Below are 57671 nucleotides of genomic sequence, written 5' to 3'. Positions count from 1 at the left end.
GGGCTTCAGGCACTTCATCGTGAAACCAAAAGCGTCCAGGGAGGGATTTGGGGGACATTGAAGGCAAACTCAATCCACAAGAGCCTTTTTGAGTTTCGGGGGATACTTTTTTATTTTTTATTACAAAATTTTGGTCCGCCGCCGGTTTTAATATGAATGTAAAATAAACCCAAAGGGTATGATTTCGCGACGGCCATAGTCCATTTTATGCCGCACGTAATCACCGGGTAACCTTACCCGGCGCAGCCTTGGGGATGAAGTGATTGCTGGCAAGATGCGTTTTTCCGGATAATGTCAAGCAGGAACAGTATCAAGTGAGTTGGTTTTTGAAGAACCGAAGATGGCTGACGACACACTAAAGCGTGACTCTGGACCGAAAGAGGATATTTTCTTTCGGTTATTTTCTGCCCACCAGCGTGAGGTGTATTCGTATATTGTGACGCTGGTGCCCAGTTCGGCGGATGCGGAGGATATCTTTCAGGAAACCGCTTCGGTTCTGTGGCGCAAGTTTGATGAGTTTACGGTGGGGACGAGTTTCGCATCCTGGGCATGTAAGATTGCCTATTTTATCATTCTGGACTATCGGCGCAAGACCTGCCGCCATTCGATTCGTTATTCCACCGAAACGCTCAAACTGCTGTCGGACTCGTGTTATGCAATGCAGGCCGGACGGGGGCGGCGGATGGAAGCACTGGATGAGTGTCTAAAGAATCTGTCGGAGCGGGAGCGAAACCTGGTGCACCTTCGATATTATAAATCGCTGTCCGTGCAGGCGATTGCCGAACAGGCCGGCAAGTCGATGAATCTGATTTACAAGTCGCTGGCGCGGGTGCATTATTTTCTGTTTGAGTGTGTGCAGCGGGCGATGGCGGTGGAGGAACGATGAGGTCCCAACGCGATAAATTCGAGATTTGCGAACTGATCCTGCGGATGCTCGATGGGCGTGTGTCGGCGGAGGAATTTCGTGCGTTTGAGGAATTGCTTCATAGCGATGACGAGGTGCGGACGATGTATCTGTCGATTCTGGAGGGGTATTCGCATATTCAGAAGCCCGGCAGCGGACTGCGGATTAATATGATGGGCGGGGAGGACGATGGGAGATTTGATCAGGAACTGTGGCAGATGCTGGCCAGGGCGGAAAACGAGTCGCCTTCGGTGGAGATTGCCAAGCCGACGGTTGAGACGACTGCGGAACCGCTGCGGCCGGTTGTTTTGCGTACGGATCGGAAGGTGTCGCTGGTCTCATGGCTTCTGGCAGCGGCGGCGGTGGTGCTGGTGATTGTCTTTGTGCGTTTTGCGCCAGTGCGGGATATGTCTTATGGGCAGATTACCGAGGTGTACCAGGCGTCACAGGAATCGGGCGGGCGGTTATATCGCGGGCAGTGGCTGGGCAATGAGACAATCCGGCTGGACAAGGGGATGGTTGAAATTCAGATGGATGATGGGGCCGTGGTTGTGGTGGAGGCCCCTGCGGAGATTCGTCTGGAAGAAAATAATCAGGTGTTTCTGGTGCAGGGCAAGGTCACCGCGGACGTGCCGAAGAGTGCCATTGGATTTACGGTGCGGACGCCGTCGGCAACGGTGGTGGATTACGGAACGCAGTTCGGTGTGGCGGTCGATCGATTTGCTGCGACGGAGGCCCATGTGCTCAAGGGGCAGGTGGAGATGCGGCTGGGGTCGAATGTGCGTGTGTTTGACAAGGCACTGCGATTGTCGGCCAACCAGGCCGGGAGTGTGTCGGGGCAGACTCTGGCGATGATTCCGGCGGCGGTCAATCAGTTTGCCTACCGGATTCCGTCGGCGTTTGAGGCGGCTGCCATGGGGCTGGAGCCGATGCTGTATTTTCATTTCAAGCATAATGACCTTCGCACGTTCTGCGAGATGACAGGCAAGCCGGGGCTTGCGATGACGCTGAGTCCGGGGCTGTCAGTGGTGTCGGGGCCGCAGTGGGGGCAGGATAAGCCGGGTTATGCAATGAAGCTGGACGGCGTGTCAGGGTATTCAGTGGGTAATGTGTATCCGGTAGCCAGCCTGGATACGGGCGACTATACGGTGGCAGGGTGGGTGCGTCTGGATACGATCCAAAGCCAGATTATCTGGTCGAATAAAGTGGTCGGGCGGATTGCCGACGACGGGACTGAGTCGGGGGGGTATTATCGGGTGCTGTGGATTAATGAGCAGGGGCGGCTTGAGCATACTGCCTATTATCCGGAGAATGCCGCACCGCAGCGCAAGGTCAAGCCGATTGTCAGTTCGATCATTCCGGAGGCGAACAGATGGTATTTTATCGCGGTGACGCATGCCCTCCAAAAGCAGAAATTCCTGTATGTCAACGGCAGGCTTGCGGCGCAATCGCCGGATAAACAGGGTACACGGCTGGAAACCTATACCGAGCTGCACTTTGGACTGCCGTTTGAGGGACTGGCGCCGGGATTGTCCGGAGCGATCTCGGATGTCCTGTTTTTCAGCAGGGAGTTAACGGATAAGGAAATTTTGAATTTGTATCGGGCAGCCACTCAAAATTAGCGACAGACTCAGTCTGACAGATATGTGAAATCAAAATAACCTATTTTGGAGGATTACGTATGAAGATGCTCACGATTCTATGGATGATATGCTGTGCAGCGGGGCTGGCGGGTGCCGGTTATCCCGGACAGGTCCTGTTCAGCGACAATTACAACCGCCCCAACAGTACGGATATCGACAGTTCCTCGGTCGGCATGGGTGGACCGCTGGCACCGATGGTCTATGTGGAGGCATTTGAAGGCTCCGGTGCGGCGACGTCGATCCAGATTATGAACAATCAGCTCAATGTGGCGATGGGAGTGGGCATGAGCAGCCTGTTTCTGGATTACAATCTGATTGATGCATCCATCCCGGCCGCCGGCGGCTTTTCGGTGTCGCTGGATGTGACCGGCATAACCACCGCAGACGATGCCGGCAACCGTTTTGGCGGGTTTGGTGTCGGACATACGCGGGATGAAGCCCTGGCGGCTAAAGACAGCTTTGATTCGGCAGTGCCATTCCGTCCGAATCTGGCCCGGGCCAATCAGGGCATTGGCGTATCCGATTTTTATGTTGATTTAGCTCTGGACCAGACTCTGCGGATATGGAGCAAAGGGGCACTGCTGGAAACGATTGGCGTTGGGGCGGCAACCGGAACGATTCGGGCCGATTTTTATGTGACCGATTTCAATGCGGGCAGCACCGTATATGCAGAGGTATATTTCAATGGTGTCAAAAAAAGCACAAAGTCCTTTACCTGGGATCATAGCAATGCCAATTATATCGGTATCAGCGGCAGAACTGCGGCGGCCGGGGTATTTCTGGATAATCTTTTAATCACTACGCTGTACAGTGAAAAAGCCGGCATGCCGGTTCCTGCCATCGGCACCAAGGCAGTGGATCCTGCCACACTGGTGCTGCGGTGGAACAAGGGTAAAGATGCCGCGGGCAATCCCAATGCGGCCATCACCCGACATTATCTTTACATTGCTGAAAACGAACCGAACTTTTTATATGTGACACCGGTTACGGTGGCCGACAGCGCCGATCCGGTTGCATATGATCCTGTGGTGATTGATGCGACGGATACGGACAAAACCTTCTATTGGCGTGTGGATGAGAGTGTCCTGATTGGCGGGATTCCGTCCGGCCCCCAGGATGCCAATACCATTCAGGGATTTGTGTGGAAGTTTGAGACGGTCAAATCCGTTCCGATTATCAACACCCAGCCGGTCAATCAGCTGGTCGAACCCGGTCAGACAGCGGAATTGTCAATTGATGTTATGAGCCTTTCTCCGCTGACGTATGCCTGGTACAAATCCGGCGATAATGCCGCTAATACTCCCGCCGATGATACCCTAGTCGGGCAAGCCCGGCTTTTATCCATTCCGAATGCCCAGGCTGCCGATGAAGGATATTATTATTGCAAGCTGGTGAATACCGGCGGAACGATTGTATCCAATGTTGTGACCCTCGGTGTCAAACGGGTGGTGGCCCACTGGACGATGGATGCGGCGGACTTTGTTGGCGGGGTGTATCTTGACCGCAGCGGCCAGGGGCATCATGCCGAACCGAATCTGCTGCCGACGGCCGGGTCTTTTGTGCCCGGTGTGGATCCAACTGAAACCGGCGATGCACTCGATACGACTGTGGTCCCCCTGTCCGTGGCCTATTCGGGTGACTGGGCAGCGGCGGCCTGCACCGGTCAGATGACGGTTTCTGCGTGGCTGAAATGGGCCGGTCCCAACGGTGGCTGGCAGGGTATCGTCAGCAACCGCGTAGATCCGACCAACGGCAACTTCTACATTGAAATTCGCCAGGATAACGGCAACGTCCAGATCGGCTCGCCCAACGGGACGGATCTGATTGCGGGTAATCTGCCGGTCGGTGAATGGACGCATGTGGTGGTTACTGCCAGTGCCAGCGGACGGATCATCTATTTCAACGGGCTTCCGGTGATTACACGCATCCCGGCCAATCCGATTACCCAGCTTGTGGTTCCGATGTATGTCGGCGCCCTGGGCCGCAGCAGCACGACCGGGATGTTAAGTTCCCCGTTCAATGGAGTGATGGATGATGTGCGGATTTACAACTACGCCAAAGATAAGTTTGGTGTTGCCGACCTATACTATGATGTTACGGAAGTCCCGCTGTGTCTGAATCCGGGCAATGTCGGTCTTGTGTTTGATGTTGCCGGCGGCGGAGCCAACGGGGATCAGCCGGACTGCCGGGTTGATCTGATGGACTTTGCGGCTTTCGCGGGCGAGTGGCTCAATTGCGGTTTATATCCGCAGGCAGACTGTCAATAACCAGACAACTCATTCCGAGGCGGAAGGCGGATATTGTGCCTTCCGCCCTTGTTGTATGATGGAGATCCAATGAAACCGATGTTTTTTGTTTGTATATGTGGAATGGTGCTGCTGGCCGGCGGGGTGTCTGGGGATGTGCTTTTCAGCGATTCCTTTAACCGGCCTGACAGCACGGATGCAGATGCGTCATCTGTGGGTATGAACGGCATCCTGGCGCCGCTGGTTTATCAGGAATCGTATGAGGGGGCGGGTGTGGCGACCTCCATTCAGGTACTGTCCAATCAACTGAATATGGCGTATGGTCCAGGGATGGCGAATCTGTATCTGGGGCACAACTTTATCGATGCGGCGATCGTGTCCGCCGGCGGGTTTTCCGTGTCGGTGGATGTGGTTCAGATCAGCAGTGCCGCGACCGACCTTGCCAACCGGTTTGCCGGATTCGGCGTTGGGATGACCGAGGCCGAGGCTGCAGCGGCAAAGGATATGAACGACCATCCGACGACCTTTCGCGGGGGCGGAAGTGCCGCGGGGGTGTGCGACTTTTTTGTGGACCTGGCGATGGACGGCAGCCTGCGGATCTGGAGCCGGGGGACACTATTGAATACCGTGCCTGTGGGTGTGGTTTCCGGGACCTTGAAAGCGGTTTTTTCCTGTTCTGATTTTAACGCCGGCAGTGCGGTGACTGTGATGATTTACTTGAACGGCACGCTGTGCGATACGCAAAGTATTACCTGGAGCGATACCAATGCCAATTATATCGGTTTGTCGGGGCGGGCGTCAAATACCGTTATCTTCGATCAGTTAAGCATCGAGACCTCCAGTGTGCAGCTGCCACGGATTACCGTTGCCCAGACGGATGGGAAAACCGTCGTCCGGGAGGGCGGTATGACGGACCAGGTGCTGGTATCCTTGTCTGTCAGCCCGCTGGCGTATCCGGTAACCATTGAAGCCGTTGACGCACTGGACCCGGATCAGGTTGCGATCCATCCCGCTTGGCTTGTTTTTAATGCTGACAACTGGCAGACGGCGCAGACGATTACGATTACTGCGATTGATGACAATGACATGGAACGAGCCTTGCATGACACCTCACTGGCTTTTAGGGTACATGCGGATGCGGGGTCGCCGTATGCCGGCTATATTATTCCGGAATTGACGGTGCAGATTGCCGAGAATGACTGCGGGGCCTGGGGGTTCAATCCCGCAGATTTCAACCTGGATTGCCAGGTGAATCTGGAAGATTTCTTTTATTTTGCTCAGGCATGGATCGAATGCAGTCTGCCGGATCCGGACTGTCAGGATTTTCGTTTCGAATAGAAATTACAACGTAACACAGGAGAGATCGATGACGATGAATCGACGAACCTTTATGAAGCAAAGCTGCATGGGGGCTGCCGGACTGGCCCTGTCGCAGATGGCGCCGTCGTTATATGCCGGCAGTGCCGAAAAGAAGCCTAATTTACTGGTGGTGCTGGCTGACCAGCTCGGCCTGAATCACTGCAAGTATGCTGCATACTGGAATGGAAGAAACTATCCCGGAGCAGAACATGCGATGACGCCAAACCTGGATCGGTTTGCTCAGCAGGGCATCAATTTCCGGAATACCGTGGCCAATACGCCGGTCTGTTCGGCGTTTCGGGCTTCGCTGATGACCGGCAAATACACGACCAGCCACGGCATGGTGATTAACGAGCTGCAGCTTAACCCCTATCAGGATTGCCTCGGGCATTCGCTGACGCGCGCCGGATACAACACGGCCTATATCGGCAAGTGGCACATCTATGCCAACAAGCTGGGGGATCATACCAATCCGGATAATTCGTTTGTGCCTCGCGGGGTGCATCGTCTGGGCTTTAACGGGTATTGGGCGGCCTATAATTTCCATCATGATTATTACAATACTTATTATCATACCGAATCCAGGGACAAGATTTTCTGGGGCCAGGGGGTGTATGAGCCGGACGGCCAGACCGAGTTGGCTATCGACTGGCTCAAATGCCGGGGGCAGAAATCCTCGCAGCCGTTTGCGATGGTGCTTTCGTGGGGAACACCACATGACCCGTGGAACGATGACAATGTTCCCGCCGAGTACCGAGAGAAATTTGCCAATGTCAGCCTGCCCAATTCACCCAATTACAAGCCGGCCAACGACCCGTATGCGGATGCCTGGGCTCGGCTGTCGGATGCTGAGCGGGCGAATCTGGAAAAATGGCGTCGGAATTATTATGCCATGACGACCAATCTGGATTGGAACTTCGGACGATTGATGAAGTACCTGGATGATGCCGGTCTGTCAGACAATACGATTGTGGTCTTTTCGTCCGACCATGGCGAGATGTTCGGTGCCCAGGGACGCCGGGCGAAGAATATTTTCTATGAGGAAGCGGCAAGGATTCCGATGCTGATTCGCTGGCCAGGCAGGATTCAGGCCGGACGGGTCTCCGATGCGTGCATGTCCACGGTGGATTATATGCCGACATTGCTGGGGCTTCTGGGGCTGTCGATCCCATCTCGTGTGGAAGGAATGGATTTGTCACCTTTGGCACTGGGGACCGGAGTTGCCGAGCCGGATTGTGTGCTTATGCAGGGCACCGGCGCGACGGCCAACTGGGACACCGGCCATGAGTGGCGTGCGGTTCGCAACAAACGTTATACCTATGCCAAATTCCGCATCAGCAGGGAGGGGGTATCGCAGGAACTGCTGTTTGATAATGTCGAAGACCCGTTCCAGACCCGGAATCTGGTCGCGGATGAGGGCCATCAGACGGTCTTACAGGAGTGCCGGGCCAAGTTGAACGAAAAAATGCAGTCCGTCAGCGATACTTTTGAGGCGTCCACTTTTTATCGTGATAAATGGACCGACGGCAACCGTAAAATCATCCGGGGGGCCAGAGGCTGAGTCCTGATGGTTGTCGCCTGTGTTCATGTGCCAGGGATTGCATTGAATACAGTGAAAATCCTCACGTCTGCCGATGTGGGGATTTTTTTTGTGAAATTTTTCTTGACAAGTTAGACGCGACTAACTATATTAATCCTGACTAAATGAATACGATGAAACGAGAACAACTCAGTGCCTCAATGGAAGATTATCTTGAGGTAATCTATCATTTATCCGACAGCGGAATGGTTGCTCGCAGCAAGGATATTGCTGATGGTTTAGGGGTTTCGCGAGCATCGGTGACAGGTGCCTTGCGGGTATTGTCGGAAAAAGAGCTTATCAACTATAAGCCTTACGGGGTGGTCACGCTGACAGACAAAGGCCGAATTGAGGCCGATAAAATTGTGCGTCGCCATCGTGTCCTGGAGTCTTTTTTTATCGATATTCTTGGGATAGATGCCGTTACGGCCAAAGAATCGGCCTGCCGGGCAGAACATGCCCTGGGCCAGCAGGTGATTGGTCGACTCAGGGCGTATATTGAGTTTATTACAGCCCGCGTGGATGGTGATGTTGCGTTGGAATTCAAGCAGTTTTATCGAAAAAAACAGCTGCCGGATGCGTAAGCCGGCGGATAATTCATATGGAAACAAAATCAGATAAGGAACACGTTGCTATGCCATTAGACCAGATCGAGACCGGACAGACCGTGCGTATCGATCATATCGAGGCCGGGCACGGGCTGAAAAATCGTCTGGCAGCGATGGGGATCCTGGTTGACCAGCCGATTCGTGTGATGCTCAATAACCACCGAGGCCAGGTTATTGTTGCGGTTAAAAACAGCCGTGTTGTGCTGGGACGCGGGATGTCGCATAAAATCTTTGTACGATCATAAAATTTTTTGGAATTAATGTTAGGCAAGGCTAACTTATGGGTCACTCAGACAAGAAATTAACCATCGCATTAGCGGGCAATCCCAATAGTGGAAAAACGACCTTATTCAATGTCCTGACGGGATCACGCCAGCATGTAGCCAATTATCCGGGGGTCACCGTCGAGATTAAAAACGGCTTGTGCCATTATCGTGACCAGAAAATCAAGGTCGTGGACCTGCCTGGGATATACAGTCTGACGGCGTATTCACCGGAAGAACTGGTATCGCGTCAGTTTATTCTGGAACAGAAGCCCGATGTGGTGATTGATGTGATTGATTCGTCCAATCTCGAACGCAACCTGTACCTTGCGGTGCAGCTGATGGAGATGAATATACCGCTGGTACTGGCGTTTAACATGGCGGATGTGGCCAAAGCCCGCGGGCTGGAGTTTGATCTCAACCAGATGCAGCTTCTGCTGGATGTGCCGATTGTGTCCATTGTGGCCCGCAAGGAAGAAGGGATTGCACAGCTGCTGGATGCGGTGCTGCGTGCGGCGAAGGAAACCAAAAGCCGTCGTGTGCAGGTTCCCTTTGGGCCGCAGGTAGAAAAGGAACTGGAAAAATTAACATCGCTGGTGAATCCGGAGTTGGATTTTGCCAAACGGTTTGGGACGCGGTGGGTGGCGTTAAAATTGCTGGAAGGGGATCCGCAGATCCTGGCCCTGCCGCACAGCGCAGAGCTATTGAGGGCAATGGAGCAATCCATCAGGGAACTGGAAAAGCATTACCATGAAAGCCCGGATATTGTGATTGCCGACCGGCGGTATGGCTTTATTTCCGGAGCGTGTCAGGAAACCGTTAAGACGACGGTGCAATCCCGGCATGATATCAGCGATCAGCTCGATGTGGTGATGACGCATCCCGTATGGGGGCTGCCGATTTTCGCAGTCCTGATGTATGTGGTGTTCTGGCTGACGTTTACGGTGGGTGAAATCCCGATGGGGTGGATGGAATCACTGTTTGGCTGGCTGGGCGGGTGGATTTCGTCGCACTGGCCTGGGGGCTGGTCGGAGCATGTGCGGTCGCTGGTGGTTGATGGGATTATCGGCGGGGTCGGCGGGGTGCTGATTTTTCTGCCGAATATTTTGCTGCTGTTTCTGGGGATTGCGTTTCTGGAAGACACCGGCTACATGGCCCGCGCGGCGTTTCTGATGGATCGCGTGATGCATAAAATCGGTCTGCACGGTAAAAGTTTCATCCCGATGCTGATCGGATTTGGCTGTTCGGTGCCGGCGATTATGGCGACCCGGATTCTGGAGAACCGGCGGACCCGTCTGACGACGATGATGGTGATACCGCTGTTCAGTTGCGGTGCGAGATTGCCGATATATGCGATGGTTATTCCGGCTTTCTTTGCCCCGGCCTGGCATGGGCCGATCATGTGGATGATGTATATTATCGGAGTGTTATTCGCAGTGCTGCTGGCGTTGCTGCTGCGTCATACGCTGTTCAAAGGGGAAGCGATTCCATTCGTCATGGAACTGCCGCCATACCGCATGCCAACACTGCGAAGCCTGATGCTGCATATGTGGGACCGGGGCTGGCAGTATCTGCAGAAGGCCGGTACGGTGATTCTGGGAATTTCAATTTTGTTATGGGCCGCCAGTACTTATCCGAAGCTATCGGAAGACAAACTGGCCGGGCTGGACGAGGCTGGGCAGCAATCGGCCCAGATGCAGTATTCGATTACCGGACGGGTAGGCCATTGGATTGAACCGGTACTCCGACCGCTGGGATTTGACTGGAAGATTGGTACGGCATTGATCGGGGCCCTTGCTGCCAAGGAAGTGTTTGTTGCCCAGATGGGTATCGTGTATTCGGTTGGGGAGGCGGACGAGACGTCTGAGGCCCTGCGCCAGCGACTGCGTGCGGATTACTCGCCGCTCAAAGGCCTGTGCATCATGCTGTTTTGTCTGTTAAGTTCGCCCTGTATGGCGACCGTGGCGGTGACAGCCCGGGAGGCAGGAAGCTGGAAGTGGGCGGCATTGCAGTATGTCGGCCTGACGGTCGTGGCCTATCTGGTAACGCTGGTGGTGTATCAGGTTGGAAACCTGTTAGTTGGCGGATAAATTTTTGATACAACCGATTTTATCAAGTAAAGGAAAGGATAGCAGCAGATGGGACGATGGGTCGTATTTGCATTGATGTGCAGCAGTGTGATGAGTTTTGCGGCGGAAACGCCTGTTACGGAAGAGGAACAACCTTCTTCAGTTTTGCCGGATGCGGGGCCGTTTTCGTTTTCGCTGGGCCTGACCAGCATTTATCAGCAAAATATGCGCGGCGGCCTGAGCACGAATGACCGGCGCGGACGTTTTTCGGGAAGCTACGATGTTGAAATGATGACTGACCTCAAGCGGCTGTTCGGGATTGACAATGCCCAGTTATATACACACGTGGAAGGCTTCTGGAATAAAACCGAGGGTATCGATTCGGTTTCGACCGGCAGTGCTTTCGGCGTCAACGGCGATGCCATGCCCAGAGATGCGGCGGTGGTGACGGAGTTGTGGTATCAGCACTCTTTTCTTGACGGGGATTTCATCGTTCGCATGGGTAAAATGGATTTAAGCGGCGGCTTTGAATGCAGCGGCTGTCCGGTATCCTTTGACTGCAATCGTTACGCCAATGACGAGACCAGTCAGTTCCTCAACAGTGCCCTGGTCAACAATCCCACTATCCCGTTCCCGGATTATACGCTGGGTGTTGCCATGCACTATGCCCCGGCTGATGCGGGCTGGTATATCACGGCTGCGGCTGCCGATTCACAGGGCGATCACCGTGAGACGGGATTTCGCACGGCCTTTCATGATGAGGATTACTATGTCTATATGGCTGAGACGGGCATTACGCCCAGTTTCGGGCACCTGCAGGGGACCTATTCGGTGGGCGTCTGGCACATGCCGGAACCGACCGACGTGGATGGTGATGGCATCTCCTCCCGCAACAATACCGGTATGTATCTGAGTTTTGACCAGATGCTCAGTAAAGAAAATGAGGATGCGGACGATTCACAGGGGTTAGGGACGTTTTTCCGCTTTGGCTATGCACCTTCCACTCATAATGCGATGACGCAGTTTTACAGCACCGGCCTGAGCTATCAGGGGCTGTTTGACGGGCGTGATGACGATGTATTGGCTTTCGGTGTGGCACGGGGTTACTTCAGCGAAGCTGCCGGAGCGACCTATACCGAAGATTCCGAAACCGTCTTTGAGACTTTTTATAATATTGCTGTCAATTCCAGCCTGACGATAACGCCGTCGATACAGTATGTCGCCGACCCGTCGTCCGCAGACAATGGACGCGATTTAAAGGATGCGGTGGTCTTTGGTCTGCGGATGCAGATGGTCTTCTGAGAATTGCTCCTGGTCCAATCCAAAGAAAAGGCCGGATGTGATATGCTGCACATCCGGCCTTGTGTATGACAGTCAGAGCAATCAGGCCTGCACCACCTTGGAATGGGTTTTCTTGACGGCCTTGTAAATGCTTTTGAGGACGTAATTTTCTGCAACGGCTTCCCAGCCCATATGTTTGGCGATTTCATAGCCGCTGCGAAGCAGCCGATAGGATTCGTCATCATTGTGAGGCAGGCGGGCACAGATTTCCAACGCAATTTTCTGGCTGATTTTGCGTTCGATTTTGTTGCGGTATTCGCGGTCGATCTTGAGCATGTGTTCGATTTCCAGGCCCGCATCCCCATTGAGTTCGGTATAATCGGCGAAGATGACATTGGGGACATCTTTGCCGCCGGTGACGGCTTTGACGAAGCCGGCACAGCCGCAGATGGAGGTAACGACGCATAATCCGCCAAAACACAACGGCTCCAGCTGGGCGATACCGAACGGTTCATAGATGCTTTGTCCAAATTCGACATCGGAGCCTCTGCGGATGTCCATGAATTCCATATCATAGGGCATGCGGTGGCCGCAGCACTGGCGGGAGAAGCCGAACTGGTTGATGAAGATGGCCTTAATGGCGCGGCTTTTGGCATTGAATTCCTGGACGCCGGCGTAGTAGGCTGCTTCGCCGCCCGACAGGTCCGGCATGCCTTCGCGATGAGCTACCGGCCAGTTATATGCCGCTTCCATATCATAAATATCGCGATCCCGCCGGCGGTGAGTTTCGGTACTGAGCACCAACAGAACGCCGGTCTTGCCCTGGGCCAGAAATTCCTTGTCCATGTGTTCCAGGACCCGCAGGTCACGCCACAAACCCTTGCTTAAGACCAGGCGGGTAACGTGACTGAATACAAAATCCGGCCGCCACCCCAGCAGGTTCTGGCAGTAATCTTTTAACTTATCGCGGGACTGCTTCTTTTCGGCCAGCGTGATTTCGTAGGCGGGAATGCCGTTGTATGTCAGATCAATATCGGCCAGTTCAAACTCGGGGGCCAGGAATTTCAATTCATCCACGACACAATCCCCTACAGCCAGGATATTGTCACAAAATCTGGCCGCATCCACCAGGGCATACTTGAAGTAACTGGTCTGATCGCCGAAGATATCGTTGACATATAAATCCTGCTGATGTGCCTTACGAAGAACGTTATAAAACATCGTGTCGTGTCCCGGATGACCTTCAACGATGCGGCGCATTGGGGCGACTTCGTGAGCATAAAAGACGGTTTTAAAATCAAACGGATCCAGTCGGGCTGCCAGGGCTGTGGGCATGCCCATGAACTCATGGGAGACAATGACGGTTTGGCTGTCTTTTTCAGCAGCACCGATGGCTTTCAGAGCAGCGATCGCCGGAACAGCCAGTCGAACATATTGTTCAAATTCCCAGTAATTTTCATATTGATTGCTTTTGATGCCGTATTCAAAAAACAGGGAGGCCTTGAATTCATTCAGAGGACCCTGTTCCATGCGGGTGATATCGATCAGGATAATTTCCGGTGAGCTTTTAATCTGGGTCAATGGATCCAGAAACGTCCGCCGGCCATACACGATACCTACATTGTATTTGTTCTCGATCCGGCGGAAACTGGATACATAACTGGTCTTGACATAACCATCAATGGAGGAATACAGCACTTCTCCCCCGGGACCCAGACGCGAAGAGACGTCGCCTTCGGTGGAAAACAAGGGGCTGACTAAAATATTGCGAGCGGTGGCATCCAGATACGCTTTGCTGGTGAACAATCCATCCAGCACAGCACCAATACCGCCGATTTTTCCAACTGCCTCATGCGTTACGTGAACTACTGTCGGTTTTTGCATCATTGCGATAACCTCGCTAAGCCAAAGTCTCTTGTTTCTTTGTTACAGCTACTAAAAAGACCTAAAAAATCCCGAATCCATATATTATCTGTACGGTTCGAGGCCCATTGCTGTTTAAAATATAATGAATAATCGGCTATCGGGCCTGCTTTTATCAGGAATTTTACGGGGATTTTTTGTGCCGTGTTTTTGAGTTCAATAAACCAGGTTTTATCGGCCCCCAAAAGGCCTCTGGTAGTTCTCATTGCTATCAAAACAGATATTATAAGAACATTACATCCTTTTCTGGGGCCCCCATCAGAGTGGCCAACGGGTATGCCTGTGTTTCGGTTTTGCCCAAACGAAGCCAAATCGCCTTGTATTTTGCCATAAGTCGGTTACAATAGACGCTTTATGTGAACTTGCTGGGAACCCTATAACATATTTTGGGAAAATGACTTATGGCGAAATTAACCAAGCTTGACGACATCGTGGCCTTGTGTAAACGGCGTGGATTCATCTACCAATCCAGTGAAATTTACGGTGGATTGGCCAGTTGCTATGACTACGGCCCGCTGGGGGCGGAGCTCAAACGCAACGTCCGTAATGCCTGGTGGAAGGCTGTCGTCCAGATGCGTGATGATATTGTCGGTCTGGATTGTTCGATCCTGATGCACCCAATGGTGTGGAAGGCCTCCGGCCACGCCGACAAGTTCGCCGACCTGGTTACGGTGTGCAAAAAGTGCAACACCCGCACCCGCGTTGACCATCTCAGGGAAAAAGACGGCAACCATGCCGATGAGCATACCGAGCATGTCAATATCGAGTCCGAACAGGACAAGACATTCAATCTGTCCAATAAGGTCTGTCCGTCCTGCGGCACGGTGGGGCAGTTCGGTAACCCGATGGCCTTTAAGCTGATGTTTGAGACCCAGATGGGTGCTAATGCGGATGATACGATGACTTTGTGGCTCCGGCCCGAAACCGCTCAGGGTATTTTTGCTAATTTCCGCAATGTGCTGGACAGTACCCGTGTCAAGGTGCCGTTCGGGATTGCCCAGATTGGCAAGAGCTTTCGTAATGAAGTGACCACGAAAGCCTTTATTTTCCGCACCCGTGAATTCGAGCAGGCCGAGATCGAGTTTTTCTGCAAGCCCGGCACCGACGAATACTGGTACAATCACTGGAAAGAATTTCGGTTCAACTGGTATTTGAATCTGGGAATGAAGAAGGAAAATCTCCGCTTCCGCGAGCACGAAAAAGATGAATTGGCCCACTATGCCAAGGCGTGCGTCGATGTCGAATATAAATTCCCCTTTGGCTCCGGCGACTGGCAGGAACTGGAAGGCATCGCCAACCGTCAGGATTTCGACCTGCGTCAGCATCAGCGGGGGATGCGAAGCATGAATGCCTGGTACGAGACGCGCGATGTGACCAAACTGCAGCTCAAGGAAGAATCCGAAGACTGGGTCAAGGGGCCGCTGTCCTATTTCGATGACGAGACCAAGGAACGCTATGTGCCGTATGTGATTGAGCCGTCGGCGGGCATAGACCGAAGCTGCCTGGCGTTTCTGGTGGATGCCTATGATGAGGATGAAATTAACGGAGAGCCTCGCAATGTGCTGCGGTTCCACCCGGCCCTGGCTCCGGTCAAGGCAGCCATCTTTCCGCTGGTCAAGAAAGACGGGATGCCGGAAATTGCCCGCAAGATTTACGATGACTTAAAGCCGTGCTTTGCGACCTTCTACGATGAGAAGGGTGCCATCGGCCGCCGCTATCGCCGTCAGGATGAGGCCGGCACGCCGTACTGCATCACCGTCGATGGTCAGAGCAAGGAAGACAATACCGTCACCGTCCGTGAACGCGACAGCCTGACCCAGGAACGCATCAACATTTCGCAGCTCAAGAACTTCCTGCGGGACAAGATGGGACTGTAACAGATGAACCATAAAGACCGGACCTATGATTTGCGATAAACTGGATAACGCGGAAATATATTATGGGCTGGGGCAGCGGATTGCACAGGGGCTGGCTCTGCTCAAAGACCCGGCGGTGCTGGCGTCGGCGCCGGGACGCTATGAGGTCGATGGCGAGAACCTGTATTTTTCGGTGGATGAGTATGACTCCAAGCCCGAGGTCCAGGGTCGGTTCGAATCCCATCGCAAGTATGTTGATATTCAGTATATCGTGTCCGGCCGGGAGTGGATCGGCGTGCGGGAGCTGGAAGGCCTCAAGACCGAAACCCCGTACGATGTGAACAAGGATATCGAATTTTATTACCGTGCCGAGCCGATGACCCGTCTGGATATGGAGGCCGGGACGTTTGCGATTCTCTGGCCGCATGATGCCCACATGCCATGCCGGATGTTCGACAAGCCCGAACGGGTCAAGAAAATCGTCGTCAAAGTGCGCGTAGAATAAGGGCTGGATTGTAATAGGGGATAAGGGAAAAACACAGGAGGAAGAATCGGTTTATCGCCGCCAGGCGGCCTTGCGGACCATCAGCGGCGGCATCTGGTGAGGCTGGACTTTGCTCATGTCTTTACGGACGCAACTGCGCGTGTTGGGGTACAGATGGACCGTATCGCTGTCCAGCAGCCGCTTGATTTTCAGTTTTTTGAGCCAATCCAATACAAACATTTTATCCCTTGGTTATCACATCACCCGACATGTCCTGTATCGGTCAGGAAAAATACCGACTTAACCAAAGGATGCTTTCACTTTGGTATCTGCGGCGTTATAATCTGGATAGACCGCAGAGCAAGTCCTCTGTTTGGCAAAACGTGAATCTCTGTTTGTTATAGGACCAGCTATGATACCGATAAATCGTGAAAGTAAAACAAGTGTTCACTTTGGAATGAATTTCCTGATTGCCGGAGGCTGGGGCCATGAAAAGGGGGCCTGGCTGAATTTCCAGAAGTCCCTGCTGGATGCGGGTCTGGAGTTCTCGCAGACCGCGACCCGGCCTACGGGTTTTACGCTGGTCCGCACGGAGCCATCGCCTTTGCAGATTACCCTGGAGACGACCAATCCGCAGGTGCATACCTTACAAATTATATCCAGTAATCCACAGTATGATTTGGATATGTTTGGTCGAGATGTGGAGGCCGTGACGGGGTCCTACCAAAAGACCTGGCCGATGCCGCACTATCAGATTTTAAACACCAGCGGCTGTATTCGTCATTTATATAGCGCTAAAGTCCACGCATTCCAGTACTTATGGGAGCAACGACTGGGGCAGACGCCGGACGATTTCCAGTTACTGGGCAATCGCCCCGTGGTTGGCGGTGGGTTGCGACTGCTGATTCCGCCGCATCAGCAGGCTGGGGGTGAGCCGACTAGCATCGAAATCCGGATCGAGTCGTTTATGCGGGAAACGCAGAAGCTGTTTGTGGAGACGGTGTTTACCTGGCCGCGGCCGCGGGTGGTGGTTGAGCAGGCCAGCTTTGAGAGCCTGGGCCGACTCAATGAAATCGAATCATTTGCAGCAAATGAAATATGGAACTTTATAGCCAGACAAACTCCATAAATTATTAAGCGACATAATTACATCACAATATAAAAAGTTAAAAAACACGTGGGATTTTTGTCCAAATTTTCGGGTCATTTTGCCGTATTTACCAGATGGCAGTATGTCTTGGGTACTGTTTCGGCAAAAAAGAGAAAATGGACAATAAAAGCAATAAATTGTTTTTAAAGCTGCTTCTGGAGAACCAATCCAGGATTCATGCCTATATTTTGTCTTTGGTACCTAATTATGCGGATGCGGAAGATATTCTGCAGACTGTGTCAGAGCTGATGTGGTCACGGTTTGACCAGTTTGAGCCGGGGACCAATTTTCTGGGCTGGGCGCTGCGTTATGCTCATTTTGAGGTGTTGGCGTTTCGCAAGAAAAAGGCCAAACTCAAAGAGGTGGTTTTTGATACGCCTGTGTTTGAACAAATGCTTCCGGTTATTACCGATGAGCTCAGTTCGATGGACTATCGAAAAGGGGCATTGGAAGACTGTCTGGATAAGCTGTCTGTCCGTCATCGTGAAATTATCAAGATGCGTTACAGTCAGGATTTGAGTCCCAGGGAAATCGGTCGTCAGTTTGGCCTGACAATCCATGGTATTTATAAGCTGTTGAGCCGTGTTCAAGGCAAGCTGCTGGAGTGTATTGAGCGGGTTGGCCGCAAGGAGAGCCTCTCGCATGGATAAACGGATTCGATATCAGCTTGAGGAATTACTGACACTGGCAGTGGAAGGTCATATCAGTGAGCATCAGGTTTGTCAGTTGAATGCCCTGATTGACGGTCATCCGGAACGGATTCGCTATGCGGTACGTTATCTGCAGTTTATGTCGCTGCTGAAACGGTCGGAGCGAATTGCCGGGATGTCCGAGCTGTGGGTTCCGGAAGAAGATTCGCAGGAAGCCTATATGGAATCACTCAAGCAGATGGCTCGGGCAGAGATTGCTGCCCCCATCGTTGCGGTTCCTGCGGCGGAACCGCATGTGTCGCCGGAACCTGTTGTCCAGCAACCGCCATCGCTGCGTACAGGGGTGAGCAAAACAGCCCTTTATACCGTCCTTGTTGCCAGTGCGGCACTGCTGTTGTTGTTATTGTATATTCACCTGGTGCCCGTTCGGCGTTCTGTTGAGGTTGGATATCTAAGCTCTTCAGTCAATGCCGTATGGGCCAGCGTCAATGGTCCGATTCTGCCCAGCCATGGATTGAATGCCGGACCGATGAAACTGGTTGAGGGGCTTGCTGAAATTACGATGGAGACGGGGGCAACGGTGATTGTGGAAGCTCCCTCGGAACTGGAGCTTGAAGCTCCAAGTCGGATTTTCCTGAAGTCAGGTCGGCTGGTGGTGAGTATAGAACACAGTACCGAAGATCGGTTTGTGGTGCGTACGCCGCGGGCCACAGTTGTGGATTTGGGCACAGAGTTTGGTGTTGAAATCGATGAGCAGGGCAATACGCTGACGCACGTGTTTCAGGGCGAAGCGGAAATGCGGAGCGGTTCGGACCCGCTGAAATACAGCGAGGCTCTGCCGTTGAAGGTTGGGCAGGGAGGCCGCAGCGATGCGGCGGGAAATTTGAAGCCGACGTGTGTGAATCAGCAGAAGTTTGTTCGCCATGAGCAGTATGTGACCGAAGTTCTGGCTGAGAAGGGGTCGGTCTATCACCAGTGGAAGGCATTTCATCGCACACTCTATGCGGATTCTTCGCTGGTGGCGCATTATACCTTTGAGCAGGATGCCGCGATGCCCGAGATATTGGTGAACCAGGTGGCGATGACTTCCGGGCGATTGAATGGGCGGCTAGGCGGAGAAGGGCAGAAGCCGACCTGGGTGCAGGGGCGTCTGCCGGGCAAGACAGCGATTCGCTTTGAACGCGGCAAGGAGCAGACAATTGTCATTCCGGCCTCTCCGGAACTATCTGTCAATGGTCCGGTGACGGTCAGTGCGTGGGTGTATTATCCCGATCCAGCCCGGATGGGCGGGCACCTGATTTCGTGCCGGCAGGACTATCATGTCAATTTCCAGTTTTCGATCTTTGATGATAAGTATTCGATTACCGGGCAGCGCAATCAGTTTGAACTGCTCCGATTTAATTCCAAGTCCGACCGCGGCTGTTACAGTCGTGCCTTCGCCCAGCAGGCCGGCGTATGGTATCACTTCGTGGTGACGCATGACACCCGCACCACAACGTTTTATGTCAATGGCGAGTTATTTGAAAGCAAACCCTATTCCACAGTCATCACTGAGCAGCCGACAGAAGTGATTCTCGGGGCACTGAAGGTGGACGGCAAATATATGCTGCGGGAAGGGGATTTTGACGGAATTGTGGATGAGCTGATGGTATTTAATCGATGTCTCAGTGGGGGGGAAATTAAAAAATTGTATGAAAACAGCCTGCCGGATGCGAGCCTGATTCCTTCTTTATGACATCGTACAGCGGGATCGGGCAGACGGCGGTTCTGATACACCTGACAACGAAAAAGTAATCCACGAAAATGCGGGGATGTGATTGTCCCGGGAAGAATTAGAATGATAGAGTGAAAGGAACAGGTTATGAAGAATGTGATGGTGATGATGATTGTATGTATGTTGGCCAGTTTGTCCTGGGCTGCCATTGTCAAGGTGGATGATTTTGACAGCTATGCCGAAGGTGCCGTGGATACCGTAACCACGACCTGGAAAGGGACTGCCAATTCGGCTATTGTCGTGGATACGACTAATCCGAAGAACAAAGTGGTTTCTGTCAACCAGAATGCTCAGCAGAGTGGTTTGTATGGTATGTTGAGCAGTGCTGCGGCGATTCCCAATAATGGTTCAACCAAGACTCTGTTTTTCCGGTTTCGGGCCAGCACCAATACCACCGACCAGGCGCTGGGATTGACGGAACTGGATACGCCGGTCATCGCGCTGGGGGATGGAGGAGGATGGGACCAGTTCCGTGCCCAGTTCCGTATTACGTCGGGACGTCTGGATATTCGTCATGGCGGCACCTGGTACACGGATTCAGTCACCCTGAATGTCGGCCCGACACAGCCCTGGTACAATCTCTGGATGGTGATTACCAACAATGCTTCCGGTACGGATACCTTCAAGCTGTACCTCCATCAGAACGGGGATCAGGATGCAACCGAAACCAACCGCCTGACTGTCAGCGGAGGTTCGGTCAATACATTTAATTTCCGCACCAATGTGAGCGATACGCTGGATCGGTTCTACTGGAAGGCTCAGGGGACCGGTGCGGATCGCATCATCTGGGTTGATGATATGTATATGATGGATGGGGAAAGCCTGATTAACCCCGCAGGTGTCCTGAAAGCCCATAATCCGACTCCGGCCAACGGAGCGGTTAACGTGCCGCTGACTCAGACGCTGTCGTGGGATGTGGGTGTGGACCCGGCAGATCCAACGCAGCCCAATTCGAAGATTACCAAACACTATCTGTATTTTATTGAAAAGAGTGAACCGAACTTTGTCGGTGTTGTTCCTATTGTCATTAACCGCAGCGGAGGGGCTTCCGATGCGGCCAATCCGCCGATTGCTCTGAAACGGGATAAGACCTATTATTGGCGTGTCGATGAAAGCATCCAGAATTCTGCCCCCGGTGATCCCAATACGATAACCGGTTCGGTCTGGAGATTTGAGACGCTTAAATCGATTCCGGTGATTGATGTTCAGCCCCAGGATACCGTTGTGGATTTGGGCAGCTCGGCTGAGCTGACGGTGGTTGTCGCCAGTGAGACAACAGCGCATTATTATTGGTACAAGACTCCGGATGCGGTCAATGACACGCCCGGTGATGATACCCTGGTCGGAACGGATTCTGCAACCCTGGTCTTTACTCCAGCTACGGGAGCAAATGAGGGGTATTACTACTGCAAAGTGGTCAACGATAGCGGTCCTGACAAGGCGGTGTATTCTGCCGTGGTGAAACTGGGTGTCAAGCGGCTGGTTGCCTACTGGATGCTCGACGGCGATGCCCTGAACTGGGATGGTACCTATTATCGGGATCGCAGCGGGGAAGGGCATCATGCCGACCCGAACGGAACGCCGGGATTTGTGGCCGGTGCCGACGATAAGGCTAATGGTGCAGTACGGATCGATGCCAACAACGGCTTTGCAGCCTCGGGGACATGGAATCCCTCGCAGTTCACCGGACAGTTTACGGTGTCGCTGTGGGCCAAGTGGGCCGGGCAGACCACTCCAACGACCTGGCAGGGCCTGTTTTCCAAAGAAGTGTCATACGGCGCCAATACGATGATGTATCAGTATGAAGTCGTTGATGCTGCTCAGGCTGACAGCGTAGTGGTTTTGAAAAACGGCATGAACAGCGGGGATATTTCGACGCCGGTTCTGCCGGTAGATGCCTGGGAGCATGTGGCGATTGTGTTCGATGGAACCACTGCGACGATTTATCGCAATGGTATTCAGGCGGGGGCTGGAAACTGGATCCCGGGCACCAAGACGGATGCGCCGGTCAATATTGGTGCCTCGGCCAATAACAACGGTGCCTTCAACTTTATCTTCAACGGTGCCCTCGACGATATTCAGGTGTTCAATTATGCCCTGAATCGGAACCAGGTGATTGATTTATATCACGACATTTCCGGCAAGAGTGTCTGCATTGATAAACCGACATACGACTACAACAATGACTGCCGGGTGACCCTGGAAGACTTTATGACGTTTTCGGAGGAATGGCTGGATTGCGGTCTGTATCCGGTTTGTCCGTAATATCCAGGTTTATTTTCAGCAGGCGGGACAGTTGTCCCGCCTGCTTTTTGTTTCCCCTCGCCTCGCCTCCCCCCGGAAAAACTGTAAAAATCGCTCCAGTTCATCGAAGAAAGCACTTGCGTAAAGAGGCTGTTGGTCTATATCATAAGATGTACCTTATGGATATGATTCTCGCCCCGACTGCAACCGTGTGTGGTTGATGCTTCGGCAGCAGGTCGCGACGAATCAAAATCCGTCAAGTCCAATCAGCAATTGTATTGCCGGGCTGGGCTTGGTTGTTTTGAATCTCAATTATTGTCCTTGGCTGCGGAGGTGCTTTATCGCCCCTTATGGATTTTGGGGACCAGAGAAATCGCAGCATATTTAGGAAAGGGAATGCGATGCGTCTGGAAAAATGGATAGTGTCGATTTGCGTCTGTTGGATGGGATTGCTGATTGTTGGGTGCCGGATGGCTCATTCGACCGGCCAGACCGACCATGATCCGAATGTGGTGGTGATGACTTTTAATATTCGTTATGGATCGGCCAACGATGGGGAAAATCACTGGCAGCTTCGCCGAGAGGCCCTGTTTACGCAAATCAAACAGACGGCGCCGGATGTGCTGGGCCTGCAGGAAGCACTGGATTTCCAGATTCGTGAGATTCTCAAGGCTGTACCGGGTTATGACTTTGTCGGTGTAGGCCGGGATGATGGCAAAAAAGCCGGTGAATACAGCCCTATTTTGTATCGTAAAGACCGCTTTACTGTGGCCGATTCCGGTACGTTTTGGTTTTCCAATTCACCGTGGGTCGTCGGCTCCATGCACTGGGGCAACAAGCTGCCGCGAATTTGTACGTGGGCTCGTCTAATCGACAAGAAGACCGGCAAAGGGCTGTATGCCTTTAATCTCCATATCGATCACCAGTCGGCTCCGTCCCGCGTCAAAAGCACAGAATTGCTCAGCCGCAAGGTTGCTGCGCGGGAACATGCCGAGCCGTTTGTGGTGACGGGGGATTTTAATGCGGTTCCGGACAGTCCGGAAATTCTGTATCTGCTTGGATTATCGGATCGCAAAACGCCGCAGCCGATGGTGGATGTGCTGGCCGCGGCCAATCCCGACCAGGCGAAGCTGGGCACTTTTCATGACTTTAAGGGCACTACCGATGGAGCGAGGATAGATTATATCCTGACGGCACCCGAAACGATGATTCTGGATGCACAGATTCTGACGGAGCTGGTGGAAGGGCGTGTGACCTCCGATCATTTCCCCGTGATGGCCCGTCTTAAGCTGATGTAAGAGAAGACCCCGGTTTACCTTCGACAATTCGCGTGACCAGCATGGCTGCGACGGTATCGCCGGCGACATTGACCATTGTGGCCGGCGGATCCACCAGGAGACCCAGCATTGAAATAATCGGCAGGGCCTCCGGGCCGAAGCCGTACAGGGTGACAATCAGCATTTCTCCGAGAAAGCCACCGCCGGTGATGCCGCTCATGACAGTCCCGGTCAGCAGGGCGATGCCTGCTGCGGTGGCATAGGTTTCCAGACCCGAAAAATCCCGTCCAAACAGGGCAAACAAGACCGCGATTTTCAGGATTGCTGCCAGACAAGAGCCGTCCATGTGGATGGTGGCCCCCAGCGGCAGAACGATATCCCGGATATCTTCGGGTACGCCGATACGCCGGGCCGATTCCAGATTGGCCGGCAGGGCGGCCAGACTGCTGCCTGTGCCCCAGGCGGTAAGGGCTGCCGGGGGGATGTGGGTCCAAAATTTCCGGACGCCGGTCTTGCCTGCTGCAAGAAATGCATATAGGGTAAAGCCTATCACGAAGTAGCCCATCGATAGCGGGTAATACAGAATAGCTGCACGGGCATACGTACCAAGCAGTTTGGGCCCAAATACCCCTACCAGATGCGCAAAATAAGCTGCCAGCCCGATTGGGGCATACAGCATAATCAGCTTGATAAGCTGGCCCATCACGCAGGCACCGGCTACCAGAAACTCCCGGAACGGTTTGCCCTTATCGCCGGCGGCCTGTGAGGCCAGGCCGGTCAGCAGGGCAAAGACAATCAGGGCCAGCATGTTTTTGCGGGTCAGGAGCTGCTGAAAATCAGAGACGGTAAAGGTATCCACAAGCTGTTGAGCGAATGGCTTGAATTCTTCCTGGGTGGTCTGTTCGAGCTGAAGGGTTAACTGTTCTGTGGGCTTACACATCTTGACTGCGGTAATCATCAGCGATGCTGAAATCAGACCGGTGATGGCAAAAATCAGCAGCATCCAGGCAGCAATGCGTCCGAGCCTGCGGAGGTTGGCACTGCCTGCGACCACTGATGCCAGCGAGAAAAATACCAGTGGGACAACCGCCGTATAGAGCAGGTTTAAGAAAATATCCCCAAAGGGTTTGAGGCACTCGGCGCGCGGGCCGGTCATCTTGCCAATGACCGCACCGGCTGCGACGGAGCCGATCAATATCAGTGTAAACCGCCATTGTCTGAGAACAGTCTTGAATGCCATCTCACTATTGTCGGCAATCCGGCGGTAAAAAGTTCAGTTTATGAGGAATTGGGGGCCGATTAATCTGTTTCCTGCAGGCCGGCAGGTTTTTCGGCCGGGTAATCCAGGATGGGATTGCTGTAGTCCTCCAGCCATCGGGCATCCGGATTGCGTTTAAAGACCAGGATCCGTCCGCTGTCGGCATCGTCAGCGGCCCGGTGATAGCGGAAGATTATTTCGCCTTCAGTCAGGCCGAGGATTTCAATTTTGCCGGTCGCATGGGACATAACATATCGTGCCCGTTTGGCCAGGCCGGAAACCTTGCTCTTGGCCTGTTCGACGATGGAATAGCCTTCTTCGATGGGCACTGTGTAGGCACTGTTGCCCAGGGCCGGACGGCACTGGAACAGGTAATAGGGCACCGCTCCAATAAACGACAGTTTCCGCCATAATTCCGCCAGCGTGTCGGGATTGTCATTGACACCGCGAATCAGCGGGCATTGATTGGTCAGTACGACACCGGCCTGAAGCAACTGGTCGATGGCGTGAATGGCCGGAGCGGTCAATTCTCGCGGATGGCTGAAATGGTTCATAATATAAATGCGTTTCTCCGGCGTGCTGTGTTTGGCCAGCACATTCAGCAGCTCCGGGTCGTTGAGGATGCGGAATGGATTAAACGCTGCCATACGTGTCCCGATGCGAATAATCTGAACGTGTTCGATATCGCGCAGACTGTAGAGAATCTTATCCAGCCGTCCGGCGCTGAGAATCAGCGGGTCGCCGCCGGTTAGCAGTACATTGGTGATTTCCGGATGCGAGCGGATATAATCCATTGCACCGGCAATATCCTGCAGTGTTTCCTGCCGGGGATTCAGGAACAGCCGCTTACGGAAACAGTAGCGGCAAATTCCCGCACAGATATCGCAGACCAGCAGCAGGGCTGTGGAATGGTATTTGTGTTCCAGTCCCGGCATAATCGTATAAGCCTGTTCATTGGATGGATCCATATGTCCAGTGCCGTCAAGTTCTTCGATGCTTGGAATAATCAATCGGCGTATCGGGTCATTGGGATCAGACCAGTCAATCAAAGACAGATAATAGTCTGTAGCCCGAAAATCAAAATGTTCAGTCACTTTGGCGAGGGCATTGCGCTGGGCATGATTGAGCTGAATGATATCATCAAGGCTGGTAATATAGTTTGTTTTCATGGCAGTGTCCTCTCTCTTAAGGCTGTTTAATTATGGTTTACGATTTACTTACGAACGACAAAGCCAGCACTGCGGCACAGCTATGAATGATCATTATTTATTTAAGCGGCATAAAGCCTATCCGGAATCCGGTCCGGTTTTCACGCGAGGCGAATGTAAGACCTTCCTGGCTGCCGCCAGGTTACACCTTTTTGGGGTGTTTATATTATCTCCCTGTGTTTTATACCCTGTGCGGGCCGGAAAGTTCGCGAATTAATTTTTTTATTTTATGTGCCGGAATAATGCTATACGAGACCTTCAACCCCCTTTTTGAAAAGGGGTAAAGCCGGTCTTGTTGTGCGCATAAAAAAGCCTTGTGACACAATTCACAAGGCTTTATATGCAGCTGAATTTGTTTTTCGATTTAGAAGCCTTTGGCCATCGCGTAATACATTTCGTTGAAACGCAGTTCTTTCTGCAGATGGCTCAGGCAGGTGTTTTCATCGATCAGCACGTATTCGATATCGGCCATCTTGGCGAAGTCTTCGAGATATTCCTGGGTGAGTGCCATCGAGAAGCTGGTGTGGTGAGCGCCGCCGGCATAAATCCAGGCTGCCGCACCGACTTTGAGGTTGGGCATGGGAACCCAGACCACGCGAGCGACCGGCAGTTTGGGCAGCGGAGCATTGGGCTTGACAACCTTCACAGTGTTGACAATCAGGCGGAAACGGTTGCCCATATCGATCAGTGAGGCGTTCAGACCGTTGCCGGAGGGGACATTAAAGACCACACGTACCGGGTCGGCCTTGCCGCCGATGCCCAGCGGATGCACTTCCAAAGACGGCTTGCCGTCAGCAATCGAAGAACAGACTTCCAGCATGTGAGCACCGAGCACCTTCTGGCCTTTGGGGTCAAGGTGATAGGTATAGTCTTCCATGAAGGATGTGCCGCCCTTGAGGCCGACTGCCATGACTTTCATGGCACGCACCAGAGCCGCGGTCTTCCAGTCGCCTTCAGCGCCAAAACCGTAGCCGTCAGCCATGAGCCGCTGGACTGCCAGGCCCGGCAGCTGCTGCAGGCCGTGCAAGTCTTCGAAGGTGGTCGTGAACGCTTTGAATCCGCCTTTTTCGAGGAAGTTCCGCATACCAGCTTCGATGCGGGCGGCTTCGCGGAGGCTGTCGACTTTGGAGGCTCCAACCTTCATCTTGTACTCTTTTTTGTATTGATTAATCAGGTCGTCGATTTCAGAGTCTTTGACTTTCTTGATTACGGCAACGAGATCGCCGACACCATACCCATTGACTGAATAGCCAAACTGCTTCTGGGCTTCGACCTTGTCGCCTTCGGTGACGGCCACTTCACGCATGTTGTCGCCAAATCGGGCGACTTTCATTCCCTGCATGTCGTACCAGGCACAGGCGGCACGCATCCAGATGCCGATGCGTTCCTGCACTTCTTTGTCCTGCCAGTGGCCGACGACAACCTTGCGGTTCAGACGCATCCGAGTGCAGATAAAGCCAAATTCGCGGTCACCGTGGGCGGCCTGGTTGAGATTCATGAAATCCATATCAATGCTTGACCAGGGCAGGTCGCGGTTAAACTGGGTATGCAAATGCAGGAATGGTTTCTGCAGATTCTTCAGGCCGGAAATCCACATCTTGGCCGGCGAGAAGGTGTGCATCCAGGTAATCAGACCGACGCAGTTGGGTGCGGTGTTGGCTTCGATGCACAGATTATAAATTTCCTGTGGACCGGTCAAAACGGGCTTAAAGACCACTTTGCAGGGAATCGCGGCGGCATTGCCCAGAGCGGCGGCGATTTTCTTCGAATTTTCGGCAACTTGTTTAAGAGTTTCAGGACCATAAAGGTGCTGGCTTCCGGTGACGAACCAGACTTCGAATTGCTTGAGGCTGGAGATCATTTGTGACTCCTTGTTTAATAGTGGACTATAGTTATCTATATATACAGTACAGTGTAGTATAGATACAAAAAGCCCCTAAAGCAAGGCAAAAGTTTGAAATGCCTTCGCATCCGCAAAAAAAGTGGCAAGACTGTGGTTTATGAGTAGAATGGCTTCGTCATGTCAGGTGTAATAAGAGGCTGCCTGGCAATATTTAAGATATTATCGGAGCGAAAAAGGTTTTTTGGGGTGCCTTCAGGGAACAGAGAGGTCTGTCATAGAAAGGATTTGTAATGGATAGAGTAATTCCGGATATTGGCTTTCAAGGGCCAAGACAAACAGCCTGGGGCCTTGTCGTCGGGCAACGCACTGTATTGGGAAAGAATGCCTGTATCTGTTCTGGATTAAAACGTTGGGGGATAAGCCTGTCTTGGGTGGCTGTCTTTCTTCTTGTGGGGGGATTAACTTCGTGTGCCGGACAGGCCCCTGTGAGGGAACGGATTCGCCTCAATGCCGATTGGCGATTCCATCTGGGCGATCCGGCTCAATATGCCGGCCAATTACTGTATGATGTACGTCCGGAAGTGAACGACAGAAACGATGTTGTGCCTGCTGACGCCATGCCCACCGAGGCGGTAAAGGTGGAAGCCAGGCAGATGGTTCTTAAACCCTGGATTATGCCCACCGGCAACCGATTTATGAAAGACTCTTCGCGTCGCTACGTTCGTCCCGACGGCAACCCCGGCAGCGATTGTCCGTTTGTGCAGGGGGACTTTGATGACCGTTCCTGGGAACGCGTGAATTTGCCGCATGACTGGGCGATTCAGGGGCCTTTTTTGGAAGGAGAGGATGCCCGTGTAGGCGGCGGCATGGGGCGGCTGCCCAGTCCGGGCGTGGGATGGTATCGCAGGAAGATTGACATCCCGGCCTCTGATGCAGGCAAGAGCATTTTTTTGGATGTTGATGGTGCGATGTCGTATGCCATGGTCTGGATCAACGGCAAACTGGCGGGCGGCTGGCCGTATGGCTATGCCTCATGGCGTGTTGACCTGACAGGGTATGTGGTGCCGGGCGGAGAGAATCAGTTGGCGATTCGTCTGGACAATCCGCCTTATTCATCGCGCTGGTATCCGGGAGGCGGGATTTACCGCAATGTCTGGCTGACCAAAACCAGCCCCATCCATGTGGGGCAGTGGGGGACGTATCTGACAACGCCGAGGGTCTCCAGTTCTTCGGCTGTGATTGAACTGGACGTGGAGATCGATAACGACTCCAAAGCCAAGGCGGAGATTGTCGTAGCCACGGATATTTATGTGTTGGATGCCGATGGCAAAAAGAAAGGCGCTTCCGTTGCTGCAATACCTCCTGCAAAGGTTCATATCGAGCCGGGCTCAAGTGCCAGGGTCAAAGGGTCTGTGACTCTGGACAATCCTCTCTTGTGGGGGCCGCCTCCGACACAGAAACCCAACCTTTATGCAGCGGTGACCCGTGTTGTTCAACAAAAACGACTGCTGGATCAATACGAAACTCATTTTGGCATTCGCTCGGTGCGGTTTGATGCCAATTCTGGTATTTATGTCAACGGCGAACGAATTACCATCAAGGGAGCCAACCAGCACCATGATCTTGGTCCTCTGGGGGCGGCGTTTAATGTGCGTGCGGCACAGCGTCAGCTTGAAATGCTTCGAGAGGCCGGCTGCAATGCGATTCGTATGGCCCATAATCCACCCGCTCCGGAACTGCTTGAATTGACCGACAAAATGGGATTCCTGGTGGTTGATGAGATTTTTGATGTCTGGGAACGCAAGAAAACGCCGCTGGATTCGCATCTGATTTTTCCAGACTGGCATGAACAGGATGTGCGGGCATTTATCCGACGCGACCGTAATCATCCCTGTGTGATCATGTGGAGTTTCGGCAATGAAGTGGGCGAACAGTACACCGGCAGGGAGGGGGCTGCGGTGGCAAAGCGGCTGCATGATCTCATCCGAGAGGAAGACCCCACTCGTCCCACGACGGTGTCGATGAATTATGCCAAGCCGGATATGCCCCTGCCTGCGGTGGTGGACCTGATCAGCCTGAATTATCAGGGTGAAGGTATCCGCAATGCCCCGGCCTATGCCGGTCTGCAGGGGATTCGGACTCCGCCGCTTTATGCGGCATTTCATACCACGTTTCCCGACAAGGTGATCTTCAGCAGCGAAAATGCCGCGGCCCTGAGCAGTCGGGGGACGTATCTGTTTCCAGTCACGGATGGAATTAGCGCCCCGGTTAAAGACGGTTTTGGCGGGGACTCCCAAAATCGATATGTCAGTGCCTATGAACTGTACACAGCCGATTTCGGGTCCTCGGCGGATAAAGTGTTTGCCTCGCTGGATCAGCATCCGTATGTTGCCGGCGGTTTTGTCTGGAGCGGCTGGGACTATCTGGGCGAGCCGACACCCTATTATTCGTCCCGCAGTTCGTATTTTGGGATGATTGACCTTGCCGGCTTCAAGAAAGATCGTTTTTACCTGTACCAGTCGTATTGGCGGCCGGAGTTGCCGATGGCGCATATCCTGCCGCATTGGACATGGCCGGAACGGGTTGGCCAAGTGACTCCCGTGCATGTTTTTACTTCTGGGGATGAGGCGGAATTGTTTCTCAATGGGGTGTCGCTGGGGCGCAAGAAAAAGGGCCCATACCAGTACCGTTTGCGATGGGACGATGTGGTGTATCAGCCGGGACAGTTGAGTGTGCGTGCCTATAAAAACGGCAGGCTCTGGGCCACAGATGAGGTAAATACCGCCGGACAACCTGTTCGGATTGAACTGGTACCGGATCGCAGTGTGATTCAGGCCAATGGAGAAGACCTCTGTTTTATCACGGCCAAGATTGTGGATTCGCAAGGTATTGTTGTCCCACGGGCCGATAATCTGCTGGCGTTTACAGTTAAGGGCCCTGGTATCCTTGTTGCGACGGACAATGGCGATCCGACGAACATGGTGGCGTTCCCATCACATCAGCGACGGGCCTTTAACGGCTTTTGTTTAGTGATTGTCCGTGGAATATCAGGTCAGTCGGGGATTATTGAGGTTCAAGCCGAATCCGAGCTGCTCCAGGGAGCCTGTCTAACACTGCAGAGTCAATTCGAAAAAACGCGATAATGGGGAAGGTGTGGGCAGACGATACTATATTAGGTACAACAGGGGTATACAAAAAAATAGGCAGAAAATGTCTGGAGAGCAGTTGCAAATCGGTGTTTTTTATGTAATGATATAGACTGAAGTGTTGAAACACAGCTACAGGAGCAAAATGCGTATTTTGTTGTCGAGTGTGGGTCGGCGAGGTTATTTAGTCCGATATTTCAAAGAGGCAATAGGGTCGGATGGGCAGGTCTGGGGCGTGGATTCAAGCCCTTATGCCCCGGGGTTTGCCTATTGTGACAAACGTGAGATTCTGCCCAGTGTCAACGATTCGACCTATTGTGAAAAGCTGCTGAGCCTGTGTAAGAATAATCACATCGATATGGTAATCCCGTTAATCGATCCGGAACTGGAAGTCCTTGCTGCCAAACGCGATGTATTTCATCAAAATGGAATCATGGTGGTGGTCTCGCCGATGGACACCATTGCGATGGCATTTGACAAATACCGTACCTGGGAATTTGCTCAGCAGCATGGCATTGCCATGCCGCGATCGGTGTTGACGGTCCAGGAGGCCCTTGATGATCTTCAGGCGGGCCGATTGCGCTGGCCGCTGGTGGTCAAGCCTCGCAAGGGCAGTGCCTCGTTTGATATTACCTATTGCAGTGATGAAGTGCAGCTTTGCGGGGCTTATGACGGCTGTGCGGACCCGATGATCCAACAATATGCCGAAGGACCGGAGTATGGGTACGATTTGTTTGGTGACCAGCAGTACCGTCCGGTGAGTGTGTACTGCAAAAAGAAGCTGGCGATGCGGGCCGGGGAGACGGATAAAGCCGTGACGACCAGTAATCCGGTAATGATTGAATTTGGCAGTCGGTTGCTGGCTGCGATGCATTTGTTCGGGCCGGCGGATGCAGATGTGATATTGACCTCGGAGGGGCCGCAATTGCTGGAGATTAATCCTCGCTTTGGCGGGGGGTATCCCTGTTCGCATCTGGCCGGGGCGGATTTCTGCGGCAAGCTGATTGCGATGCGTGAAGGCAAATCGCTGACACCGGATATTGGCTCATGCCCGGAGGGGGTGTATATGCTTAAACAGGATGAAATTATTCGTCCCGACTGGAATGGGATGCAGGGGTAATATGATACAGGATAACGACCCGATTGATAATCTCGATGAGGACTCAGAACCGGATACTTTGTCCGAACGCCAGATGGGGCCGCAGCCGGTAGCGGTTCTGATGGAAAAACACAAACTTAAGCCCCATGACCTTGTGGCGGCATCGAAACTGCAATTGACCCACAAGATGGTTTCCCGTGCGTGCAAGGGACGCAAGCTGTCCCGCCGGGTCCAATTCAAAGTGCTTTATGCTCTGAATGATGCCGCCCAGCAGGCATACAAGCTGCGGGATTTATTTACCTATTAAGAGTTCCTCTCATCATTCATTTTGGCCGACCCGGGACTCTTTTTGCCGCTGGAACGCAAAGTTTAGAGCCCCCCCTTATATATCTCAACTTTTTCACTCCCCAAAAATACTCAAAAGCAGGCATTGAGTTTAAGAGCCATTGCGTCTATAATACCCCCTGTTGTATCATTATTCCGCGGTGGCCATAGGCTGCTTTGATGCCACGCGTACCCAAAGGGTAACGTTACCGTACGCAGCCGCGGTGATAATGCTGTTGCTGGACGTGGCGGCTGTACATCAGATATAAGATGTGGGGCTGTATATCGTGATACAGGTCCCGTTTGGCCGAAATGGCCAACGATAAAAGGTAAATTAAGGATAATTATGCGTGATATTGTCTGGATAGGCATTGGAGTGGCGATTCTGGCGTTTATGGTATCGGGATGCGGAGACAAAATTCCCCAGGGTAAATATACGCCCGAACAGATGAAAACAATTCCTTTTCCCAACCGTTATGATTTGCCAGCCCCCACCGGCGGAATGACATTCAATGTCGCGTCGGAAACGGTGACGGTTAAGGATTTAACGGTGCTTCTGGAGCAGCAGTATAAACCGCTGGCTGCCCAGGGCAGTTTTGCGGCGTTTAAGCAGGCGGCTCGTCCGGCCTTTCGCGAAACGCTCCGCAGCCGGGTTACGGATATTCTGCTGTATGCGGAAGCCAGGAAAAAGGCGCCGGAAAATATTGATGATGCTCTTGATAAGGCGGTGGAAAGCGAATTGAAGCGGTTTTTGCTTTCGTATGATAACAACCGTGCTTTGGCGGAAAATGCCTTGCGGGCCATGGGCTATGACTGGAAGACATTTCGTGATTTTCAGCGGCGGCTGATTTTAACTCAGTCCTATTTGTCCAAGGAATTTACCGAGAAACGCCCGATTGCTCACAGTGAGCTGGTGGACTATTATAACAAACATCGGCAGGACCAGTTCTGCTGGGAGGGGACCGTGCAGTTTCGGGTGATCGATCTGATTCCGGCCCAATTGCCCGCAGAGCTGATTGGGGAAGGCCAGACCGCCGAAACCGCAGCAGTGCGGTTGTCGGTGGAGCTGATGGATAAAATTCGAGCCGGTGAGGATTTTGGAACCCTGGCCGAGCAGTACTCCCAGGGGCCGCTGGCCTCGGCGGGGGGGCTGTGTCGGCCCATTACCATTGGTGCCGGGTCACTGCCGGATACCTATGCCATTCTTGAGCAAAAGGCCCTGACCATGGAGCCGGGGCAGGTTGCTGGCCCGCTGACATCGGAGGGGCATCTGTTTATCTTGAAGCTGGAAAGCCGCAAAGACCCCGGATGCAAAACGTTTGAAGAAGTCCAGGACGCCATCGAGCAGCAGTTTCAGTTTGAGTTCCGCAAAGAACAATATTCCAAACTGGTGGAACGGCTGATGGGGCAGGCTAATGTGCTTCAGATGGAACAGTTTCTGGATTACTGTGTTATCGAGGCCTATGCCATGTGGAAACCCAATCCATAACGGGGTGGTGGGACAATGAAAATCATTGCACATGGGATTGACCTGGTGGATTTCGGACGGATTGAACAGATGCTGGGCCGCCACGGGGAGCATTTTCTTCGCCGCGTCTTTACCGCCAGAGAGTTAGCGGATGCCGATGCCGTGAAAAACCGTATTGAAAAGCTGTCCGGCCGGTTTGCGGCAAAAGAGGCGGTGATGAAGCTGGTTGGCACCGGCTGGCGGGATGGAATTGCCTGGACGGATGTCGAGGTCGTGAATAACGCACTGGGACGGCCGGTTGTGACGATCTCCGGCAGGCTTAAGGAACTGGCCGACCGTGATGGCATCGAGCAGATTACCCTGAGCATTACCCATACCTCGCAATTTGCGATTGCCTCAGCAGTAGCGTTAGCACAGGTCCAGCAGAACCAGACGTAATTTCTGTTATTGTCCCCGATAACGCCAGTGCCAGGGTTCAAATGCCATCTTGCCGCCTTTGGGGTAGGAAAGCTCGAATCCGAACTGTCCGGCATGCTCCAGAAGCCAGCGATATTCTTCCAATGCCTCAAATTCGGCGGGATTGTCCTGACCATCTATTCCCTGTTGATTAACAAAGTCAATCGCTTGGCGACGGGGATTGCCATGTTCGCTGAATCCCGGCCAGGCGACAAAACGGGAGGTTTCGAGGATCGAATACTCATGATTCTTGAGATAGAACAGGAATAAATAGAGCTGATAGGCGGGACTCCGGTATCCTGAAGCAATGTATAATGTCTTTCCTATATCCTGCTGCATAGCCTTTGTCATATTAATATAGGCAATATAGACATCTTTGGGTAAAAATTGAGGCTGAGTAATATAAGACTGGCCAGGAGCAACTGACAGTGTTTGGCTTTCGATTTTTACTAAATCATGCGGGAAATCCTGAATGTCCTGATGCGGTGCGTCTATATTCAGGCGATTTGGGTCGATAGCTGCAAATGCCCTGAGAAAAAGCCGCTGGTTTTCATTCAGCGGGGCATATAAATCCTCCCATGTCAGCCAGGCTAAAGTCTGCTGCTGTCTTCGCTTATGAATCATGGGGTCCAGGCTTTCCAGAACCGACTTGACCATCACTTGATCCGTATAAGATAGCTTCTCCAGGTTAATACTATCTGCTTTGCGGCTGAAATTGTGACTGGCCTTGACCTGTTTAGGATTGGAGGTTGAACAGCTGGAACAGGCAATGAGGCCTGCCCACAGGGCCACTGCATAAATCAACCGTGTCCGCATGATGACTCCGAATAAACGATAAATGCGCTTCTGGATATCCGAATCTTGACATTACATCAAACCCATGGCTTGTCAAGTTATTCCACGGTTTTGTATCGAAGAAATCCGCAAATCGGATTTACAATTACATCAAATAAAATTACAATACATACGAAGGCTGGATAAAAAGAGATACTTGGTATCGAATCAGGTGAAAATGGAAGGGATTATGAGGCGGAGAAGAATGACAGGGTTATGGGTTGTGCTGAGCCTGGCGGGGTTATTGTCGGGATGGCTTGCAGCCGAGCCAAATCAGGCCGTCAATCCGATACTGACAGCACGTCAAATACAATGGCTGGCAGACCATCCCAATCTGCGGATTGGATTTACGTCTATTCCGCCGCAGGTCTTTTGCGATCCGGCAACGCACACTTTATCCGGGTTATGTATTGATTTCATTCGGGCTGTGGAAAAACAACTGGGCTATTCATTTGAATGGGTGTATTTTCCCACCTGGGATGAGATGATGAAGGCGGCCCAGCAGGGTAAAATTCAGGTGGTGTATGCGGCCCAGAAGACCCCTGGACGTGAAGAATCCTTTTTGTTTACGCAGCCCTATCTCGAATTCGAGAATATGATTGTCACCACCCGCAAAACCGAGGGCACTCTTCGTATGAAGGATTTGTTTGGCAAAAAGGTGGCGACGGTTCAGGGGGCAGCGCTGCAGGAGGATCTGGCACGGCTTTATCCTTCCATTGAACTGGTCCCGGTGAAAGATGAACTGCAAGGTCTGCTGCTGGTGTCTTTTTATGAGGCCGATGCCATGGTCATTGAGCCGTCCCGGGCCAGTTATATTATTGAAGACAAAGGGATAAACAATCTGCGTGTGGCGGGGCCGACGGGGTTATATTTTCACCTGTGCTATATGGTCCGCAAGGATATGCCGGAATTATGCGAGATTCTCAATGCAGGCCTTTCGGCGATCAGACCGGATCAGCGACAGGCGATGATCAATCAATGGATTCGTATCGATTGGCCGGCGGATTTACGTTATTTATGGTGGATTCTGGGAGGGCTGCTGGTTTCGGTTGTCGTCATTATCTTTTTAAATGTGTCCCTGCGCAGCCAGGTCCGTCGTCGTACCCGTGATCTGCAGAACGAACTGCATCGGCGTGAGCAGGCTGAACAGGAACGAAATTATATCGAGGAGCAGTACCGTCATGTGATTGAATTTTGTCCGCTGGGAGTGCTGATTTATCATTTGACAGAGGATGGGCGATTGATTCTCCGAGGGGCCAACACGGCGGCGGAAAAAATTCTGAAAACCGACCTTCGTCCGCTGCTGGGCAAGCGTTTGGAAGATGCTTTTCCGGCTCTGGCCACGACCGATATTCCGGAGCGGTATCGCCGCATCTGCGCCAATGGCATTCCCTGGGGGATTGAGGAACTGCCGTATGGCAATGGTGTAATCCAGGGTACCTTCCAGGTCTATGCCTTTCAGACGGCCCCGGGCCGGTTAGCGGTGATGTTTTCCGATGTATCGGAACGCATTCAGGCCCAGGCAGCGCTGCGCCGTTCCGAAGCCCAGCTGGCCAGCCTGTTTCGAGCTGCACCGGCAGGTTTGGGTCTGGTTGCCAATCGAACCTTCCTCCAGGTCAATGAACGATTCTGTCAGATGCTGGGCTTTACGGCGGAAGAATTGATCGGTCAAAATACCCGCATGATTTATGCCGACGATGCGGAATATCAGCGTGTTGGCGACCAATGGTACAAACAAATTGAGGCGGAGGGGCTGGGGGTGGTGCGGACCACATTTCAGCACAAAAACGGTCATCGGGTGGACGTGCTGCTGACCGCCTCGCCGATTGAGCCGCAGGATATTACCAAGGGTATCAGCTTTGCAGCTCTGGATATTACGGATTATGTTCAAATCAGCCGGGAATTATCGGAGACCGAAGCTCGCCTGGCCAGTGTCTTTCGGGCTGCTCCGGTGGGAATCGGAGTGGTGATCAATCGCGTATTTGTTCAGGTCAATGATTATATCTGCCGGATGCTGGGGTATACCCGGGAAGAATTGCTGGGGCAAAACTCTCGGATGATTTATCCCACGCAGGAAGAGTATGAACGGGTCGGTTCTGAAAAATATGCCCAGATTCGTTTGACCGGCATCGGTTCGATTCAGAGCCAGTGGAAAACCAAAGACGGCAGGATTCTGGATGTGCTGCTGAATTCGGCGGCCCTGGATCCCCAGGATTTGTCCAAAGGCTCAGCGTTTACGGCACTGGATATTACCGAACGCATCGCCGCCCAGCGTCAACTGGAAGAAAATCAGCGGCTGCTGGATGGTATTTTCCAGACCGCACCGGTAGGGCTGTTTTTGCTGGATAAAGAAAAACGCTATGTCAAAGTCAATCGTCATCTGGCCCAGCTCAACGGTGTCCCCGTGGAAAAGCATCTGGGGCATACGGTGCAGGAAATCGTCCCCTCAGTCGCATCGCATATCGACCAGCTCTGGCCGGTGGTGTTTGAACAGGGCAATGCAGTGTTTAATCATCAGGTTGAATTCCTCAAAGGTCGGGATAATCCTTGTACTGTCTATGCGATGGTCAATGTGTATCCGTACCTGGGTCCTGATGGCAGCGTCATCGGCATGCTGGGCAGCGTCGTGAATATTACCGAGATAAAGCAGACGCAAATGGCCTTGGCGGAGAGTCAGCGGCAGATGTCCACCCTGTTGGGAAATCTGCCCGGCATTGCGTTTCGTTGTAAAAATGATCCGAACTGGACAATTGAATTCATCAGCAAGGCCTGTCAGGAACTCAGCGGATATACGGATGAAGAATTTCTACGCGGAGTGCTGTCCTGGAATGACGTGATCTGTCCGGAAGATCGTCAGTTTGTCTGGGATGAAATTCAGAAAGCCATGGCTCAGCGCAGCGTCTATCGGATTGAATACCGGATTCGGACCCGGGATGGACAGGACAAATGGGTTTGGGAACAGGGGTGCGGCATCTTTAACGATGCCGGCCAGGTAGTCGCCCTCGAAGGCCTGATTATCGATATTTCTGTCCGCAAAAAGATCAAGCAGATGCTCGAATTGACGCAGCGCACGGTCGATTATGCCGCCGATGCCATTTACTGGTTTAATCCGGACCGACAGATTGTCTATGCCAATGAGGCGGCATGCAGGCTGCTGGGGTACAACCGGGACGAGCTGCTCAAGATGAAAATCGAAGACATCGATGCCCGCTATCAAGCGGAGGACTGGCCTTCTTTCTGGGAGGAGATTAAAGTTCAGCGTACCCGCCATGTGGAAACGATTCATCGCTGTAAGGATGGGCGGACACTGCCGCTGGAAATCAGTTCGTTCTTTATGGAATACGAAGGGCGTCAGCTGGTTTGTGCCTATGCCCGCGATATCAGTGACCGCAAGAAATATCAGGAGGCTCTTGATACCTTTATTCGCAGTGTGGCCTCGCATGCCGGCAAGGCTATGCTGGAGGATTTTGTTCGGCAGATTGCCGGTCTGCTGGGGGCTGATTATGTGATGCTCGGCAAGCTGACGAATTTGGAGCAGGGGCTTGTCGAGGGACTTGCGATCTGGGCTCAGGGAGAACTGGTCGAACCGTTTACCTGGCTGCTGGAAGATACCCCCTGTGAGCAAATCAGAACCCAGACGCTGTGTGTGATTCCCGATGGAGTATCCGAATTATACCCCAAAGATACGATGCTCAAGACCTTTGGGATTCATGGATATATTGGGGTAGCCATTCTGGATACCCATCAGAGGCCGGTAGGGCTGCTGAAGGTTTTGTTCCGCAAGCCTATTGGGGATACACGGTTTTGTGAATCTGTGCTGCGCATTTTTGCCAATCAGATCTCCATGGAGTTTCAGCGGATGGAGTCCCAGCGGCTGCTGCAGTTTATTCAGTATGCGGTGGACCATGTCGGAGAGTCCGCTTATTGGATGGAGTCTGACGGCAAACTGGTCTATGTGAATAATGCGGCCTGTCAGGAATTAGGGTACTCGCGTGAGGAATTGTTGACCAAGTCCGTGCTCGATATCGACCCGAATTTTGACCCGGAGCGATTCCGGCTGCACTGGCAGCAGCTCCGAGACAAGGGAAGCGCCCGCTTTGAATCGCATCACAAGACTCGGGATGGGCGTGTCTTTCCGGTTGAAATATCCGTCAATCATGTCGAATATGACGGCAAGGAATACCATTGTTCATTTGCTCACGACATCAGTGATCGCAAACGATACCAGATGGCCATCGATTCCTTTATCCGGACGGTTTCCACTTGTACGGGGCAGGATATGTTCCGGGTGTTTGTTGAGCATCTGGCCACACAGCTCAATGCCGATATGGCAATTATTGGGCGTCTGTACGATGCACCGAATTATCGGGTCCAGACCCTGGCGGCGTTCAGAGATGGACAGGCCGTGCAGAATTTCAGTTATTCCCTGGCAGGTACCCCGTGTGAACAATCGGTATTCAGCAAGGACCGGCTTTGTGTACTGAATTCTCTGGACCAGGTGCTCGCCGGCGATCATCCATTGATTCAGGAGGGATTTAGATCGTATCTTGGTATGCCGCTGCATAATCTCAAAGGCGAATTAATCGGCGTGATCTGCTTGTTTTTCCGCAAACCTCTGGAAGACAGCCAATACCAGCAGTCCATTCTGAAAATCTTTGCCAATCAGGCCGCCATTGAGATTCAGCGTCTGGAAGCCCAGGTCGATCTGGCCAACAGTGAATATCGCTTCCGTGAAATGTTTGCCCGGATGAGCAATGCCGTATTGATATTGAGAGCGGTTGATGAGGGCCATGATTTCGAGGTGGTGGATGTCAACCCCGCCTGCCAGCGGGTTGAAAAACGGTCTCGGGAGCAATTGGTCGGTCGCAGGATGCGGGAGATCTTTCCGGCTATCGAAGAGCATCCGGTGATGGATTTTGTACGGCGGATATGGCGTACCGGGCAGTCTGAACATCTGCCGACGGTTTTTTATCGGGATGAGCGGATTGTCACCTGGCGCGAAGGGTATGGCTATCGGCTGCCGACCGGCGAAGTGGTCGTCTTGTATGATGATATCACCGAACGCAAGCGGGCGGAGGATGCCATTCAGCTCAATAGCGAGCGGATGCAGGCGTTGCTCCGGCTTAACCAGATGACCGAGGCTTCGCTCAAGGAAATAAGCGATTTTGCTCTCGAAGAGGCCGTCCGCCTGACCCGCAGCCAGGTGGGATATCTGGCGTTTGTCAATGAAGAACAGACGGTCCTGACCATCTATTCCTGGTCGAAGGAAGCCCTGCAGGAATGTCGGATGGAGGAAAAGCCGATCTTCTATGAGGTCGCCAAAACGGGGTTGTGGGGAGAAGCCCTGCGCCAGCGCAAGCCCATCATCACCAACGATTATGCCGCCGACAATCCGTTTAAGAAAGGCTTGCCGCAGGGCCATATCCCGCTCGTACGACATATGAATGTCCCGGTTATTGTAGGTTCACGGGTGGTTGTCGTTGCCGGTGTGGCGAATAAAGCCGAGGAATACGATCAGACTGACGTGCAGCAATTGACCCTGCTGATGGAAGGCATGTGGCGTCTGGTAGAACGCATTCAGGCCCAACAGGCCAGCGAAAAGCTGATGAAAGAAATCCAGGCCAAAAATGAAGAGCTGGAAAACATTGTGTTTGTGGCCTCGCATGATTTGCGGAGTCCGTTAATCAACATTCAGGGCTTTGCCGGCGAGCTGCAGAAAAGCTGCCGTGAGCTGACTGTCCTGCTGGGGCGAGAAACACTCAGTGAGAAAAACAGCCGGGTGATCCGACGTCTGCTGGATGAAGATATTCCTGAATCGATCGGTTTTATCTCCGCCGGCACAGTCAAAATGGATGCTCTGGTCAACGGGCTTTTGCAGATTGCCCGCATCGGTACCATGCAGATGCACATTGAAACGATCGATATGAACCGGCTGATGGCCAACATTCTCAAGACCGTTCAGTACCAGATGCGCGAATATGAAATTGAGATTCATGTGGACCCACTGCCGCGGTGCATGGGGGACTGGGTACATTTGAATCAGGTCTTTTCCAATCTGATTGACAATGCCATCAAATACCGTCACCCCAGCCGTAAGGCGGTTATCGAAGTATTTGCTCGATCCGCCGACGATCGGGTACTATATACGGTTAAGGATAACGGCATCGGAATTCCGGCCGAGCAGACAGACAAGATTTTTGAGGTGTTTCACCGTCTTAATCCGGCCGGCCCTGTCAAGGGAGAGGGGTTGGGGCTGACAATCGTCCGTCGGATTTTGGACCGTCTGGACGGCAAGATATATGTTGAGTCCTCCCCGGACCAGGGGGCAGCCTTTATCGTCGAACTGCCTGCAGTGATCCAGCGATAATCCGTTAGAACGACAAGGGCCAGTTGTTGCCGTTTGTGGGTGAGCGTGGCCAGAGCAGGAGGTCGTCTTTGCCGCGATTGTCGTTCTGACCGCCGTCATCGATACCGTTGGGGCCTGCACTGTACAGTCGAAACGGTTCGTTATCGGGTAGGTATCGGAACGGTTTGCCATTGACCGGATCGGTTGGGACAGGGTGGGATCCAAACGCCTCTTCCAGATGTGCGGGCCATTGTCCGTGCTTAAGCTGATATCGCTTGAGAGCAATCAGTATTCCCAGTGCGGCCCGCCCCTGCCTGAATCGCTTGTCTTGGCTGGCCAGCGGATAATAATAAGCGACCTGCTGACGGGCGTACCAGTCGATAAATGAGGTGGCATTGACGCCGTCCCGCCATGTGTACTGCCCATCTTCGACTTCGATATCCTGGCCGGCAAGAACCATGGCCGACAGGCGGTCAAATCGATCTGCAATCAGGTTGGCGGTTCCCTGCGGGGTGGAAGGGATGGCCAACGCCAGACACAGGGCGATCATTCGGGAATACTCCGTGGACAGCAGAAACCTGCGGACGCGATAGCCCAGATGCTCCTGAAGACCAGCCGGGATATTGCGACTGAAGCGGAAATGGCCCTGCGAATTCTGCTGATAAAATAATCCGGACAGGCTGATAGTCAGGGCTTTCTGAGCCTGGTGGATGTCCCCCCAGACCTCCGGCCAGTGTGAGTCCAGGGCCTGTAATCCCATGTCGAGCCTGTTGAGGCTGTCTTCATCGATATCGTAGTCGATAATCGACCGCCGCAAGGCCCAGGAGGCCTTTTGTTCGATAAAATAGCCGCTGGTCTGGTCGGCCAGTGTTCCCTGCTGCCAGAGATGGTTGGCAATTCGCAGGATCGTATATTGTTTTTGTATAGCGACATCTGTCCGGCGATTAAACAGGTCCTGATTGGCACTGCGAAGCAAATTCCGGGTAAATGCTTTGGTGGTGTTCAATCGTCTGTATTGATAATTAAGCTCGTTCATATTCAGGGGGGGATCAAATGTGCAGACGGGCTTGGCAGTAATCCGCATGAGTTCATCAAGTTCTGGCTCCAGATGTTTCATCCATTCTGCCAGTTCGGGCAGCTCGGTCTGATCCCAGGGGGACCTCTGTGTCCAATCCTCCATTGCGGCACTGACGGGGATGGTGAATAAATCGTCGTGGTGCCGATCAAACAGGGCATTATACTCTATGGCGGCATTGTTGGGGTCTATATGCAAAGACCGTTTAATCCCCACAGACTCCGCGGAATATACATAAGGGGACCATTGGCTTGCGTTCACTTCGGGACTGCGAACCCAGAGATAAAGCCCGATAATGACTATCGATAGTAAAATCCAGACCCATTTGTGCAAATCCCGAGGCATAAAGATGCCTGTTGCCGGGATGATCGTGAACAACAGCAACACCCGCCATGGCAATCCTGCCAAAAGTCCAAAGACCAGCAATATCAGATTGACGACAACCGCACTCCATTGAATTATGGAGAAAAATAATCGTGATATCCTTAGGTGATGCTTTGAGTGTTCTTTTAATAGGTTCATTATATCTTTTTTGCCTTATCTGAAGGCGTATCCTGTCTATGTAAATTATCGTATATAGCAGCAGATTTTTTAAATGTTTTCGGTACTGATTTTGGAACAAAACGCAGTATAATACGTCGTTTATGATTATGATGGGAATGATTATCAACTGTATATTAGGATGCATGGTTTTCTCGGCCGGGCTGGCGGATGCTCCTGTACGTGCCCAGTCCGAACCGAACCAGATTGGCGTGGGGATAGAGGCGACCAAAGTCGACCCCAATATTATTTTGGTTAAAAAAGACCTTAATAATCTATTATTGTACAGAAATCAGGATCAGCCAAAATTGACCAAACAAACCCAATTGCCGGTTCCCGGGACTTTGGCAATGAATTGGCTTTATCAGGGCAAGGAACCTCCAAAACCTCAGATTGGAAACGAAAAAGTGGTTATTGAAACGGACATTCGACCATGGTCTTACTATGAAAATTGGCTTTTTTACCGACCGTGGTTGTATAATTATGACTACTGGGAACGATACAGGAATAATGTAAGTCCTTATTCTATCAATCGTGCCGCAGTACGAATCAATCTCGATACTACGATGTCCTTTGAATTTGGGGGATATACTCCTTACGATCTGACAGGGCCGTATTATAAGCCATGAACCCTTTTTTTGTGGCTATTTTTCAAAATCGGGATTATCAGTGTTGATAAGCCGGTTGAATGGGGGTATAACTACTCCATAAAACGAAATTTTAAAATCTTGACTATTTTTTTAAGAACAAATGTTCAAACTTGACATATTGGTCGATAGTGACTATATAGTCAGTTATGAACGTTACGGATAAAAATACGCTTTGGCCGATGGGGCGGGCACAGCGCAGAGCCAGTAAAACACGTACAAAGTTGCTCGATGCGGCCTTGGTGGTCTTTAGCGAAGTCGGAGTGGATGCGGCCTCGATTGAAAAGATTACGGATAAGGCCGATGTGGGCAAGGGTACATTTTACCGGCATTTTGCTGATAAACGTCAACTTTTGCAGGCATTAATTGAAGATGCACTGGAAAAGTTGAATGCCCGGATAGCCGATGATACGGGAATGTCCCAAAGCCTGGAAGGGTTGTTGGAACGGCTCTTTGACGAACATGTAGAGTTTTTCAGCCGGCACATGGAGCAGTATATCCTGTTGTTTCAGGGTCGGATGCTCATCAAGCTGGGCCGGGATACGGATGGGGCGATTGAAGCCCCGTATCTGCGGTATCTCGAAACGCTCGAAAAGCAGGTCAGGCCCTTTGTGCCTGCGGGCGTGGAATCGTTTAAGATGCGACGGCTCAGTTGTGCCATTGCGGGTTTTGTATTTGGTTTTTTCTCGTTTGGGATCATTGGGATGTCCCGCGAGGAAATGGCAGACAGTATCCGGCCTTTACGAAAGGCCTTTGTGGATAGTATGGCAAGGTTTCTGGCCAAAGATAATAAACAGGAACCACACTAAATACCTTTGGTTTAAGGAAAACGGACAATGAGTCAACCACTTCGTGTGGAAGCGACGGACGTTTCAGACAAGCCTCCCTCTCGACAGGCGCTTGTCAGCGACGACGAGCCGCCCTCTACTACCGCTGTCGTCACGGTTGCGACAGCTGCACCCAAACCTTCAATTCAAACCCACAGCCGCTGGAATGACTGGCGATGGCAGATGAGCCATCGGATTCGATCAGCAGAGCAATTGTTCGGTTATTTTCCCGACAAGGCTTACTGTCAGTCAATTGAACCGGTAATCGGCAAATACCCCATGGCGATCACGCCGTATTATGCGTCGCTGATTCGCAAGGTCGATTTGTCTGATCCGATCTTTCAGATGTGTGTACCTCAGCTGGACGAGTTGTACGATCCTCCGTTTTTGTCCAGTGATCCCCTGGAAGAACATGATGACATGCCGGTTCCCGGACTGGTACATCGCTATCCGGACCGTGCCTTGCTGATTGCCACCACGACCTGTTCGATGTACTGCCGCCACTGCACGCGCAAACGCGTTGCCGGCACACGGGAGACCAGTATCTCTGCCCGTCGTCTGGAGCAAGTCACCGCCTATCTGACAGCTCATCCGGAAATCTCTGATGTAATCGTTTCCGGTGGTGACCCGCTGACCATGAGCGATGAATCCATCGACATGATTTTGTCGGCTATTCGCAAAGTGCCTTCGGTACAGATTATTCGTATCGGTACGCGGATGCCGGTGGTACTCCCGATGCGGATTACCGATAACCTGGTCAACATCCTGAAAAAATACCACCCGCTGTGGATTAATACGCACTTTAATCATCCCAATGAGGTTACGCCCGAATCCACAGAGGCCTGTCGCAAACTGGCCGATGCGGGCATCCCGCTGGGCAACCAGTCTGTTCTGCTGCGGAATGTCAATGATAATCCGCGGGTTTATGAGCAGCTTTGCCGAATGCTGGTCCGGATGCGGGTTCGCCCGTATTACCTGTACCAGTGTGATCTGGTCCGTGGTGTGGAGCACTTCCGCACGCCGGTCAGCAAGGGGATTGAAATTATGGAGTATCTCCGCGGCCGTGTTTCCGGTCTGGCAATTCCGCTGTTTGTGGTCGATGCACCGCATGGCGGCGGCAAGATTCCGGTTCTGCCCAACTATATTGTCTCGACCAGCCCGACACACACCGTGATTCGCAACTTCGAGGGGATGCTGATTTCGTACCCGGAACCGGCCCATCGGGATACCCCCCGAATAACGGCCGAGCCCAGCCACGACACTGCTCCTGGTGTATGGGAGCTGGCCAGTGGTGCCTACAGCCGTATTCAACCGGCCCGTACCATCCGGCAGGCCCGCCGGCAGGCTTGCTGTCATCACATCGAAAACAGCGAATTGCTCGGACAATAGTATGCTGAAACCTCACCGTCCACGGCTTGATTCTCAGGCCGTGGACTTTTTTGTTGTCTGAGGTTGTCTTTCCTATAAACTATGGAAGTAGTGGGTTGGGTTTCCCACACAATTATAATGGATGCCTTTTGCGGCAAATCTGGATTAAGTGAAAATGACTCAATTGAACAATCTAAATGTCGGTTTTGTGTATGACCTGCGGGATGACTACCTTAAAGAAGGCTTTACCGAGGAGCATGTCGCTGAATTCGATACAGAATGGACGATATCCTCGATTGCTAAGACACTGACTGAACTGGGCTGCAAGGTGCAGCGGATCGGCAATGCCAAGGCCCTATTGCGGGAGTTGATGGCCGGTAAGCGGTGGGACTTGGTTTTCAACATTGCCGAAGGGGTCAAGGGACGCAGCCGTGAGGCGCAGGTGCCGGCAATTCTGGAGCTGTTCGATATTCCCTATACGATGTCAGATCCTCTGGTCTGTGCTGCCACGCTCGACAAAGAAGTTGCCAAAAAGCTGGTTCGTGCCGCAGGCCTGCCGACTCCGGCCTCCTGTGTGGTGAAATCGGAACAGGATGTCGCGGCCGTCAATCTGAAATATCCATTATTTGCTAAACCGATCGCCGAAGGTACAGGCAAAGGCGTGGATGCCCACTCCAAGATTACCGATTCTGCCCAGCTTGCCGCAGTATGCAGGAAGCTGCTGGGACTATTCAAGCAGCCGGTTCTGGTCGAGGAATACCTGCCCGGCCGGGAGTTTACCACAGCTATTCTGGGCACGGGCCCCAAGGCCCGTGTTCTCGGGACGCTTGAATTTCGCATTAAACCCAATGCTCCCGCCCAGGATTATTCCTACGAAGTCAAGGAGTATTGTGAAAAATATGTCGAATACTTCCCGATGCCCAAAGATAAGAAACGACAGGAAGTTGAAGCCCTGGCATTAGCCTGCTATCGGGCACTCGAATGCCGTGATACCGGCCGGGTCGATATCCGTCTTGATGCCGACGGAAATCCTTCGTTTATGGAGGTCAATCCGCTGCCGGGGATGAATCCCGGCCATTCGGACTTGCCGATGATTGCCACCCAGGAGGGCATGAGCTACCATGAATTGCTTAAGGAAATTGTCATGAGCGCGTTGGAACGAGTTAAATGACTTCTTATTACAAAAACCATCTGACTATCGCATGTGTTCTGGGCATTATTGGTTTTTTTATTGCGAAGCTGATCACTCCTGTGGTAATGAACACGATTCTTCCTCCCGGTGTTCACATTGTGATGATTAAAGCGGGAGAGGCCTTTACGAAAGTTGTGGGTTCTTGGTTTTGTTTTGGGTTATTTGTTATTTTATTCTATATGTTAAATGTCTGGCAAAAAAAACAGGATGAATATAAACGGCATCTGTTGTTAAGTATTCTTTTGTCAACAGCATCAATGCTTTCCGTCATCGCTTACTTTCGAATTTCTTTAATCAATTATCAGAAAATAATGATTGTGCTGTCGAAAGCTGATCCCTCATCAACCCAAAATGTGTTTTGCCCGAATTTGCCATGGATTCCACTGGCCGGAATCATAGTTGTGTTATCTTATTTCTGCCTGCGTTTTGTGTTTTTAAGAATTGGAAAAAAACAGAGTATTTGAGTTTAATATAGGTTTATATGTCAGCAAAACAATCCGTTCTAATCTTATATCCTCGCCCCAGCAGCCATTATGCCGAAACCGGCTGCGTGGAAAGTGAAGTCGGCGTGATGGACCAGGTCGATGCGGTCGTCAAGGCCCTCGACAATTACAAAATCGCCTGCCGCAGTGCCGCTGTCGGGTCGGTTAGTGAACTGACGCGCATCCTGGCCCAGGCGGCCGAGACAGTTGTATTCAACTTCGTTGAGACGATCGATGGCTGTCCGGAAAAAGCCGCCTGTGTGCCTGCCCTGTGCGAAGCCTTCGGCAAGGCCTGTACCGGCAACAGCACCGCCGGGTTACTGCTGTCCACGGATAAGTGGCAGAGCAAGGCTGTTCTGGCTGCCGCAGGGTTGCCTGTCCCGCCGGGCATTGTCGTCGAACCGGGTCAGAAAGCCAAGCCTGATTTTGCCGGGCCGTATTTTGTCAAGCCCGCCGCCTCCGACGCCAGTGAAGGCATCGACAAAGCCAGCATTGTCAAGACCAAAGGCGCCGCTCTCGATAAGGCCGTCGAGCGGATTCATACGCAGTTCAAGCGGATTGCCCTTGTCGAACAGTATATTGAAGGGCGTGAACTGAATATTACGGTTCTGTATAAAGATGGCCAGCCGGTGGTTATGCCGCTGGCGGAAATCGACTTTTCCGCGTTTACGCCCGACATGCCGCGGATTGTCAGCTATGAGGCCAAATGGAAGCCCGACAGCTTCGAATTCAATAACACCCCGCGGATTATTCCTGCTCCTGTTCCGGCCAAACTGGTCCAGAAGATCCGTGATATGGCTATTAAAGCTTGTGCGGTGCTGGGATGTTTTGATTATTGCCGGGTCGATTTCCGCCTTGATGAAAAGCTCAACCCTTATATTCTTGAAGTCAATGCCAATCCGGATATCAGCCCGCAGGCCGGTCTGGCTGCGGCGATTGATGCTGCCGGTATCAAGTATCATGCATTTGTGAAACTTTGTATCGATAATGCTCTGTCCCGCATGGAGTCCGGCACCAAAAGCAAAAAGAAAAAGTCTGCCCAGGTCAAATCGCAGAACGAACCCGGCACACTGGTGATTCGTTTTTCAGAGCCGAAGGATGTTCAGCCGGTGTTGCAGTTTCTGGATGAAACGAAATTCTTTCGCCATGAAGAAATGCTGATTGCCGAAGAGGTGGTTGCCGATGCTGCCGCCAAAGGTGAATCCGGACATTATCAGTCGTATGTTCTGGACGTGGACGGCCGGACTGTCGGTTGGGTCTGCTGGGGGCCGACGCCTTGTACGGTGGGGACATATGACATTTACTGGCTGGGTGTGGACCCGGCCTACCAGGGTAAAGGTTATGGTAAAAAACTGATGGATTTTGCCGAGCAGAAAATCCGCGACGCCGGCGGCCGGCTCTTTATCGTGGAGACTTCGGGTCGAGAAAGCTATCTGCCTACTCGCAAATTCTACGAAAAAATCGGCTATACCGTTGCCGCCTGCGTCAAAGACTTCTATGCCGTTGGCGATGACAAGATTATCTATACCAAAACAAGCTAATCGATTGGGCTTCTGTTACAGGGCCGGGAATCCTTCCATCCAGTCGGCGGCAAATATTGCGAAATCGTCCAGTTGAACGGTGCAGTCCTCGCCGATCAGGTTGGCTGAGAGCGTGCAGTAATACGGATCAATCGACTGCGTCCACTGTGAAATGAAGATCGCAAGGTCTTCCATATCCACATCGCAGTCGCCGGATAAGTCGCCGCGCAGCGGGCAGACTGTCGGACTAATCACCACGCCTCCCAGCATCGGTGTCGGTATCAGGTCGCCGAATCGTACCCAGGTGTCATTGTCGGCATTGTAGCGATAGCGGTACAAGCCACCGACGCGATGATTGCTGACAAACATCTCCTGTCCATCGGGACTGAAATCCATGTCCACCGCTCCGGGCGAATCAATTGTCTGTTTCAGAGCAGGGACACCGCCTGCATCAAACGAAAACCGCAGCACCCGGTTGGTCGCAAACGCTGCCAGATACAATTCATCATTGTGGAATTTCATAAAATGATACAATTCACCCGTTTGTACTTTGAAATTACTGACAAACGTATAACTGCCGTCGGGATTTCGCGTGAACCGACGGACATAATCATAATCGCTGACAAATAACTGCTGGTCGGCAGGGCGGACAGCAACCCCCAGCATTTTATTGCCATCGGGCATCTGGATGTAACCATTGGCAATCGCATTGCCGCTGCCATCAAATAAGAATCGCGACAGCTTGCCGGTCTTCCAGTTGGTCTGAAACAGTTCCCCGGTGACCGGGTCGAATGCCAGTTGATGGCAGTCTGTGACGTCGTTGCCGGTAATCGTGCCTGCTGCCTGATAAAACGAGCCGGACAGATCAAACCGCGAGATGGAGCTGTTGCCGGTGTGAGCGGCGCGATTGGAAACAAACAATTCCGTTGGGCTGCGCAGGGCCGCCGAAGAAGGATCGTTCAGCATGGAACCCGGTATCGGCGTTAGTTGGATAATCGCCCCGTATGTATCGAACACCATATACCGACGAACCCCCTGACCTCCACCGGCACCCATCGGGGTCTCACAGATGATAATCTGATATGGCGCCGCCTGAACAGGCCGTGTCCACGGCAGTATGGCTAAAACAAGACAATACAACACCACAGTTCGAAATGTCATCTTTACTCTCCTCGAAAAACTATCACCCTCCGGGGATATGCAGAAATTTGCCCGGAATAATACCTGATTTTATACCAAAAATACGGCGAAAAATCAAGAAAATAGGCTCGACATGGATTGTAAGTCTCTGTGGTGAATATGGATATGTTAAATTCAGTGTCACTCTTGCTCCGGCCCAAATTATATCGTATAATATAGGTTCATATCGGGGGCGAAAGGCTTCGACCGGATAAGTTGACGGTCGGTTGGCGTGTCGAGGATGACGGTTGGCCTCGTTAAATATCCGTTAAAAAACTTAACTGGCAACTACCAGTACCAAATGGCTGCGTAAATTACGCAACCCGCATCGGCAGGTTTTCCCGCGAATTTGCCGTTTGCGACGACCAGCGGGATAGCTGAGGTGCCTTTTCGCAGTGCCAAGGCGAAATCCTTTGCGAAATAGCGATGCGGCAAGCCTGTCGTTGGGCGTGCCGTTGGGCGAATCCCAAAATAACGACTACACATGTAGAAGACCGGCCTGAAATATCTCGGGACAGGGGTTCGAATCCCCTCGCCTCCAGTGTATCTGACACGCCTGTCTGGCGGGATCGCGTAAGTGCTCTTGACAGGCGGGGCGTGTAGCTTACTCCTGCACGTGGTCCAGGAGTGTGCGGCTCATTCCTGCTCCTGCATATCCACGATCGAGAAGCATGATGGGGGTTGTGTCAGGAAAGTATCGCACATTCTTTGAGTAGCTCTCGAGCTGGTCAGGGTCTCCCTGCTTTTCCTATTAATCACGAATCACGCCGTTCAAGTTTGTCTCCGATTCAATCGATACCTGTCTTAACACCACGGTAATGTCTATGTTCTGAATGCGATAGTCCCTGTTTTCTTCATTGTCTATCGAGCAAATTGAGGACTTTTCTGTAATGTTCGATTGAGTCTATAAGCAATTTTACGGATTAAGTCACTTCGGTATAAATACCTAATGATTATGAAAAACTGTGCATTTTTATAGTGATTAGGCATTAAGGAAGTTTTTTTTCTTTGACTATGTCATCATGAATACTAAGATTGTTTGCATCATCAGGATCAACACGCAATTTCTATCATTCAACTGGGAAATATCTGTCGAACTAAAAGGGTTTATTGGCAGGATACATTACTCCGATACAGCCAAATTACCCGTAAACAGTCACTTTATTAATGGAGGCGAGAACATGAAAAAGTGGACAGGAACCAGGTGTGTAGTAATTGCAGTACTGCTAATGACGCAGATGGTCCGGGCTAAGACAATTTATGTCGATGCCAGCGCCACAGGCAGCAACAATGGAACAAGCTGGACGAATGCTTATGTCTATCTCCAGGACGCCCTAGCCGCGGCTGTCGCCAATGACGAAATCCGCGTTGCGGCCGGAACTTATCAGCCGGATCGGGGCAAATCCGTAACGCTTGGCGACCGGAATGTCTCGTTTGTCCTGAAAAATCTGGTCAAGATCATGGGCGGCTATCCTGCCGGAGGAGGCAGCACCCGTGATTGGGAGGCAAACAAGACGTTTCTCAGCGGCGACCTCAATGGTGATGACGCCCCCGACACACTCGTACAAAACCTGCTGACAGATGCCACCCGTGCAGACAACAGCTACCATGTGATCTACAGTACCCTATGCGGCTCGCCAACCCTGTTGGATGGCCTCATCATTACCGGCGGTCAGGCCAATGGTGCTGACACCCTTGGGTATGGCGGCGGCTGGTACAACATCACCAACGGCAGCCCCACCTTTACCAATTGCCTGTTCACCCGCAATGCTGCAGCCTCACGCGGTGGAGCATGGTATAATTCAGGTGCCAATTGTAAACCCACCTTGACCAACGTCACTTTTATGACAAACTTTTGCGCCGACCGGGGAGGAGCTATCGCCCTGCTTAATGCAGGCGCGGACATGAAATTGGATAATTGTACTCTTACCCAAAATTATGCAACAAACTATGCTGGAGGACTGTATCTGGACAAATCAAGCCCTACTGTTTTCAATACCAACTTTTCAGACGATTATGCTGTCTATGGTGGTTCGTTGGCAGGTTTAGATAACAGCTCTCCAACAATCACTAATGCTTCATTTTCCAACAGTTCTGCAACGCAGGGGGGGGCAGTGTGGCTCGATACCTGTCAAGTCAAATTCTACAATTGCACTTTTAGCACAAATTCTTCAACTGATTATGCAGGGGCATGCTTCTTGAACTATGGGAAAAATTACATAGAGAATTGCACCTTTAATGCTAATCGTTCTGCGCATTCCGGTGCTATTTATAACCATGTTTCTGATACTGTAATGAATCTCTGTAAGTTTCTTAGTAATGATGCCACTTCAAATGTAGGTGGAGCGATTTATACATTTGGCAGCAGTCCGCAAATGACACGTTGTCTCTTTCATGACAATTACTCGGCATCACAGGGTGGAGCGATTTATAATTCTGCCAGCCATCCAAAATTGATTAGTTGCAGTTTTATCGGTAATTACAGTGCGTCGCATGGTGGAGCGATATCCAATCAGGCCCAAGGCAACGGTACGCAACATGCTTATCTAACGGGCTTGAATTGTCTTTTTTCCGGAAATTATGTAACAGGTAGTGGAGCTTGTGGTGGAGCAATAGCGAACTTTTATACTTATGTTGGTTATTGGGAAGGAAATCGTTATACCTATGTTAAATTTGTAAATAGTACCTTTTACAATAATATATCAGTAAGTGTAGGAGGTGCTTTATATACAAATCACGGGAGCTCCACAAATACACTGCAAAACTGCATCTTATATGGTAATGCGGATACCGGAGGCGGCAGTTATAGCGAATCCGCACAGATTTATGGCGGCACCAACACCATACAATATAGCTGTATCCAGGGTCTCAGCACTTATGTCGGCAATGGCAATATCGGCAGCGACCCTCAATTTGCCAATCCGTTGGGCGATGACTGGATTCCCGGCACGCCGGACGACAACCTGCGGCTGACCAAAGGCTCTCCCTGCGTCGATGCCGGGAATAATACGCTGGTGCCAGCGGAACTGACGACTGACCTCGACGGCATGCCGCGATTTTGGGATGACCCCGATACGCCCGATACCGGCGTAGCCGCAAATCCTGGCGATCCCATTGTGGATATGGGTGCCTATGAATTGAATCTGCAGGGGCCGGTTGCGTTTTGCGATGCCAATCTCAAGGCTGCCGTGGAAGCCTCGCTGGGCTTGACCGATCCCACCCCCAATGATATGCTGAACCTGACCTCACTGACCGCTACCGGCAAGAACATTGTGTGTCTGGAAGGATTGGAATATGCTCTCAATTTAACCTCGTTGAATCTGACGAGCAACAAGATTGTCGACATCAGTCCGTTGAAAAATCTGCCGCTGCAAAATCTGTATCTGGGAGGCAACCAGCTGGGCGGCGGAGATTGGCAGTCCACAATTGCAACCTTAACGAGCCTCAAATCCTTGTATCTGCACTCTAATGGGCTTATCAGCATTCCAGGTTTCTGTGAACAGACGAATCTTCAAAACCTGTACCTGTATAGCAACAAGATTACCGACCTGTGCCCGCTGACAGACTGCCTGACAACATTACTGGATTTGCGGGTACAATCCAATCCGCTGCAGGTGGTGGAGTGGTTTGAGACCTGTGTTCCGCAAATTAAAGCAAACAACCCGAAATTGGTTTCCTTTATGTATGACCCGAACTGCAACCTGAAGCAGAAAGCGGATATCAATAAGGATTGTCTGGTGAATCTGGCCGATTTTGCGATTATGGCCGACGAATGGCTGACATGCGATTACATTTACCAGCAATTATGTCCGTGATCGCGTTGTGAGGGGGATGTGAGTTGTCAGACAAAGCCAGGGATGAAAATCTCTGGCTTTGTCTTTAAAAACGTATCAACAGCCTTGAACACTTCAGGGCTTTCTATAAAGGCATTATCCATATTTCCTGGCTGCCTCAATCGCCCGCCGCATATCTTTTTCGGCGTAGATTTCGGTGGTCTGAAGTCGTTGATGGCCCAAAGCCGCCTTGGCGGTTTTGACGGACTTTGCTGACGCAATTTCTTTCGCCTGGGTCTGTTTGACGTCTTTGGTCGTGTAGATGTGCTTAACCAACCATTCTTGAGCCAGGGCCCTGGCTACCCCCAAATCTTTGTGGCATGATTGGAGCCGATTGGTTTTAAGGGGATTGCTTTTCGCTCGGTTTCCCCAGGCAATATTCCCCGCCAGTAATACCGGCCATGATTTAAAAAAATCGTACCGATAGACATATTATTTCTATCCATAAATTCCTCCATTTGTCATAAAAATTGTCATAAAATGGATTCAAGCTTATTTAGGTGTAGAAAGAATTGTATTTGTAAATCCTTCTTTTGTAATGCTTTACATCACTGGGCGGTACAGGACTCGAACCTGTGACCTCCTGCTTGTAAGGCAGGCGCTCTAACCAGCTGAGCTAACCGCCCGCAAGGGCTAAAATCGGCCACTTGTGGGAAATTGAAAAAAACGAACACAGTTGTTAATCCGGCGGGTTATCCCTGAACTGTATCAGGTTTTCTTCGGAAATGGAGCTGGAGAGAATCGAACTCTCATCTCCGCGATGCGACCGCGGCGTACTCCCATTATACGACAGCCCCGACTGGCCGGACAAATCCAGCAGGCAGGCCAGCATTGTAGCGAAACGGGCCGGACTTTCAACTGAAAATTGACCCTGTGGTGCCAAAAAGGCTAAAAAGTCCATTTTTCCCGGCAAACGATCTGATCCAAACTGAGCCTTTTGGGTTCGTTTGGTTGATCTGCCGGATAGCCGAGAGCCATCAATTCAATGACGCTAATGTGGGTCGGAATTTGCAGGATATCGCGGATTTGATCCGGGTAAAAGGAGCCGACCCAGCAGGTCGCCAATCCCAGGCTGGTTGCAGCCAAGGCGATGTGCTCCATGGCAATCGCGACATCAATTGGACCGGCTGACTGACTGCACCGCATCAGGTATTGCAGCGTGCTGCAGCCAGCGAGCACAACAGGGGCTTGTCCGATAAAAGCCTGGTTGTTGCAGGCAGAAACCAGGTTTTTGCGGGTGTTTGCATCTGTGACCACCACAAACCGCCAATCCTGGAAATTGCGAGCCGAAGGAGCCAGCCTGGCAGCGTCCAGGATGGCATTTAACTTTTCAGCCTCGACAGGCTTATCCTGATAGGCCCGGCATGAATATCGTTTTTTGATGGCTTCGAAAAGATTCATTTTGGTTTCTCCTTTCAATCAATCCCTATCTATATTGCAGGTTTTTGAGTCCTTGTCAATTCTGCCCTATGACGATTATCAGGTTTTTGGCAGGTTTCGCTGGATTTTTGTGTTGTGATGGAGTAGGTTGAATAGAGAAAAGCTCTTTTTTTAGGAGAATAAGACATGGCCAAAGCATTGTTGCTGGTAGATATCCAAAATGATTATTTTCCCGGCGGCAAGATGGAGCTGGTCAACACACAACGGATGGCAAGTCATGCCGGAGCGCTTCTAATGAAGTGCCGGCAGAAAGGGTTGCCGATTATTCATATCCAGCATATCTCTGTCAGGCCGGGGGCGCCAGCATTTCATCACGGTACCGATGGTATTCATATTCATTCTTCCGTATCGCCGCTGCCGGGTGAGATGGTGATTCAAAAAAACTATGCCAACAGCTTTCGGGGTACGACTCTCCATGAGAAACTGCAGGCGATGAGTGTCAGGGAGCTGATTGTCTGCGGGGCCATGAGTCACATGTGCATTGATACGACAGTGCGTGCGGCGTTTGATTTGGGCTATCATTGTACGGTGGTTGAAGATGCCTGTACAACACGCAATCTGGAATTCAACGGCGTTACTGTAGAGGCGGCCAAAGTGCACGCTGCATTTATGGCTGCACTGGCGTATGGATTCGCCAAAGTAACGGCATTAAAACACCTGGAACTGTAAACGCGTCTGTTGTGTCAAACGCTTACAGTTCCAGGTCTGCCCTTGTTTGACTTGCGGCAGGGCTTCTATGATACGATGAGTTCGTTGCCGACTTTGCGTGCCCGTTGTGGTTTATCAAGGTTGATCCCCGAGGCCAGACCGATTTCAGTCAGCAGATTCCATCCGGCGCTCAAGTAGATATACGGCGTCATTTCGCCCGCATCAGGAACGCGGATGGTGGGGAATGGGGTTTCGCGGTTCGCGATGGCGATGACTTTAAGCCCGACACCTTTGACCAGCACCTCCTGGAATTTATCCATTTCTTCGTCGATGGGGTCCACCACGAATACGATGTCATTGGGGTCCATCACTTCTTCGATTCCGTGAACGGCGTAGGTGCCTTCGAGGAAATCGGATTTTTTGCGGGTGATTTCGTTGGTTTTAAGCGTCAGCTCTTCGGCCACACCATCATTGTACCCGGCGAAATAAATCGTCGGAGCTTTTACGGCTGCGGTGATGATCTCGTCGGGAATGGCCATTGTCAGGGCGGTTTCTATCTTGCCGGCCAGTTCCGCGCAGCCTAAGCCCGAAATGGTGCCGGAGATATGACGGATGATGGATTCATAAAACAAGGCTTGTTCGATAACGCTTTTGGTTGCCGCCACAGCCTGTTCCCAGCCGCAGGTCAGCACGAAAGTCTGGGCACAGGCTTCTTCCAGCAGGGTGCCTGCATTGGCGGTCAGACCAAATCGGTTGTCATTGTGGATTTCTCTGAGCTTCTTGGCCAGCAACACAACCTCTTTGGTACGTCCGGAATTGGAGGCACAGAAGACGGCAAATTTGGTCAGGTCATACTGGGCGGCCTGACGCGACCCGTCGGTAAAAATATTCAGCCCCAGTCCCCATTTGAGCGATTTGCGAATGGTGTTTTTGGCCGGAAAGATTCGACTGGAGCCTTCGCCGGTCAGCAGCAGTCTGCCGACGGTGTGAATCCGCCCGGCAATCTCCCGCGTCTGGTTGGGATTGAAGTTTTTTACGACTCGCACCGTCTCCATCATCTCCTGGACCAGCGCGTGTTTTGCATACTTCGGGTCTTGCAGATTCATAGATACTCCTTATTTAAATGTGGTATTCTTCATGGATTGCCGCTTTTATCCCCGGCGGACAATCTCTTCCAGAGTCTGCTTGAACTGCTCGGTTTCCCTGCGGACCTGCTTAACGAAGCTGTTATCCTCGATGGTTCCAATGGCGGCAATCATTTCCTCGGTATTTCGGAATGTGGCCTGCCGGAACGGATTATCGTAATCTTTTTGTCGGGATTGATAGACCTGTTCACAGACAAAATCTTGAATCCGGGCTGCCTCATGGAGTGCCTGTATCCACTGCTCTTTGGTTAAATCGGAGCCCCCCATCAGGTCGCACAATACGGCAAAGGCGTGCCTGTATTTTTGCAGGGGATAAGCCTGCCACAGTTGGTCATATCGCTGGTGAATCGCGTCCCAGGTTGCCAGTTGGCCGGAGGTGATATCTCTGCGAAGCTGATCCACGTCTTCGGCTGTAACAAGCTGACCGCCCAGATTGACCCAGCGGCTTTGCCTTGGCTGTCCGGGAGTGTTCAGGGCAGTGCA

Annotated in this window: 42 protein-coding genes, 2 tRNA genes and 1 other RNA gene (1 of these 45 cut by a window edge); 31 read left to right on the top strand and 14 right to left on the bottom strand. The window is 52.0% G+C overall.

The features are described from left to right. The first annotated feature begins 340 nt into the window (after positions 1 to 340). From ACQ9LF_RS02125 to ACQ9LF_RS02085, 9 genes are all read left to right on the top strand, one after another. Positions 341 to 886 carry a sigma-70 family RNA polymerase sigma factor gene (locus ACQ9LF_RS02125; RefSeq protein WP_462487710.1) on the top strand — a complete coding sequence of 182 codons (546 nt, stop codon included), beginning with the start codon at positions 341 to 343 and terminating at the stop codon, positions 884 to 886. Then, positions 883 to 2526, top strand: a complete 1644-nt coding sequence (locus ACQ9LF_RS02120) for a LamG-like jellyroll fold domain-containing protein (RefSeq protein ID WP_462487709.1) — start codon at positions 883 to 885, stop codon at positions 2524 to 2526. Before ACQ9LF_RS02125 ends, ACQ9LF_RS02120 begins: the two co-directional genes overlap by 4 nt. Before the next feature lie 59 nt (positions 2527 to 2585). Then, the gene (locus ACQ9LF_RS02115; protein ID WP_462487708.1) at positions 2586 to 4814 is read left to right on the top strand and encodes a LamG-like jellyroll fold domain-containing protein; all 2229 of its coding nucleotides are present in this window, start codon (positions 2586 to 2588) and stop codon (positions 4812 to 4814) included. A 69-nt stretch (positions 4815 to 4883) separates the two neighbouring features. Next, the gene (locus ACQ9LF_RS02110; protein ID WP_462487707.1) at positions 4884 to 6131 is read left to right on the top strand and encodes a hypothetical protein; all 1248 of its coding nucleotides are present in this window, start codon (positions 4884 to 4886) and stop codon (positions 6129 to 6131) included. A gap of 28 nt (positions 6132 to 6159) precedes the next feature. Then, entirely contained in the window at positions 6160 to 7713 is a 1554-nt protein-coding gene (locus tag ACQ9LF_RS02105; RefSeq protein WP_462487706.1) for a sulfatase family protein, read from the top strand. A gap of 152 nt (positions 7714 to 7865) precedes the next feature. Next, positions 7866 to 8315 carry a metal-dependent transcriptional regulator gene (locus tag ACQ9LF_RS02100; RefSeq protein WP_462487705.1) on the top strand — a complete coding sequence of 150 codons (450 nt, stop codon included), beginning with the start codon at positions 7866 to 7868 and terminating at the stop codon, positions 8313 to 8315. 50 nt (positions 8316 to 8365) lie between these two features. Then, a complete protein-coding gene (locus ACQ9LF_RS02095; protein WP_462487704.1) occupies positions 8366 to 8584 on the top strand; it encodes a FeoA family protein in 219 nt (72 codons plus the stop codon). A 35-nt stretch (positions 8585 to 8619) separates the two neighbouring features. Further along, positions 8620 to 10692, top strand: a complete 2073-nt coding sequence (feoB, locus tag ACQ9LF_RS02090) for a ferrous iron transport protein B (RefSeq protein WP_462487703.1) — start codon at positions 8620 to 8622, stop codon at positions 10690 to 10692. A 48-nt stretch (positions 10693 to 10740) separates the two neighbouring features. After that, positions 10741 to 11973: a carbohydrate porin gene (locus ACQ9LF_RS02085; RefSeq protein ID WP_462487702.1), complete on the top strand. Its 1233-nt coding sequence runs from the start codon at positions 10741 to 10743 to the stop codon at positions 11971 to 11973. Positions 11974 to 12054: 81 nt separating this feature from the next. On the opposite strand, the gene ACQ9LF_RS02080 is transcribed toward ACQ9LF_RS02085, so the two are convergent. Then, positions 12055 to 13839 (bottom strand): hypothetical protein, encoded by a 1785-nt coding sequence (locus tag ACQ9LF_RS02080; protein ID WP_462487701.1) that lies wholly within the window; start codon positions 13837 to 13839, stop codon positions 12055 to 12057. Positions 13840 to 14276: 437 nt separating this feature from the next. On the opposite strand from ACQ9LF_RS02080, the gene ACQ9LF_RS02075 reads away from it, so the two are divergent. Together ACQ9LF_RS02075 and ACQ9LF_RS02070 are read left to right on the top strand one after the other, a co-directional pair. Continuing rightward, positions 14277 to 15752: a glycine--tRNA ligase gene (locus ACQ9LF_RS02075; protein WP_462487700.1), complete on the top strand. Its 1476-nt coding sequence runs from the start codon at positions 14277 to 14279 to the stop codon at positions 15750 to 15752. A gap of 25 nt (positions 15753 to 15777) precedes the next feature. Then, positions 15778 to 16236 (top strand): NanQ anomerase/TabA/YiaL family protein, encoded by a 459-nt coding sequence (locus ACQ9LF_RS02070; RefSeq protein WP_462487699.1) that lies wholly within the window; start codon positions 15778 to 15780, stop codon positions 16234 to 16236. A 51-nt stretch (positions 16237 to 16287) separates the two neighbouring features. On the opposite strand, the gene ACQ9LF_RS02065 is transcribed toward ACQ9LF_RS02070, so the two are convergent. After that, positions 16288 to 16455: a hypothetical protein gene (locus ACQ9LF_RS02065; RefSeq protein WP_462487698.1), complete on the bottom strand. Its 168-nt coding sequence runs from the start codon at positions 16453 to 16455 to the stop codon at positions 16288 to 16290. Positions 16456 to 16627: 172 nt separating this feature from the next. Between ACQ9LF_RS02065 and ACQ9LF_RS02060 the strand changes: the two genes are divergently transcribed. The 5 genes from ACQ9LF_RS02060 (at position 16628) to ACQ9LF_RS02040 (ending at position 23331) form a co-directional block, all read left to right on the top strand. Then, complete coding sequence (locus tag ACQ9LF_RS02060) at positions 16628 to 17344, top strand: hypothetical protein (protein WP_462487697.1); 717 nt, start codon at positions 16628 to 16630, stop codon at positions 17342 to 17344. Between the two features lie 137 nt (positions 17345 to 17481). Further along, positions 17482 to 18015: a sigma-70 family RNA polymerase sigma factor gene (locus ACQ9LF_RS02055; protein ID WP_462487696.1), complete on the top strand. Its 534-nt coding sequence runs from the start codon at positions 17482 to 17484 to the stop codon at positions 18013 to 18015. Then, complete coding sequence (locus ACQ9LF_RS02050) at positions 18008 to 19750, top strand: LamG-like jellyroll fold domain-containing protein (protein WP_462487695.1); 1743 nt, start codon at positions 18008 to 18010, stop codon at positions 19748 to 19750. The genes ACQ9LF_RS02055 and ACQ9LF_RS02050 overlap by 8 nt, the downstream gene beginning before the upstream one ends. Positions 19751 to 19876: 126 nt before the next feature. Continuing rightward, entirely contained in the window at positions 19877 to 22054 is a 2178-nt protein-coding gene (locus ACQ9LF_RS02045; RefSeq protein ID WP_462487694.1) for a LamG-like jellyroll fold domain-containing protein, read from the top strand. Between the two features lie 380 nt (positions 22055 to 22434). Then, a complete protein-coding gene (locus tag ACQ9LF_RS02040) occupies positions 22435 to 23331 on the top strand; it encodes an endonuclease/exonuclease/phosphatase family protein (RefSeq protein ID WP_462487693.1) in 897 nt (298 codons plus the stop codon). On the opposite strand, the gene ACQ9LF_RS02035 is transcribed toward ACQ9LF_RS02040, so the two are convergent. From ACQ9LF_RS02035 to araA, 3 genes are all read right to left on the bottom strand, one after another. Next, positions 23318 to 24550, bottom strand: coding sequence for a dicarboxylate/amino acid:cation symporter (locus ACQ9LF_RS02035; RefSeq protein ID WP_462487692.1), 1233 nt, complete (start codon positions 24548 to 24550; stop codon positions 23318 to 23320). The two genes, ACQ9LF_RS02040 and ACQ9LF_RS02035, sit on opposite strands and share 14 nt — an antisense overlap. Before the next feature lie 59 nt (positions 24551 to 24609). Next, complete coding sequence (locus ACQ9LF_RS02030; protein WP_462487691.1) at positions 24610 to 25737, bottom strand: KamA family radical SAM protein; 1128 nt, start codon at positions 25735 to 25737, stop codon at positions 24610 to 24612. 403 nt (positions 25738 to 26140) lie between these two features. Then, positions 26141 to 27637 carry an L-arabinose isomerase gene (araA, locus tag ACQ9LF_RS02025; RefSeq protein WP_462487690.1) on the bottom strand — a complete coding sequence of 499 codons (1497 nt, stop codon included), beginning with the start codon at positions 27635 to 27637 and terminating at the stop codon, positions 26141 to 26143. A 404-nt stretch (positions 27638 to 28041) separates the two neighbouring features. Here araA and galB point away from each other — a divergent pair, with 404 nt between their 5' ends. The 5 genes from galB (at position 28042) to acpS (ending at position 34094) form a co-directional block, all read left to right on the top strand. Further along, positions 28042 to 30762, top strand: coding sequence for a beta-galactosidase GalB (gene galB, locus ACQ9LF_RS02020; protein ID WP_462487718.1), 2721 nt, complete (start codon positions 28042 to 28044; stop codon positions 30760 to 30762). 148 nt (positions 30763 to 30910) lie between these two features. Further along, a complete protein-coding gene (locus ACQ9LF_RS02015; protein WP_462487689.1) occupies positions 30911 to 31885 on the top strand; it encodes an ATP-grasp domain-containing protein in 975 nt (324 codons plus the stop codon). A gap of 1 nt (position 31886) precedes the next feature. Further along, the gene (locus ACQ9LF_RS02010; RefSeq protein ID WP_462487688.1) at positions 31887 to 32171 is read left to right on the top strand and encodes a hypothetical protein; all 285 of its coding nucleotides are present in this window, start codon (positions 31887 to 31889) and stop codon (positions 32169 to 32171) included. A gap of 363 nt (positions 32172 to 32534) precedes the next feature. Next, positions 32535 to 33677, top strand: coding sequence for a peptidylprolyl isomerase (locus ACQ9LF_RS02005; protein WP_462487687.1), 1143 nt, complete (start codon positions 32535 to 32537; stop codon positions 33675 to 33677). 15 nt (positions 33678 to 33692) lie between these two features. Further along, on the top strand, positions 33693 to 34094 hold the full coding sequence (gene acpS, locus ACQ9LF_RS02000; protein ID WP_462487686.1) for a holo-ACP synthase: 402 nt from the start codon (positions 33693 to 33695) through the stop codon (positions 34092 to 34094). Between the two features lie 6 nt (positions 34095 to 34100). Here acpS and ACQ9LF_RS01995 read toward each other — a convergent pair whose 3' ends face one another. Next, positions 34101 to 34928 carry a M15 family metallopeptidase gene (locus tag ACQ9LF_RS01995; RefSeq protein WP_462487685.1) on the bottom strand — a complete coding sequence of 276 codons (828 nt, stop codon included), beginning with the start codon at positions 34926 to 34928 and terminating at the stop codon, positions 34101 to 34103. Between the two features lie 223 nt (positions 34929 to 35151). Between ACQ9LF_RS01995 and ACQ9LF_RS01990 the strand changes: the two genes are divergently transcribed. Beyond that, positions 35152 to 41313: a PAS domain S-box protein gene (locus tag ACQ9LF_RS01990; RefSeq protein ID WP_462487684.1), complete on the top strand. Its 6162-nt coding sequence runs from the start codon at positions 35152 to 35154 to the stop codon at positions 41311 to 41313. A gap of 4 nt (positions 41314 to 41317) precedes the next feature. Here the strand turns inward: ACQ9LF_RS01990 and ACQ9LF_RS01985 are convergent, their stop codons facing one another. Continuing rightward, positions 41318 to 42712, bottom strand: a complete 1395-nt coding sequence (locus tag ACQ9LF_RS01985; RefSeq protein ID WP_462487683.1) for a hypothetical protein — start codon at positions 42710 to 42712, stop codon at positions 41318 to 41320. A 299-nt stretch (positions 42713 to 43011) separates the two neighbouring features. On the opposite strand from ACQ9LF_RS01985, the gene ACQ9LF_RS01980 reads away from it, so the two are divergent. The 6 genes from ACQ9LF_RS01980 to ACQ9LF_RS01955 all read left to right on the top strand — a co-directional run bounded on the left by ACQ9LF_RS01980 (position 43012) and on the right by ACQ9LF_RS01955 (position 48964). Further along, on the top strand, positions 43012 to 43536 hold the full coding sequence (locus ACQ9LF_RS01980) for a hypothetical protein (RefSeq protein ID WP_462487682.1): 525 nt from the start codon (positions 43012 to 43014) through the stop codon (positions 43534 to 43536). Positions 43537 to 43703: 167 nt separating this feature from the next. Next, positions 43704 to 44363 (top strand): TetR/AcrR family transcriptional regulator, encoded by a 660-nt coding sequence (locus ACQ9LF_RS01975; protein ID WP_462487681.1) that lies wholly within the window; start codon positions 43704 to 43706, stop codon positions 44361 to 44363. A gap of 27 nt (positions 44364 to 44390) precedes the next feature. Beyond that, a complete protein-coding gene (locus ACQ9LF_RS01970) occupies positions 44391 to 45770 on the top strand; it encodes a KamA family radical SAM protein (protein WP_462487680.1) in 1380 nt (459 codons plus the stop codon). Between the two features lie 154 nt (positions 45771 to 45924). Then, a complete protein-coding gene (locus ACQ9LF_RS01965; protein WP_462487679.1) occupies positions 45925 to 46920 on the top strand; it encodes a D-alanine--D-alanine ligase family protein in 996 nt (331 codons plus the stop codon). Beyond that, on the top strand, positions 46917 to 47405 hold the full coding sequence (locus ACQ9LF_RS01960; protein ID WP_462487678.1) for a hypothetical protein: 489 nt from the start codon (positions 46917 to 46919) through the stop codon (positions 47403 to 47405). Before ACQ9LF_RS01965 ends, ACQ9LF_RS01960 begins: the two co-directional genes overlap by 4 nt. 17 nt (positions 47406 to 47422) lie before the next feature. Next, positions 47423 to 48964 carry a GNAT family N-acetyltransferase gene (locus tag ACQ9LF_RS01955; RefSeq protein ID WP_462487677.1) on the top strand — a complete coding sequence of 514 codons (1542 nt, stop codon included), beginning with the start codon at positions 47423 to 47425 and terminating at the stop codon, positions 48962 to 48964. Positions 48965 to 48979: 15 nt separating this feature from the next. Here ACQ9LF_RS01955 and ACQ9LF_RS01950 read toward each other — a convergent pair whose 3' ends face one another. Continuing rightward, positions 48980 to 50104 (bottom strand): lactonase family protein, encoded by a 1125-nt coding sequence (locus ACQ9LF_RS01950; protein WP_462487676.1) that lies wholly within the window; start codon positions 50102 to 50104, stop codon positions 48980 to 48982. A 207-nt stretch (positions 50105 to 50311) separates the two neighbouring features. Between ACQ9LF_RS01950 and ssrA the strand changes: the two genes are divergently transcribed. Beyond that, positions 50312 to 50666: a transfer-messenger RNA gene (ssrA, locus tag ACQ9LF_RS01945) on the top strand. A 637-nt stretch (positions 50667 to 51303) separates the two neighbouring features. Then, on the top strand, positions 51304 to 53937 hold the full coding sequence (locus ACQ9LF_RS01940; RefSeq protein WP_462487675.1) for a right-handed parallel beta-helix repeat-containing protein: 2634 nt from the start codon (positions 51304 to 51306) through the stop codon (positions 53935 to 53937). A 114-nt stretch (positions 53938 to 54051) separates the two neighbouring features. On the opposite strand, the gene ACQ9LF_RS01935 is transcribed toward ACQ9LF_RS01940, so the two are convergent. The 4 genes from ACQ9LF_RS01935 to ACQ9LF_RS01920 all read right to left on the bottom strand — a co-directional run bounded on the left by ACQ9LF_RS01935 (position 54052) and on the right by ACQ9LF_RS01920 (position 55356). Further along, positions 54052 to 54231 carry a hypothetical protein gene (locus ACQ9LF_RS01935; RefSeq protein WP_462487674.1) on the bottom strand — a complete coding sequence of 60 codons (180 nt, stop codon included), beginning with the start codon at positions 54229 to 54231 and terminating at the stop codon, positions 54052 to 54054. A 276-nt stretch (positions 54232 to 54507) separates the two neighbouring features. After that, positions 54508 to 54581 (bottom strand) — tRNA-Val (locus ACQ9LF_RS01930). A gap of 100 nt (positions 54582 to 54681) precedes the next feature. Next, positions 54682 to 54752: transfer RNA gene (locus ACQ9LF_RS01925), tRNA-Ala, on the bottom strand. 91 nt (positions 54753 to 54843) lie between these two features. Beyond that, the gene (locus tag ACQ9LF_RS01920) at positions 54844 to 55356 is read right to left on the bottom strand and encodes a nitroreductase family protein (RefSeq protein ID WP_462487673.1); all 513 of its coding nucleotides are present in this window, start codon (positions 55354 to 55356) and stop codon (positions 54844 to 54846) included. Between the two features lie 165 nt (positions 55357 to 55521). On the opposite strand from ACQ9LF_RS01920, the gene ACQ9LF_RS01915 reads away from it, so the two are divergent. Further along, positions 55522 to 56064: a cysteine hydrolase family protein gene (locus ACQ9LF_RS01915; protein WP_462487672.1), complete on the top strand. Its 543-nt coding sequence runs from the start codon at positions 55522 to 55524 to the stop codon at positions 56062 to 56064. A gap of 65 nt (positions 56065 to 56129) precedes the next feature. Here ACQ9LF_RS01915 and ACQ9LF_RS01910 read toward each other — a convergent pair whose 3' ends face one another. Beyond that, a complete protein-coding gene (locus ACQ9LF_RS01910; protein WP_462487671.1) occupies positions 56130 to 57149 on the bottom strand; it encodes an SIS domain-containing protein in 1020 nt (339 codons plus the stop codon). A gap of 45 nt (positions 57150 to 57194) precedes the next feature. Further along, positions 57195 to 57671, bottom strand: the final stretch of a protein-coding gene (locus tag ACQ9LF_RS01905) for a DUF4954 family protein (protein ID WP_462487670.1). The gene runs 1737 nt beyond the window's last position; the window shows 477 of its 2214 coding nt (coding positions 1738–2214); its start codon lies off the right edge, out of view; the stop codon is at positions 57195 to 57197.

Source organism: Anaeroglomus insulsum (assembly GCF_050689095.1).
Classification (GTDB): Bacteria; Planctomycetota; Phycisphaerae; order Sedimentisphaerales; family Anaerohalosphaeraceae; genus Anaeroglomus; species Anaeroglomus insulsum.
This window is presented reverse-complemented; position numbering and strand designations above follow the sequence as displayed.

What these genes read in the sequence shown, in the direction of transcription:
- ACQ9LF_RS02125 (WP_462487710.1), top strand. Translation starts at nt 341, where the DNA reads ATGGCTGACGACACACTAAAGCGTGACTCTGGACCGAAAGAGGATATT.
- ACQ9LF_RS02120 (WP_462487709.1), top strand. Translation starts at nt 883, where the DNA reads ATGAGGTCCCAACGCGATAAATTCGAGATTTGCGAACTGATCCTGCGG.
- ACQ9LF_RS02115 (WP_462487708.1), top strand. Translation starts at nt 2,586, where the DNA reads ATGAAGATGCTCACGATTCTATGGATGATATGCTGTGCAGCGGGGCTG.
- ACQ9LF_RS02110 (WP_462487707.1), top strand. Translation starts at nt 4,884, where the DNA reads ATGAAACCGATGTTTTTTGTTTGTATATGTGGAATGGTGCTGCTGGCC.
- ACQ9LF_RS02105 (WP_462487706.1), top strand. Translation starts at nt 6,160, where the DNA reads ATGACGATGAATCGACGAACCTTTATGAAGCAAAGCTGCATGGGGGCT.
- ACQ9LF_RS02100 (WP_462487705.1), top strand. Translation starts at nt 7,866, where the DNA reads ATGAAACGAGAACAACTCAGTGCCTCAATGGAAGATTATCTTGAGGTA.
- ACQ9LF_RS02095 (WP_462487704.1), top strand. Translation starts at nt 8,366, where the DNA reads ATGCCATTAGACCAGATCGAGACCGGACAGACCGTGCGTATCGATCAT.
- feoB (WP_462487703.1), top strand. Translation starts at nt 8,620, where the DNA reads ATGGGTCACTCAGACAAGAAATTAACCATCGCATTAGCGGGCAATCCC.
- ACQ9LF_RS02085 (WP_462487702.1), top strand. Translation starts at nt 10,741, where the DNA reads ATGGGACGATGGGTCGTATTTGCATTGATGTGCAGCAGTGTGATGAGT.
- ACQ9LF_RS02080 (WP_462487701.1), bottom strand. Translation starts at nt 13,839, where the DNA reads ATGATGCAAAAACCGACAGTAGTTCACGTAACGCATGAGGCAGTTGGA.
- ACQ9LF_RS02075 (WP_462487700.1), top strand. Translation starts at nt 14,277, where the DNA reads ATGGCGAAATTAACCAAGCTTGACGACATCGTGGCCTTGTGTAAACGG.
- ACQ9LF_RS02070 (WP_462487699.1), top strand. Translation starts at nt 15,778, where the DNA reads ATGATTTGCGATAAACTGGATAACGCGGAAATATATTATGGGCTGGGG.
- ACQ9LF_RS02065 (WP_462487698.1), bottom strand. Translation starts at nt 16,455, where the DNA reads ATGTTTGTATTGGATTGGCTCAAAAAACTGAAAATCAAGCGGCTGCTG.
- ACQ9LF_RS02060 (WP_462487697.1), top strand. Translation starts at nt 16,628, where the DNA reads ATGATACCGATAAATCGTGAAAGTAAAACAAGTGTTCACTTTGGAATG.
- ACQ9LF_RS02055 (WP_462487696.1), top strand. Translation starts at nt 17,482, where the DNA reads ATGGACAATAAAAGCAATAAATTGTTTTTAAAGCTGCTTCTGGAGAAC.
- ACQ9LF_RS02050 (WP_462487695.1), top strand. Translation starts at nt 18,008, where the DNA reads ATGGATAAACGGATTCGATATCAGCTTGAGGAATTACTGACACTGGCA.
- ACQ9LF_RS02045 (WP_462487694.1), top strand. Translation starts at nt 19,877, where the DNA reads ATGAAGAATGTGATGGTGATGATGATTGTATGTATGTTGGCCAGTTTG.
- ACQ9LF_RS02040 (WP_462487693.1), top strand. Translation starts at nt 22,435, where the DNA reads ATGCGTCTGGAAAAATGGATAGTGTCGATTTGCGTCTGTTGGATGGGA.
- ACQ9LF_RS02035 (WP_462487692.1), bottom strand. Translation starts at nt 24,550, where the DNA reads ATGGCATTCAAGACTGTTCTCAGACAATGGCGGTTTACACTGATATTG.
- ACQ9LF_RS02030 (WP_462487691.1), bottom strand. Translation starts at nt 25,737, where the DNA reads ATGAAAACAAACTATATTACCAGCCTTGATGATATCATTCAGCTCAAT.
- araA (WP_462487690.1), bottom strand. Translation starts at nt 27,637, where the DNA reads ATGATCTCCAGCCTCAAGCAATTCGAAGTCTGGTTCGTCACCGGAAGC.
- ACQ9LF_RS02015 (WP_462487689.1), top strand. Translation starts at nt 30,911, where the DNA reads ATGCGTATTTTGTTGTCGAGTGTGGGTCGGCGAGGTTATTTAGTCCGA.
- ACQ9LF_RS02010 (WP_462487688.1), top strand. Translation starts at nt 31,887, where the DNA reads ATGATACAGGATAACGACCCGATTGATAATCTCGATGAGGACTCAGAA.
- ACQ9LF_RS02005 (WP_462487687.1), top strand. Translation starts at nt 32,535, where the DNA reads ATGCGTGATATTGTCTGGATAGGCATTGGAGTGGCGATTCTGGCGTTT.
- acpS (WP_462487686.1), top strand. Translation starts at nt 33,693, where the DNA reads ATGAAAATCATTGCACATGGGATTGACCTGGTGGATTTCGGACGGATT.
- ACQ9LF_RS01995 (WP_462487685.1), bottom strand. Translation starts at nt 34,928, where the DNA reads ATGCGGACACGGTTGATTTATGCAGTGGCCCTGTGGGCAGGCCTCATT.
- ACQ9LF_RS01990 (WP_462487684.1), top strand. Translation starts at nt 35,152, where the DNA reads ATGACAGGGTTATGGGTTGTGCTGAGCCTGGCGGGGTTATTGTCGGGA.
- ACQ9LF_RS01985 (WP_462487683.1), bottom strand. Translation starts at nt 42,712, where the DNA reads ATGCCTCGGGATTTGCACAAATGGGTCTGGATTTTACTATCGATAGTC.
- ACQ9LF_RS01980 (WP_462487682.1), top strand. Translation starts at nt 43,012, where the DNA reads ATGATTATGATGGGAATGATTATCAACTGTATATTAGGATGCATGGTT.
- ACQ9LF_RS01975 (WP_462487681.1), top strand. Translation starts at nt 43,704, where the DNA reads ATGAACGTTACGGATAAAAATACGCTTTGGCCGATGGGGCGGGCACAG.
- ACQ9LF_RS01970 (WP_462487680.1), top strand. Translation starts at nt 44,391, where the DNA reads ATGAGTCAACCACTTCGTGTGGAAGCGACGGACGTTTCAGACAAGCCT.
- ACQ9LF_RS01965 (WP_462487679.1), top strand. Translation starts at nt 45,925, where the DNA reads ATGACTCAATTGAACAATCTAAATGTCGGTTTTGTGTATGACCTGCGG.
- ACQ9LF_RS01960 (WP_462487678.1), top strand. Translation starts at nt 46,917, where the DNA reads ATGACTTCTTATTACAAAAACCATCTGACTATCGCATGTGTTCTGGGC.
- ACQ9LF_RS01955 (WP_462487677.1), top strand. Translation starts at nt 47,423, where the DNA reads ATGTCAGCAAAACAATCCGTTCTAATCTTATATCCTCGCCCCAGCAGC.
- ACQ9LF_RS01950 (WP_462487676.1), bottom strand. Translation starts at nt 50,104, where the DNA reads ATGACATTTCGAACTGTGGTGTTGTATTGTCTTGTTTTAGCCATACTG.
- ACQ9LF_RS01940 (WP_462487675.1), top strand. Translation starts at nt 51,304, where the DNA reads ATGAAAAAGTGGACAGGAACCAGGTGTGTAGTAATTGCAGTACTGCTA.
- ACQ9LF_RS01920 (WP_462487673.1), bottom strand. Translation starts at nt 55,356, where the DNA reads ATGAATCTTTTCGAAGCCATCAAAAAACGATATTCATGCCGGGCCTAT.
- ACQ9LF_RS01915 (WP_462487672.1), top strand. Translation starts at nt 55,522, where the DNA reads ATGGCCAAAGCATTGTTGCTGGTAGATATCCAAAATGATTATTTTCCC.
- ACQ9LF_RS01910 (WP_462487671.1), bottom strand. Translation starts at nt 57,149, where the DNA reads ATGAATCTGCAAGACCCGAAGTATGCAAAACACGCGCTGGTCCAGGAG.